Here is a 47,095-nt window from a genome sequence, read left to right as displayed (position 1 = left end):
AACCGGCAATGGTGCCCACAGGCCTGCACCAGCTGCTGAAACCCGGCTGGGGTGTTGCCCACTTCTACGTGTTGCAACTGCTCGTCGTGCAGGTAGCACACGGCCAGCGTGGCCTTGCTCACGTCAATGCCGACGACGGGAAAAGAAAGCGAAGCATCCATGGGGAAGGGCTAAAGAGTGAGAAAACCGCAAAAAAGGACTTCTAGGGAGTCTTTCGCTATCCTGATACAGGCTCTGGCGCCTCATGGAACTGTCCAAAGTGGCCCTAGAAAAGGGAGGGGATTGTCATGTTAAACGGGCTCGAAGCCCCATAAGACGAGAATCTTATTCCTTCCTTTTCCTTCTCGTTAACCCAAATTACGGCGGGCAGGTGAACATAGGATTACGGCGGGCAGGTGAACATAGGATAACCTGCGTTATAATCTCATTCTTGGAAAAATGGTGGTTTTTAGTGTCTGAGTTTCCATTAATAAAAACAGGCTTTTTCCTTATCCATTGCCTGTTCAAAACCTTAGCTGGGCAATGCTTAGCAGCAAAGTGCTCCAAGTATCGTGGCCACCTGTTTTGCTTGGTGGGTCAGCTTGCCTTGGCGAGGTAAAAAAAGTGGCGGGGTCGTGTAACACTTACCGGGTTTGGTGGTAATCGACTTATCTTTCCCCACTCTATGCAAGCTCTTCGCACTCATCTGGTCATTCTTCTAACCCTTTGTAGCGGATTATCGACCCTTGCGCAGGGGGCCAAACCCGCCGGAAATATCCCCTCCCTACACTTAGGCGGCACCCTAACCCTCTCGGTGCAACATGGTACGATTGCCGCCGACCTGCTGGTGAGTCACGTGCCGACGCTGGCCGACGGGCGCATTTGGCTGCACACCGGGCTCAACGTGGAAAGCTTTCGGGATTCGACGGGGCAGCATGTGTTCGAGTACACCCGTCGGTTCGCACCGGATACCACGGAGGAAGCCTGGCAATACCAGCGCATCGATGAGCGCGGCCGGTCACTTCCCTGGCCCCGCACGCTGCGCGTCCGCTACACCGGGGGGTATCCCGTGCAAGCCGACTCCAGCCAATCGCCCCGGCGCGACGACTACAAGGGGCGCCTGGCCTTCAATGGCCAAACCGTGCGCGGCACGGAACAGACCGCGTGGTACCCCGTGCTCTACGACCGTTCCCACGACCAGCAGCTCAACGCCTACACCTACGATATACAGGTCACGTGCGCCGACTGCCAAACCCTCTACCTCACCGGCAGCGCCCCCGTGCCGGGTCCCCAGCAGCGCTTGGTTTCCCAAGTCCCGGTTCCCTTGGTGCTGTTCGCCGGCAACTACGCGACGCAGCGCCTCGGGGCCGACTGGCTGCTAAACTCCCACCTTACCCCGGGCCAAGCCGCAACCTTCGAGGGCTTCGTGGCCAGCATCCGGACGTACTACGAACACCAGTTGGGCATTCCCTACCGGCAGGCGCTCACTTTCTTGCACGCGACGCCCGTTTCCAAACGCAACGGCTGGTTGTTCGTCACCTTTCCCACCGTGGCCAGCGTGGGGTGGCAGCAGGATTTTAGCTCTTTGTTTCGCGGCGAAACGCTGGCCGATTCCACCCTGTTGCCGTTTCTCTGCCATGAGTTCGGGCACTACTATTTCGGCGCGCTCGTGCAGCCCAATGCCGAGTTGCGCTGGTTCTTCTCAGAGGGGGCCACCGAATACGTGGGCCTGAAAGCGGTGCAGCACCGCTTAAGTGCCAAGCTCTACCGCAAAAAGCTGGCAGACTACCGCCGCAACCTGCTGCAAACCGGTGATTTACCGGGGCTGAGCGCGGTCAAGCAAGCCGACGAAATTTCGGGTATGTATCGCTACGTAATCGCCCCCCTCCAACTACTGGCCTTAGAGCGCCAGATTGGCGAGAAGCAAACGTGGCGCTGGTTGCGCACGGTGGTGCAATCACCTGTCCCGCACACCGACTACGCTTTCCTGCTGCGTAGCTTACGCCAAAGTGGCTTGAGCGAAGCGGCGGTAACGGCTTGGGTAACACGCTACACCAGTGGAGGCCCTGCGATGAAACAAGCCTTGTTAGAAGTGGCTACTCCGTAAATTCAGGTTCCGCAAATGAGGAAACAGTCTTTTACATTTAGCAAACGGCCGTTTGCAACACGTAAAGAACTCCAGTCCAAACCATTGTTTATCATCGCTTGACGTGCTGTGTTTTTCGTTTTCTGAGAGGTGCCTATTACCCAAAACCATTGGGCTTGGTAAGCAAGGACTGTCGGCCCAAACCGGTGCGTTATTTTGCTGCCTGGGGCTGTAGTTCTGCCAGCGGGGCCTGCGGAACCAGCAAGTGGCGGCTTTTGGCGGTGACCACGGCTTTACCGACCTGGAAAGTGGCGCGCTGTTTCACATCGAGCGACGAGGCGGCGGCCAGCACAGTGTAGGTACCGGCGTCGGCCACCCAGGCCGTGGCGGCGGTGTTGTAGGAAGCCAGGTCGGCAGTCGTGAGAACGAAGGTGAGCATCTGCGACTGACCGGGAGCGAGCAGGGCGGTTTTGGCAAAGGCTTTCAATTCGCTTTGGGGTTTGGCGAGCTTGCCCTTGGGCGCGCTCACGTAGAGCTGCACGACTTCACGGCCCGCCGTTTTGCCGGTATTGGTGACGGCAAGCGTGGCCGTGAGCCGGCCGTTGAGCGTGGGCGCGCTGAGCTTCAATGGCCTATAGGCAAAGGTGGTGTAGCTCAGGCCGTGGCCAAACGGATAGGCCGGCTGCTTGTGGAAGGTATTAAAGTAGCGGTAACCCACGTAAATACCTTCGGCATAGGCATTTTCCGACTCCTGGCCGCCCAGCGCACTGGCCGCCGGGGCCACGCCCGGCCGCACCCGGCCCGGAAAATCCTGGCTGTAGGGAATATCGGTGTAGGCCACGGGGAAGGTGGTGGCCAGCTTGCCCGAGGGGTTGACCTGGCCACTGAGCACGTCGGCCACCGCGTAGCCGCCCTCCTGGCCGGGCTGCCAGGCCAGCAGGATGGCATCGGCCTGACCGCGCCAGCCGGCGGTTTCAATTACGCCGCCCACGTTCAGCACCACCACCACTTTCTTGCCCTGGGCATGGAAGGCCGTGGCCACCTGTTGAAGCAACGCCTGCTCGGCAGCGGTGAGGGTGAAATCATCGGCTACTTTGCGGTCGCCGCCCTCGCCGGCGCTCCGCCCCAGGGTCACCACGGCCACATCGGCGGCCTGGGCCTGCTGTTGCAGCACGGTAGCATCGGGGGCCATTTCGGTGATGACCGGGACGGGGTCGAAGAAGCTTCTGGCTTTGGGCAGCTTGGCTTTTTCGGCCCGCAGATATTGGGTGTAGGCCTGGCTGATGGGCGTGCTGATGGTGAAGCCGGCTTTGCCCAGCCCCTGCTCGATGGAAATAGTGTAGGCGCGGTTGACGTTGCCGCTGCCGGTGCCCCCGGCAATCGGGTTGTAGGACGTGTTGCCGAACAGGGCCAGCTTCTGGCCGGCGGCCAGCGGCAGCGCCTGGGCCTCGTTGCGCAGCAGCACCATGCTTTCGGCGGCGGCCTGGCGGGCCACGGCGGCATCGGCGGGCAGGGCGGGGCGGCTGGTGTAGGCAGCGCCTTTGAAGGTGGGCGACTTGAGCACTAGCTCCAGCACGCGGGTCACGTTGGCGTCGAGCTGGGCGGGGGTGAGCTGGCCGCTTTGGGCCGCCGCCAGCAGGGCCTGGGTTTGCACCAGAGTACCGGGCATGAGCAGGTCGTTGCCGGCCTGGAGCTGGGCCACGGCGTTATGGCCGCCGTACCAGTCGGTCATTACCAGGCCCTTGAAGCCCCACTCCTGCCGCAGCAAGGTGGTGAGCAGGTCGGGGCTTTCGGAGGTGTAGGTGCCGTTTACGAGGTTGTAGGACGACATCACGGTCCAGGGCTGCGACTTGCGCACTGCAATCTGAAAGCCTTTCAAGTAGATTTCCCGCAGGGCCCGCTCGCTCACCTGCGAGTTCAGCTTCATGCGGTTGAATTCCTGGTTGTTCACCGCGAAGTGCTTGATGCTGGTGCCCACGCCGTTCGATTCGATGCCGTTGACGAAGGCCGCCGCCATATTGCCGGCCACCACGGGGTCTTCGGAATAATATTCGAAGTTGCGCCCACCCAAGGGGTTGCGGTGGATGTTCAGGCCCGGCGCCAGCAGCACGTCGATGCCAAATGCCCGGACCTCGCCGCCAAACGCCACGCCCACCTTGTGCACCAGGGCGGTGTCCCAGCTTGAGGCCAGCAGCGTGGCCACGGGGAAGGCGGTGGCGTAGTAGGTTTTGGTGCTGTCGCCGCCGCGAATGGGGTCGATGCGCACGCCCGCCGGGCCGTCGGAAAGCGTGAGCGAGGGGATGCCCAGGCGCGGAATGGCGTGGGTGCGACCGGCCGCGCCGGGCACTTTCTCGGGCACTGCCCGGTCGCCGGGGTTGCCGGGCGGCAGCACGCCTTCGGGGAAGCCGGAGGGGTAGAAGCCCATGCCCACCACCAGCTTCACCTTTTCTTCGGTGGTGAGAGCGGCCAGGATTTCCTTTAGCGAGGCTTTGCCCAGCTGCGGCGCGGGGGCCTGGGCTGTGGCGGTTTGGCCTCCCAGCAAAGCCAGCAAAACCAGAGTTGAAAACTTACCGCCGCAGCGGCCAAACCCAGTGTGCAGATTACTCATACAGAAGCTGTTTTGGTAGAGTGGATTTGTTTATCGGCCGACGGAATAGGTGCGGTGCTGCGGGCCCACGCCCGTTATTTTCACCGACTGCCAGCCGGTGGGCAGGGTAGTTTTGCGCTGCGCGATGCCGGCGGGGGTGATGTCGAGCCCGCCGAAACCCATGAGCACGGCTTGCAGCACGCCGCCCGCGCCGGTGGCGAAGTAGGGGTTGGTGCCGCCCTTGGTTTCGGCGATGACGCGGAATGGGGGCAGCAGGTTGGGCACGTAGGCATCCTGGAAAAAGTGCCGGGCCTTGGCCCCGTCGCCCAGACGGGCGTAGAGCAGGGCAAAAATGGCCTGCGTCATGGCCGGAGTGCCTTCCGTGGGCACGCGGGTTTCGTAGTAGGCGAGGTCTTTTTTGATTTGGGCCGGGTCGGTGATGACGCCGAGCGGGTAGGCCAGCAGGTTCACATCGCCCTGTTTGATGCCTTCGCCGTGGTAGCTGGCGTGCTCCTGGGTCACACCGTCGGGCATTTTCAGGATGGGAATGTTCTGGGCCACCAGAGCCCAGTCGGGGTTGGCGCGCAGGCCCAGCAGCCGGGCGGCGGCGGCGGCATTTTGCAGGTTGACCCGGGCGGCGGCGTTGGTGAAGGCGTCGTTGTCCACGTTTTCGGCCCACTCATCAGAAGCCACCACGTTTTTGATGTCGTAGTGGCCGGGGCCGGTGCGCTCCACCCGGCTGGCCCAGAAGTCGGCGGTGGCCGAAAGCATGGGCCAGCCTTTCTCGCGCAGCCACTCCTTGTCCTGGGTCACGCAGTAGTATTGCCAGGCGGCCAGGGCCACGCAGGCCGAAATGTGGTGCTCAAACGGGCCGCTCAGGGCCCACACCGGCGTTTCTTCCACCCCCGAGTCGGCGCTTTCCCACGGATACATGGCGCCCTGGTAGCCGTGGGCGAAGGCGTTGCGCCGGGCCGGCTCCAGCCGCCGGAAGCGGTATTCGACCAGGGACTTGGCGATTTCCGGGTGCAGCACGGCCAGCACCGGAAACATCCACAGGTCGGTATCCCAGAAAACGTGGCCGTTGTAGCCCAGGCCCGACAGGCCCATGGGCGAAGGCGAAAAGTCGGTGCCGGCCCGCGAGAAGCTGTAGAGGTGGTAGAGCATGCTGTGCACGTCCTGCTGGGCCTGGGCATCGCCGGCAATCTGGATGTCGCTCTGCCACAAGTCCTGCCAGGCTTTCTGGTGGAAGGCCAGCAGGCGGTCGCGGCCTTCGAGGCGGGCGAAGATGGTCATGCGCTCGGCCTCGTTCAGCGGGTCGGGGTGGTGGGCCGTGCTGCTGGCCGAGCCCGCCACGGCGTAGCCATACGTCTCCCCGGCTTTCAGCGCCTTGCTAAATTTCATCAGATGCTCGTTGTTGTCCCACATTTCGTGAATCACGCGCGGCTCCTGCCCGTGGGCTTCCGTGAACAGAAACGTGGTGGAGGCGCACAGCAGCAGCTTGCCCGTCGGGCTCCGGGCCGAGGACGTGAGCAGGCGCACGGTGGCGTGCGGCCGGTCGATTTCGTTGTAGTAGTTCTGCACGTCGCGCAGGGCGTCGGGCGTGTCCATCACGCTGGCGGCCGTCAGGGACAGGTCTTTTTTCGCCACGATGGACACGTCCATCAGCACCGTGAAAGGTAGGTGGCGCAGCGCGTAGTACGTGTAGCGGATGGTGGCCTTGTCGGCGTAGTCAAACGTGGTGGTGAGGGCGGCTTTCTGCATGTCCAGTTCCTGCTGGTAATGGCTCACATCGGCGGCCCCCAGGCGGCGGCCGTCGATTTCCAGGTACATATTCAGCAGGTTGATGCTGTTGAGAAAGTTGCTCACCCGGCCCCGGCCGTACTGGTCGTAGGCCCCGGCCAGCACCACGTTCTTCACCTTGAACGGCTCCGGCGACGACACAATGCCCATGACGCCGTTGGCCACCGTCACGCCGTAGTAGTTGCCGGGGTCCACCTTGTCGGCGCTGATGCGCCAGGGGTCGGGCGTTTGGGCGGCGGCGGGTAGCTGGCCAGTTACAATGAAAAGCACCAACGCACTCAAAAATGCACGCAGCTTTCCAGGTCGAATAAGTAACATATGGGGAGGAAGAATAACATGAAATGAAATAGGGTAAGCGTTGGCTTACCCTATTTCATTATTTCCATTACAGTGGGCAAGCGCGACAGCGCACCGGCTTAGAACCCCGGGTTTTGGGTGATGTTCGGGTTCACATCCACCTGCGTCTGCGGAATAGTAAAGAGCAGGTACTTATCGGCACTCTGGGGCTTGTCTTTGCGGGGCAGCAGGAACTTGCCGAACCGAATCAGGTCCTGTCGGCGCCACTCCTCGTTGTACAGTTCGCGGCCGCGCTCGTCGAGCAGAATGTCCAGCGTAAGCGTGGGCAATACACTGGCTCCCCGCGAGGGCAAGGTACGGATGTAGTTGACGATGGCCAGGGGCGTAGTACCGTAGGTGCTCACGCTGGTGGCCGTGCCGCCCCGCAGGATGGCCTCGGCCTTCATCAGCAGCACATCGGCCAGCCGAAAACTCACGTGGTCGTTCTCCGCGCCGTTGCCGCCTTTGTCTTCGCTGACGTAATCCACCGGGTATTTCAAAGGGCGAATCCCCTTTACTTCCAGGTCCGCGCCTACTTCAAATATATTGACGTCTTTAGTAAAGACCAGCGGATTGCCTCCCCGGTCTTTGAGGGCCGTCTCGTCTTTGAGGTTGTACTGCTGGCCGGCAAGAAAGCCCACATTGACGTGCCTGCCCGTATTGACGGCGTTGGGAGAGCTACTGGGATAGGCTTCGCCCCGCCGTTTATCGGTCGCCTCAAACTTATCAAAAAAGTCGCCAGTGGTGGCCGGGCCGTTATAGCCATTGACGGGAAACAAGTTGTAGTGCGAAACGAACTTCCAATAGGAGCGCACGTCACCGCCGTCACCGTAGGTATTTTCCTGGGTGAAGATGTTCTCTCTCCCGATGGCGGTGTTGTTGGGCGCGAAGTTGTCGAAGTAGTCGGGCGTGAAGGAATACCTATTGCTGGTGATGATTTCGTCCGCCAGCCTGATAACCGAGTTCATGTCAGCCACGTCGAAAGTTGGCGTTTTGCGGTTGGCATAGGCCCCCTTGTTCAGGTAGCACTTCATCAGCAAGACGCGAGCGGCGTCTTGGTTGGCTTTGCCCGCCGGGCCGATGGGCAAGTCTCTTTGCACGGCCAGTATTTCGCTCACGATGTAGTTCAGCGCCTCCGTGCCTTTCCGCAACCGGGCCGGCTTGCTCAGTTCCTCACCGGGGTCGCGGTACAGCACCTGGTCGAACATGTCCAGCAACCAGAACATGCCCCAGGCGCGGATGAACCGGGCTTCTGCGGCCTGCTGCGTGGTTGGGCCAAACCGCAGCAAGTCGGTGGCGGCATAGGTAATGCCGTTAAGCCCGGTGAAGGTGTTGCGGATTTGCTCGTTGTTGGAGTCCCAGTTGTGCAAGTAAAGCTGGCGCCACTTGCCGTTGTCGTCCCAGTCTGGTCCGCGGGTGGGCATAATCCGCTCATCGGTCGAGACTTCCTCCAAGGCAAAAACGTTCACACTACCCTGAATGGGGTCACGCATGGAATTGTACACCCCCGTGAGCAGCGCCGACGGGTTGCCGCTAGGAATCTGGTCCTTGAGCAAGTTTCCATTAATGTCCTCGGTTAGCTGGCAGCTGTTGGCTACCTGTAGCAAGGCTAAAGTGGCCGCGATGCGGACAATACTATTTTTCTTCATGGCTGATAAGGTCTATTGGGTTACAAGGAGAGATTGAGGCCGAATGTAAAGGTGCGGGCACTCGGATAGGCCGTGTAATCAATGCCGACCGAGGGGACGCTATTGGCGCGCGTTTTGATGGTATTGATTTCCGGGTCAGCCCCCGTGTAGTTCGTAATTACGAATAGGTTCTGGCCCGTGGCGTAGATGCTGGCTCCCTTGAACACCTTGCCCAGGTCGCCAATTGCGTACGACAGCGTCACGTTCGACATTTTTAGGTAGTTGCCCTTCTCCAGGTAACGTGACGAGGCGGCCGTCGCGCTGCCAGTCGATTCCTTAACGGGATTCTCAAATGTTACCAGCGCAATGTTCTTCCTGGCGTTAATGCCCCCGATAGCACCCACCGCGTTGAGGGTGTTGTTATAAATCAGTTGACCAAACACCCCGGTCATGTTAGCTACGAGTGAGAGCTTGCTGTAGTGGGCGTTAGCGCTGAAACCAAGCAGGGTTTTGGGGTTGGGGCTGCCAGCGTAGAATGCCGGTCCGAACGGATTCGGTAGCCCTTTTTCGTCGAGGCCCCGGTACTCCGGCAGATAAAAAGCATTGATGGGTAAACCATTCCGAATGGTTTCAACCAATGCCCCGGATAACCCTTGGCCGGTAATCAATCCGGTAGGGATGGGAGCACCCGGCAGGCCGGAAACGTTGTTGCGAATGAAAGTGGCGTTTGCGTTAAAGCCCAACCCAACCTTCTCACTGTTCAAAATCGTAGTCCCGAGTGCAACTTCTACGCCCTTGTTTACGACCTCGCCCTTGAGGTTTTCCCACTTGAGAGCGGCATTCGACGGCCTGGGCTCTCCGGGGGTAGTGGGAAACAACAGGTCAGTGGTCGTCTTATAGAAGTAGTCAACCGTGGCCGTCAGTCGGTTGTCAAAGAACCCCAGGTCAACCCCAGCGTTGTACTGCGTATCCGACTGCCATTTCAAGCCTGGGCTCGCGGCGTTAAGCGGTGTCTGGGCGAGGCCATTATTGTCGAATGAGTACCGCTCTTGTGCCGAGCCGGCTGGGAACTCCTGGTTGCCGGTGCGGCCATAGCCTGCCCGGACTTTAAGCTGCGTCAGCGACTTGTTCCCCTTCAGGAATTCTTCCTGGCTTACGTCCCAGGCCGCGGCAAAAGAAGGGAAATAGCCCACCCGGTTTTCGGGGCCGAACTTGCTGCTTTGGTCGCGGCGCAACGTACCCGTGAGTAGGTAGCGGTCCTTATAGTTGAGAATAGCCCGACCAAAGATGGACTGCAACGCCGTGAAAGGGTCTTTGAAGGAAGTTACAAAGCGGGAACCGTTGCTGGAATACTGAATGTAATTCGTGTAATCCAGCCCGAAGTCGCCAAAGCCGTTCTGGCCATTGGCGGGATTGCCGTATGCCTTGATGTTCGAGCCTAAGTTAGAGAACGTGGTGTACTCGTAGCCCAACAGCGCGTTCAGGTTGAGGTCTGGAGTGATTTTTTTGTTGAAATTCAGCGTATTCGCAATTTGCTGAGTGCTCAACTGGTTGTTGCTAATACCGGCAAGTCCCTTGCCCTTTACATCATCGAAGTTGATAAGGGCTTGTCCGGTGGACGTGCGGCGCTCGCCGGTGCTGTAGTTGATGCTGTACAGCACCCGTGCTTCCAGCCAGTCGGTGATTTTATAGTGTGGTGATACGCTGGCCAGAATGGTGGACACCCGGGCTTCGTCATTGTATAGCTCCTGATATGCGAGGGGGTTGATGAGTTCGCCCTGTTTAATATTCAGCGAACCGTCGGCTTTGCGAAGCGAATCAGTCGGGTTCCACTGCAACGCCTGGCCGATGAGGCTACCCTGCGAGCCAGCGGTGGTGGTGATGGGAGCCAAGTTCTCCTGAAACTGGCTGGTGACGATGTTCACATCCACGCCGAGCTTCTTGCTTTCGAGGAACTCCAGGTTGGTGGAAAAGTTGGCACTGTATTTCTTGAACCCGGTTTTGCGAACAATGCCGTCCTGGTTGAGGTAACCCAGCGAGAGGCGGTAGCGGCCGTTTTCGCCGCCACCGCTCATGGCCACGTTGTAGTTTTGCAGTTGGCCTGTTCGCGTGATAGCCCCCAGCGCGTCAGTGTCAGTGCCCCGGTCGTAGCTGCCGGGCCCGCTGTTGGGCAGTCCATAGTAAACCAGCGCTTGCCGGAACTGGCCAGCATTAAGCATCTTCTGCCGACGCAAGATGGTTGAAAAGCCGGTTGAGGCCCCGATGTCCAGCCGGGGGGCACCCGTTTTGCCCCGCTTCGTGCTAATCAGAACAACCCCATAAGCTGCCCGCGACCCGTAGATGGCCGTGGCAGAGGCATCTTTCAAAACGGTCACCGACTCAATGTCAGTTGGGTTGAGGAAGTTCAGCGGGTTGCTGTCGGAACCATCACCAGCTTCGTTAGCCGCCACCTGGCCCGGCCGGGCCGAGCGGCCATCGAGCGGCACACCATCCACCACGTAGAGCGGCTGGCCGGTACCCGTCACGGCCGAGTTGCCCCGAATTTTTATGGTTGCGGGGCCACCAGGCTGCCCGCTATTGTTGCCCACCTGCACCCCAGACACGCGGCCTTGGATAAGTTGGTCGGGCGAAGTGTATGTGCCCTTGTTGAAATCCTTTTCGCCGATGACGGACACTGCCCCGGTCAGGTCTTGCTTACGGGCCGTGCCGTAGCCCACTACCACTACTTCGTTCAAGCTTTGAGCATCGGTCTTTAGGGCTACCGACGCCGTGGACTTGTCGGTAATATCGACTACCTGCGTGGAATAGCCCACAAACGAAAAAGACAGCTTGGTGGCCGAAGCCGGCACATCGAGTTGGAAGGCACCGTCGGCACCGCTGCTGGTGCCGACGGTGGTGCCCGGCACGATTACCGTGACGCCGGGCAAGCCCATGCCCGTTTCGTCCGTCACCTTGCCGGAAATGGGCCGGTTGGCCTGCGCCTGGCTCAGCAGCGGGAACAGAATAAACAAAACCCCTAGCAGCAACAGCTTCAGGCGCATTGTTGGGCCGCGGCCCGCCGGGGCGGTCAGCAGCGCAAGCTCATACGGATTGTACCGTGTGTACACGTTGTTCCTCATGGTTGAAAAGTGAAATGGTGGGAAATTTTTAAGTGGCATTTTAAGCAGTAAAGGGGTTGAAAGGTTTCCGGAAACGATTCCTGCAAACGATTCTGGAGCGAGCGGCGGTGGGATATGGGTCTATTCATTCATTGCAGCGTTGGGTGAGAATCAGTTAGCAAAAAAGTGCCCGCCGCGTTATTGCAGCGGGAGCACCAGTGCCTGCCAGGGTTGAAGCGTTAGCGCCGGACTACCGGCCTGGAGGGCAGCGTAATTGTTAAGCCACAGTTTATTACTGGTTTTCAGGCCTGAAGGTACTGTCCAGCGGCGCGGTTCGGCCGAGAAGTTGAGCACTACCAGCACTTTCTCGGGGCCTAGGGTGCGGGTGTAGGCGTAGATGTGCGGGTTGGCCGCGTCCAGCAGCTGGTACTGGCCGTGCACCAGCACCGGGTGCTGCCGGCGCAGCCGCGTAGCCTTGCGGAAATGGTTGAGCACGGAGGTGGAGTCTTTGGCCTCGGCCGCTTCATTGATGGACAGGTAATTGGGGTTGACTTTCAGCCAGGGCGTGCCGGTGCTGAAGCCGGCCCGGGCCGTGGCGTCCCACTGGAAGGGCGTGCGGCTGTTGTCGCGCGAGAAGCGCTCCAGGCCTTTGAGGTAGGCCGGGAGGCTGCCGCCCTGCGCTTTCACCAGCTGGTAGCCGTTGCGGGCGGCCACGTCGCGGTAATCGGCAATGCTGGTGAAGTTGATGTTGGTCATGCCCAGCTCGTCGCCGTTGTAGCAGTAGGGCGTGCCGCGCATGGTGAGCGGGAAGGTGTTGAGCAACTTGGCCGAAGCCGCCCGGAACGCGGGCCGGTCATCGCCGAACTTGCTCACCATGCGCGGTTGGTCGTGGTTGCCGAGGTCGAGGGCCTGCCAGCCTTTTTGGGCAAAAGCACTGTCCCACTTCGTAAACACGCGCTTCAAATCGGTCAGCTTATAGGTTTTGGAGCCGCTGCCTACGCCCGTGCCCTCAAAATGGTAGGTCATGTTCAGTTCCTGGCGGGCGGGGTCCACGAAGAGCATGGCCTCGGCGGGGTTGCGGCCGGCGCCTTCGGCCACGGTCATGATGTTGTATTTGCTCAGCACCTCGCGGTTCATCTCCTGGAGGTAGTCGTGCAGGTGCGGGCCGTGGTTATAGGCGTTGGTGAAGTTGCGCTCCGTGAGGCCCGGCATGGGCGGGAAGGCGGGGTCTTTGGCCACAAACTGGAAAGCATCCATCCGGAAGCCGTCGATGCCTTTGTCCAGCCAGAAGCGCATCAGGCCATACGCTTCCTGGCGCAGCTTGGGGTTGTTCCAGTTCAGGTCGGGCTGCTTGCGGGAGAAGTAGTGCAGGTAGTAGGCCTTCGTGAGCGAGTCGTACTGCCAGGCGTTGTGCTTCACATCGAAGATGCTGTACCGGGCCGGGGGCGTGCCTTTCTCGGCGGGCCACCAGTAGTAATAGTCGCGGTAGGGGCTGGTGCGCGAGGCCCGCGCCGACTTAAACCACTCGTGCTCATCGGAGCTGTGGTTCACCACCAGGTCCATCACCAGCTTGATGCCGCGCCGGTGCAGGCCTTTCAGCAGCGCATCGAAGTCCTGCATGGTGCCGAACTCGGGCATGATTTGGCGGTAGTCCGAAATGTCGTAGCCGTTGTCGTCGTTGGGCGAGGCGTAGATGGGATTCAGCCAGACCGTGCCCACGCCCAGGCTCTTGAGGTAGTCGAGGCGGGAGGCAATGCCCTTCAGGTCGCCCACACCGTCGCCGTTGCTGTCCTGGAAGCTGCGCGGATAAATCTGGTACACCACGGTTTCTTTCCACCAGTCGGGCTTTTTGGCGGGTGCGGCCGTGGCCTTCGGCTGTTGCTTTTCCGGCTGCTTTTTTTCGGACTGCGACTGCCCACAGGCCGTGGCAAGCGCCAGGGCCAGGGAAAGCAGCAGGGCAGAAATTCGGCAGGTAGTCATGGGGTTGAGCCGGTTTGGCGAAGGGGCAGAAAAGTGGTAATGAAGGCGGCTATCCGGGAGCTGCGGTGGCCAGCTCCTGCACCATGGTTTCGGAGATGGCCGGCGTGGCGCCCTGGAAAGTGGCCACCAGCGAGCCCGCCGCGCAGGCAAAAGCCAGGGTGTGGTCCGGTGGCTGCCCGGCCAGCCAGCCCCGGAGCAGGGCCGCCAGAAAAGCATCGCCGCTGCCGATGGTGTCCTGCACCGCCACCGCGCGGCCGGGACTGCAGTAGAGCCGCCCGCCGGTCCAGAGGGCGGCCCCGTCGGCGCCCTTGGTCACGCACACGGCTTGCAGCTGGAAGCGGGCGGCCAGCCATTCCAGGGCCGTTTCTTCGGCCGGGCTGGCCCCGAACCAGCTCATGATTTCGGCCAGCTCGTGGTGGTTCAGCTTCACGATGTCGGCGTGGCGGAGCAGGTACTGCACCACGTCGCGGGAGTAATGCGGGGGCCGAAGGTTCACGTCAAAGACCTTGCGCGGTGCCTGTTGCAGCAGGCGGTACAAGGTTTCGCGGCTCACCGGACTGCGGGCAGCTAAGCTGCCAAAGACGAAGGCTTCGGCCCCCTGTATCAGGTCGCTCAGGGCGGGTTCGTAGTGGATGTAGTCCCAGGCCACGGGCTGGACTATCTTGTAAGTCACTTCGTTGGTGTTGCTCACGTTGGCTTTCACCACGCCCGTCAGGTGGGTTTCGCCGCGCTGCACGTACTGCGTGCTCAGGCCTTTGCCCGCCACGAAAGCCAGCAGCTCCGCCCCCAAATCGTCGTGGCCCACGCGGCTGATGAGCTCGGCCTCGAGCCCAAAGTTGCGCAGGTGCACCGCCACGTTGAGCGGCGCGCCGCCGGGTTGCTTGCCGGTGGGCAGCACATCCCAGAGCATTTCTCCGAAACAGGCAATGGCCATGGGGTGAGGGGGTTAGTTATAGAGTTGCCAGGTATTCGTTTTTGGTTGTTAGTGCTTTACCAACAGCTTGGCTAACAATCAATAACGGGCAACTGACAGCCCGTTTAATTTTGAATAACTACTCAATGAAAAACCAGCGTTTTTTCGACTTGCTCCAGGCTGGTGCCTTTGGTTTCGGGCATGAAGCGCCACACGAAGAGCAGCTGGAGCACCATCATGGCGCAGAAAAAGGCGAACGTGTTGCCCCCGCCCAGATGCTCCGCAAACCAGGGAAAGGTGAAGGCAATGACCGTGGCCATCACCCAATGCGTGCTGGAGCCCAGCGCCTGGCCCTTGGCCCGCACGGCGTTGGGAAAAATCTCGGAGATAAAAACCCAGATGACCGCGCCCTGCGAGAAAGCAAAAAAGGCGATGTAGATGAACAGCAGCACCGGCACCAGCATGCCGCCAAACTGCTGCGTGTAGAACGCCCGCGCCACCAGCCCCAGCGTGGCAATGAGCCCCACTGAGCCAACGAACATGAGCACGCGCCGCCCAAACCGGTCGATAACATTGACCCCCAGCAGGGTGAAGCAGAAATTAACCAGCCCGATTCCCGCCGATGACAGCAGCGCCGCCCCCTGCCCCAGCCCGGTCATCTCGAAAATGCGCGGGGCGTAGTAGATGATGGCGTTGATGCCCGACACCTGATTGAAGAAGGCGAAGGCCATGGCCAGCAGCACCGGGGTGCGGTACTGCGCGCTCCAGAGCGACTCGCTGTGCTGCCCCGCGCTGGCCTGGCTGGTGAGAATGGCGGCCACGTCGGCGTCCACCGTATCGGGGCCGATGATGCGCAGGACTTCGCTGCCCTCCTCAATGCGGCCGTGCAGCAGCAGCCAGCGCGGGCTTTCGGGCACCTGGAACAGGAACAGCAGGAAGCCCAGGGCCGGCACGGCCTGCACGCCCAGCATCAGCCGCCAGGGCTCGTGGCCCACGCCCGCCAGCAGGTAGTTGGAAAGGTAGGCGACGAGGATGCCGAAGACGATGTTGAACTGAAACAAGCCCACCAGCTTGCCCCGCGAGCGGGCCGGCGAAATCTCCGAAATGTAGAGGGGCGCCGTCACCGAGGAGGCCCCCACCCCCAGCCCGCCCAAAAAGCGGAACACCAGAAACGGCACCCAGGCCGGGGCCAGCGCCGCGCCTACCGCCGACACCAGGTAGAGCACCGCAATCCAGCGCAGCGTTTGCCGGCGGCCCAGCGCATCGGAAGGAATGCCGCCGAAGACGGCCCCGAGCACCGTGCCGATGAGGGCAATGGAAATGGTGAAGCCGTGCGCTACCGGGCTCAGGTGCCAGAGCTGCTGCAAGGCTTTTTCGGCCCCCGAGATAACGGCGGTGTCGAAGCCGAACAGAAAACCGCCCAGGGCGGTAACGATGGACCAGAAAAGGACTTTGCGCTGCACCATAGGGAGAATGGCTACGAAACCGTTTTCCCAAAAGTCCGGCTTCGCGGCCGCCAAGGCCTGCTCGTTTCTTTCAAATCCTTATAGAATTCCGACAAGACCGAGCAATCGGCACAACTGCTTATCAATCAACGGAAAAACTTTTTTATCAGCCGGCCGGCAGCCGACCGGCTTTTGCTTATCAGACCCGACTTGCAAAAATATTTCAGGGCCGGCTGGGCGTGTGCAGGGCCTTGTACTCGGAGGGCGACACGTGGTACTTGCCCTTGAAGGCGGTGGAGAAGTACGAAGGCGAGGAGAAGCCCGTGAGGTAGGCGATTTCGGCAATGGTGCTGCCTTCCTGCAGCAGCAGCAGCCGGGCCTTGGTGAGGCGCAGGCTCTGGATGTAGTCCGTGACGCCGGTGCCGAGCAGGGCTTTCACCTTGCGGTAGAGCTGCATGTGCGACACGCCCAGGCTGCGGGCCACGTCGTCCACGCTCAGGGTGGGCTGGTCGAGGTTGGCCTCGATGATGGCGGTGAGGTCGGCCAGGAATTTCTGGTCCACGCGCAGCGGTGCCACGGTGGCGGTGTCCACGCTCAGCTCGCGCCGGAAATGCTCGCGCTGCTGGTCGCGGTTGCGCAGCAGCGTGCGCAGGCTCTCCACCAGAAAAGTGGGGTTGAAGGGCTTGGTGAGGTAGAGGTCGGCGCCGGCCTGCACGCCGGCCACCTGCTCTTCGGGGGCGCTGCGGGCCGTGAGCAGCACCACAGGAATGTGGGAGGTGCGCCAATCGGCGCGCAGCTGGGCCACCACTTCCAGGCCGCTCAGCTCGGGCAGGTTCACGTCGCACACAATCACGTCGGGGATGGTATCGCTGGCCAGGCGCAGGCCGGTGGCGCCGTCGGCGGCCGTGCTCACCTGGAAATAAGGCTGCAGCTTCTGGGCCAGAAAGTTGCGCACCTCCTCGTTGTCTTCCACCACCAGGGCGGTGGCATCGGTGCGGGCAGGGGCGGCGTCCTGGGTGGGGTCGGCGTCGTCGTCGGGCAGGAGCACCGCGGCAGGCGCCAGGAGGCGGTCCGGTTCGGCGTCGAGGAAGGTGGCGGGCCGGGCCAGCGGCAGCGTGACCTCAAACGTGCTGCCCTGGCCGGGCTGGCTGCGAAACGTGAGGCTGCCCTCGTGCAACCGGGTCAGGCCCTCGGCCAGCGCCAGCCCCAGCCCCGAGCCGTTGGCCGACGGCTGGCTGCCCTGGTAAAACCATTCCAGTACGTGCGGCTGGTCGGCTTCGGCAATGCCCCGGCCGGTGTCTTCCACGCTCACCCGCACGGTGCCGGCGGGTCCGCGCTGCAGGCTCACGGTAATCTGCCCGCCGTCGGGCGTGTATTTGAACGCATTGGACAAGAGGTTGAAAAACACTTTGTCCAGAATTTCGCCATCGAACCAGAGCTGGATAACGGGCTCGGCGGGCAAAAACCGGAACTTGATGCTGCGCCGGCGGGCCGTTTTTTCGAACACGTCCATCAGCTCGCGCACGAAGTCGACCAGGTTGCCCTCCGTGGCCCGCACAGCCATTTTGCCCACGTCGATTTTACGAAAATCCATGAGCTGATTCACCAGCTGCAGCAGCCGCTGGGCGTTGCGGCGCACCAGCTGCAGGTCCTGCCGCTGCCCGGCCGTGAGGTCGGCCCCGTCGGTCAGAATTTCTTCCACCGGCCCCAGAATGAGGGTGAGGGGCGTGCGCAGCTCGTGCGAGAAATTGGTAAAAAAGCGCAGCTTGGCTTCCGACGACCGGTTGGCCTCTTCGGCTGAGTAGCGCGCGGCTTCCGCCAGCTGCTCAATCCGGTTGCGCTGGGTGCTGATTTCGGCATTCTGCTCCTCCAGCCGCTGCCGGATGCGGCGGTTGAGCCGCGCCGACCGCTCGGCCAGCGCGCCCAGCAACACGGCCCCCAGCAGGCTGGCCAGCAGCAGGTACACTGCCGTTTGTTGGTTGGCGTAGCGGTGCATCTGGGTGCGCAGGCGCTGCTGTTGGCGCCGCAGGTCGCGCTGCTGCTCGGCCAGCCGCTCGGTCTGGATGGTCACCGGGCCCACGTTGGTCGAGTCGATAACCATCGTGCCCAGCACGTTTTCCTTGGCATAGGGCTCGTGGCGCAGAATGCGCAGCGCCGTCCGGATGGCTTCTTCGCCGCCCGTGGGGTAGAGCATGGTGGCGTTCAGCGCCCCGTCGGCCACCAGCTCCAGGCCATTGCCGGGCCCCGCCAGCCCATCTACGCCAATGATGCGAACGTGGTGGGGCAGCCCCAGCTGCTGCACCACCTGGTAGGCAGCGCGCGCCATGGGGTCGTTGTGCGCAAAAATCAAGTCCGTATCGGGGTGGGCGCGCAGCACGGCGGGCAGCTGCCGCAGCACCGACGCCGGTTGCCAGTCGGCGGCCACCTGCGCCACCAGGCGCAGCTGCGGGTAGGCGGCCAGGGTTTGGGCAAAGCCCAGCGCGCGGTCGGTGGCGGGCGAAGAGCCAGGCCGGCCCAGAATTTCGAGGACCTGGCCCCGCTGGTGCAACAGCTGGGCGGCGTAGTGGCCGGCCGCGCGGCCCACTTCCGCATTGTTGCCCCCCACGTAAGCCGTATACAGGCGGGAGGTGGTGCGCCGGTCCAGAATAACCACCGGAATGCCTTGGTTGTAAGCGGTTTCGGTGAGGGCCGTGAGGGGCCCCGATTGGTTGGGCGAAATAATGAGCAAGTCCACCCGCTCCCGAATCAACTGCTGCACCTGCCGCCGTTGCAAGTCGCTGTCGTTGTGGGCGTCCAGCATCTGAAACTGCACATTGGGATGAAAACTCAGCTCCTTTTCCATGCCGGCCAGCATGGCGCGGCGCCAGTCATCGCCCATCGTGCACTGCGAAAACCCAATGCGGTAGGTTCGCTCCGGCACTGGCCGCGCACAGCTGCCCATCAGCAACAGGATTGGCACCGCGAGCAGCAGCAGCATTGCCTGGCGGGTAAACCAATGGTAGACAAGTGTATGATTCATTGAGTACGCCTTAATTCAATGTCCGTGCTTCATGCCGCGGCTTGATAGCACGCCGAATCATAAAACTCTGAATAGCACCGCACCTGCTAATCCTCGGCCTCTATTGAATTCGCCGAATATTTAAGAAATTGCTTGCGTTGAAAAGTAGGCATAATTTAATAGAAAGGGGCTATTCAGGGTTCACCGCTTCCGCCAGCAACGGCAGTATATCGCTCGCAAACAGCGTAAAATCGCCGCTTGGGCACAGTAGCAGGAGCCTGAAATGCGCTGGCACCAGCTACCGCATTGCGTCCTTATTTGCCGCGGCCTCCCCGGGTTCAGGCCTCAGCCACAGCCTGGGCCAGCACCCGCACTGCCTCGCGCAGCTCCGTCTCGTTCAGCGAGGCAAAGCCGAGCCGCAGGGCATTTTGCGGTGCGCGGCCCGCGTCGTAAAAGCTGCCGTCGTTCACATACAGGCCGAGCTGGCGGGCGCGCGCTGCAACGGCCGGCAGCGACAGCGGCGGCGCAAACCGGACCCAGACCGCCAAGCCCCCGTTCGGTTTCTGGAAGCTGACGCGCCCCCCCAATTGGCTATGCAGCAGCTCGCAGAGCAAATCGCGGCGGGCCTCATAGGCGCGCACCGCCTTGCGCAGGTAGCGCCTGATGTCGCCATTCCGATACAGCTCGGCAATGGCTTCTTCCAGAATACTGTCGCCCTGAATGTCGACCAGGCGGCGCAGGCGCGTGGCGGCCTGCACAAAGCCGGGCGGGGCCACCAGGTAGCCCACGCGGATGCTGGGGGCCAGGCTTTTGCTGAGCGAGCCGACGTACACCACGCTGCCGGCAGCATCGGCGCTGGCCAGCGGCAGGATAGGCGAGCTGGCGTAGTGAAAATCGTAGTCGTAATCATCTTCCAGCACCGCAAACCGATGGGTGGCGGCCAGCTGCAGCAGCTGCAGGCGGCGGTCGGCCCGCAGCGTAACGGTGGTGGGATGGTGGTGGTGCGGCGTCACGTACAGCAGCCGGATGGGCTGCTGCTGGCAGAGCGTCTGCACGGCATTCACGTCCAGCCCGTGCGCATCAACCGGCACGCGCAGCAGCTGCGCCCCGGTGGCCCGAAACGCGGCATCGGCCACGTAGTAGCTGGTTTGGCCCACCACCACGGCATCGCCCGGCCGCAGCAACAGCTGGGCCGTGAGGCAGATGCCCATCTGGCTGCCCCGCGTGATGAGGATATTATCGGCCGTGATGCGCAGGCCCCGCGTGGCGCGCAGCTCTTCGGCCAGCACTTTGCGCAGGTGCTCGGTGCCCTGGCCCGGGCCATAATACAGGTGCCGCCGGGAAGATGCCCGGCGGGCCACGCTGCGGTAGGCGCGGGCCAGCAGCCCCACCGGCGCCAGGCGCACATCCGGAAACCCATCGTCGAAGGCCAGCGGAAACTGGTGGGCCTGGGCCGGTGATTGGGGGAGGGGAATTTCGGCGGTGAAAGCAAAGCCGGTGTGGGCGGGATAGACATGAGCGGGCACAATAGCCGCCAGCGCATGGGGCGTGACCACGGGCAGGTGGGTGGCCACGAAGTAGCCGCGACGCGGGATGCTTTCCAGCCACCCCTGGGCCTGCAGCTCGGCGTAGGCCATCACCAAGGTTTGCCGATGCAGGCCCAGCTCCTGGCTCAGCCGGCGGGTGCTGGGCATGCGGGTGCCGGGGGGCAGCCGGCCCGACTGAATCTGGCGCACGATGCCGGCAGCAAGCTGCTGGTAGACCGGCGTGGCGAGCCGGCGGTCTACCAGCAGAAGGGAGGCGAAGGGCAGCATGGTGGACTAGCTGAAATAGCAAAGCTGGTCTATTTAACCAGTCCAGTAAAGATATATTTTTGTAAATAACCACGCGTCCGGACCCCTGAAAAAAACCGGCGCTGCCGGGTGGTGCTGCCCATTGTGATTTGCGGTAGGTACGGCCGCCACGGCGCTTCCCTCCTACCAAGCGAATACGAGCCGCAAAAACACACTGCCACGGTGGGCGGCGACGCCGGCATTGCAGATTAAGCTCACCAGACCATGCGCACGCTTTGGAGTCGTCGGCAGGAGTGGAAAAGGCTGGTTATCGCGCCAGTGCTGGGCTTGCTGGGCTCTTTGGCTTCGGCCACCGCCCAGCCGGTGGCGCCGTTTCACCTGCTGTCCCCCCAGCAGCGGCAAGTGAGCCTCCCCTACCAGGCCCAGCGCAACCTGATTATCATCAGCGCCCGGCTGAACGGGCAGGGGCCCTACAACTTCGTGCTGGACACCGGCGTGAACATGTCGCTGCTGCTGGATACCGACCTGCAGTCCTCCCTGCACCTCACGCCGGGCCGGCCGTACCGCGTGGCGGGCACGGGCGGCGGCGAAGCCATTACGGCCTACCAGGTAGACGGTGTGCGGGTGACCCTGCCCGGCGTGGAGGGGCCGGCTATCTCGTTTCTGCTCCTGGGGCCCAACGGGCTGAATTTCTCTAATTACGTGGGCATGCCCATCCACGGCATTCTGGGGGCCGACGTGTTTCGCAGTTTCGTGGTGCGCATCGACCCGGTCGAATCGCGGCTGGTGTTATTCGACCCGGCCCGGTTTCGGGCCCCTACGGGCCGGCGCTGGACGGCCCTGCCCCTGGCTCTGAACTTAGGCAAGCCCTACCTGACCACCCGCGTCACCACGCGGGATTCGGCCACCACCACCCTGCGGCTGCTGCTCGACACGGGGGCCGGCCATTCCATGTCGCTGGACGTGGACTCGAATCCGGCGCTGGGCTTCCCGGTTCCAAGCATTCGGGCACCGCTGGGGCGGGGCCTGAGCGGCGATATTACGGGCTACCTGGGCCGCACGGCCACCATCGAATTGGGGCGGTACTCGCTGCATTCGCTCATTACCTCATTTCCCGATACCGGCCGGGCCCCGAACCAGGCTTTCGACGGCTTCCGCAACGGCAGCCTGGGCTACGAGGCGCTCAACCGCTTCGTCTCCGTTATCGATTACCCGCACAACCGGCTGCTGCTCCGGCCGGGCCCGTTCTACCGCCACCCCTTCGAGCAGGACATGTCCGGAATGGAAGTGGAAGCCGTGGGGGCCGATTTTCGCCGGTACCAGATTACGTTGGTGCAGGCCGACTCGCCCGCCGCCGAAGCCGGCTTACGGGTCAACGACGAGCTGCTCTTCATCAACTTCATTCCCGTCGCCAGCCTCACCCTTTCCCAACTTGGCGACCAGCTGCGGGTGGCCGCCGGCCGCCGCCTCACCCTGGTGGTGCGCCGCGCCGACGGCGAGTTAAACAGCGCCGTACTCGCCCTCAGACGCCGCCTGTAGCTCCCATCGCTATAATATACCACCAGACCAGTGAACCGGGGCGGCGATTGACCGCAGGTAAACCAATCCAGTAAACCAGCTATAAAAAGAACCAGCTACCTAAAAGGGAACTGGTTCAGATTCAATGAGCGAGAAACGAGGTTCGAACTCGCGACCCTCAGCTTGGGAAGCTGATGCTCTACCAACTGAGCTACTCTCGCAGGAATATTTTGGTGAGGCGAAATTACGTCAAATAACCGGATTAGCAACGAATGGGCGATGGCAGTCCAACCCCGGCTTTGGTCGCGTCGTATGAGCGGGGACATTATGGCTACTCCTCCCCTTCCTCCTGCTACGCGCCGTTTGGTGGGCCTGCTGCTCATGCTGAGCGGGGGCCTACTTGGCCTCGGCCTGCTCCTTAAAGTGGCGGTGGGGGTGTATAGCTGGAACATGAACGGGGCCCAAAGCCCATCGGCTCTGCTGCTGTCCGTGAATCTGGTGGGGCTGCTGGCCAGCGGGCTGCTGATGCGCTGGGGGCTGCGCATGCGGCGGGGCAACGGCGAGGCGCGGAATCCTAACGCCGACGAAATACTGTAAATCGGCGGGCGCTACCTTTGCCCTATGTCATCTCCCCTGCGTATTTCGCTGGCCAAGGCCAACACCGCTACCGCCGCCCAACTGGCCGACCTCGGCCGCCGAACGTTTCAGGATACCTTCGCCGCCACCAATACTGCGGCGGATATGGCGGCCTATCTGGCCGAAAACTTTGGCCCCGACATCCAGCTCGCCGAGCTGCAGGACCGCGAAAACACCTTCCTGCTGGCGCATATGCAGAACGAGCTGGTGGGCTATGCCAAGCTGCGCGACAACTCGGCCCTGGGCCTGCCCGAAGGCCAGGAGGCGGCGGGCCGATTGGAAATTGAGCGGCTGTACGTGCGCGACGACTGGCAGGGCACCGGCCTGGGCGCGGCGCTGATGCGCGGCATTCTGGCCCTGGCCGAGCAGCTGCACTGCCCGGCAGTGGTGCTGGGCGTGTGGGAAAAGAACGACCGGGCCCGCGCCTTCTACCAGCGATTTGGCTTCCGCGAAATCGGCCAGCACGAATTCCGGCTGGGCCAGGACGTGCAAACCGACCTGATTTTGCGCAAGGGCCTGGTGGGGCGCTAAACAGCCTACTTTTGGAGATGCCTATGCTCGCCTTGATGCGCCCGATGATTGACCGCAACTGCTTCAAAAGTTGGGCCCTGGGGCTAACGGCATTCAGCCTGGGGCTGGCTTTGCCGGCCTGCCAGCCGCAGCAGGAGCTGGCCCAGGCCGCCGCTACGCCCCCCGTGGGGCATTATGAGGGCAGCATCAGCGCGGGCGGGCAGCCGGAATTGCGCGCCGCGCTCGACATCCGCCACCCCAGTCCCGGGCACTACGAGGCCGAATTCACAGTGCCGACCGCAGGGGCGCTCAGCTTCGTGGCCGATACCATTTTTTTCAGCAACAACCAGCTGCGCCTCACCCGCCCGGCCCGGCCCGGCCAGGTCCTCACCCTGACGCTGGACGGCGACTTCTGGCGGGGCAGCCTCGCCCTGGATTCTACCAAAATTCCGGTCCTGCTGGTGAAGCGCGGCGCCCCCACGCCCAGCGCCTACCGGGTAGAAGAAGTGCCGCAGGCCGCCGGCTCGGCCTGGCTGTTTGCCCCGGCCGATACCAGCACGCCGGGGGCCGCGCTGGCCCTGCTGCCCGACGCTGAAACCGCGCCCACGGCCGCGCTGTGGGCCGATGCGCTGGCGCGGGAGGGCCTCATCGTGCTGCTGTTGCCGGCGGCGGATTCGGCCACCGCCCCGGCCGAAGCTCCGCGCCTGCAAACGGCGCTGCGGCTGCTGCACAGCACCGCCGGGGCCGATACGGCCAATATCGGAGCCTGGGCTGCGGGGCTGCGGGCGGGGGCCCTGGCGCAGCTGCTTGCCGGCGCGGGTGGCCCCCGCGTGGCCTTTGTTATTGCGCAAAACGCGGAGGTTGACCCAGCGGCCCGAACGGCATTTCAGGCGTTGCAGAAGCGCAAGCTGCCCATTCTGGGCTTGTACGGCGGGGCGGGCGGGCTCCAGCGGGCAGCGGGGCTGCGCAATGCCCTGGGGCGCCGGGGCAGCAACATGGTGCGCACGTACCGCACGACCGGCGCCGATTTGCTGGTGCCCGCCGGACTAAGCCCACGCTTTGGGCCGGGCCTGCCGGCCGATGTGGTGGAATGGCTCCAGGGCAAGTAACTAGCACCCCAATATCCGCCTTAAGAGCAGTTGCTGAGTAAGGGCATCGGGCTGTAGAGACACAACATCTTGCACCTCTACCAGCCGGCACGACCGTGCTCAGGCTGGCGCCAAGCAGTTATTTACAGGAGCAACAGGCCTTTTTCGCGCAGCAGCAGCCAGGCCGGGCTTTGCAGGAAGGCTTCGAACGGGCCTTCGGACCGGGGGAAAGTGGCGGCGACGTCTTTTAGCAGCACTTTGGTGTCGAAATCCTGGCTGAGCTGGGTGAGGAGCTGGTGCAGCCAGCGGCCGGTGGCTTCGGTGGTTTTCACTTCGAAATCCTCGGCCTGCTCGTAGCAGGTGAGCACGGCGTGGGGGGCTTTTTTGCCGGCTTCGAGGCGGAAGTCGGGCGCGTTGCCGAGCCAGAACAGGCGCTGGTTCTGCTTGGCGAAGTCGGGCTTGTCGGGGGCTTGCAGGGCCTGCTGCACGAGGTGGCGCGGGGTGGTGGCTTTCGGGGTTTTGAAATCGAACCAGCGGGCCAGCGGCTCATCGAGCGCCACGCCGTGCAGGTAGTTGTAGAGCGACTTGGCCAGGCCGGGGCCGAAGGCTTCGTGGTCGGTGCCGAGGGGGTCGTCGTGCCAGAGGTCGTTCCAGGCGAAACCGGCGGGCTCGGGGCCGATGGCGGCCACCTGGTACTTCGCCGGATTCTTGCCCACCGGCGAGTGCGCCGTCATCGAAAAGCGGTGCCAATAGCCGCTCTGCACCACGCCGGCGGCGAACAATTGGCGCACCACTTCCAGGCTGTCGATGGTTTCCTGGGCGGTTTGGGTGGGAAAGCCGTACATCAGATAGGCGTGCACCATGATGCCGGCCTGGGTGAAGCCATCGGTCACGCGGGCCACCTGGGCAATGGTCACGCCCTTTTCCATGAGGGCCAAAAGCCGGTCCGACGCCACTTCCAGCCCGCCCGAAATGGCGATGCAGCCCGAGGCGGCCAGCAGCCGGCAGAGGTCGGGCGAGAAGGTTTTTTCGAACCGGATATTGCCCCACCAGGTGATGGCCACGCGGCGCTTGAGCAGCTCGATGGCCAGGTCGCGCAGGGCCAGGGGCGGGGCGGCCTCGTCCACGAAGTGAAAGCCGGTCTGGCCGGTTTGCTGGATAATTTGCTCGATTCTGTCCACCAGCAGGGTGCTGGGGGCCGTTTCGTAGCGTGAGATGTAGTCCAGCGTCACGTCGCAAAACGAGCAGCGCTTCCAGTAGCAGCCGTGGGCCACGGTGAGCTTGTTCCAGCGGCCGTCGCTCCAGAGGCGGTGCATGGGGTTCAGCACCTCCAGCACCGAGAGGTACTCGGTGAGGGGCAGGTCGGAGTAGTCGGGCGTGCCTACTTCGTGGTGCGGCACGTCGGGGAAGGGGTGGTTGTGGTACTCGATTTCGCCGGCCGGATTGCGCAGGAACGTGCGCTGCAAGCAAACGGTCCCGGCCATGGCCGGTACGGGTGCCAGGGGGGTAAAATGCTCACCGGCCATGGCCGGTGAGGGGTTCAAGGGGGTGAAATGCTCACCGGCCACGGCCGGTGAGGGGCTCACGGCGGTAAAATGCCTGCCGGCCATGGCCGGTGAGGGGCTCACGGCAGTGGGAGCCGTACCGGCCACGGCCGGCCACTGGTCCAACAGGCGCAGCCAGGGGCCTTCGCCGTCGTCCAGGGTCAGGAAGTCGATGTAATCGAAAAAGCGGGGCTCTTTGATGTCGCGCAGCTCGGTATTGGGGTAGCCGCCGCCCATGATGGTCACGGTTTCGGGGCGGGTTTCCTTGATGTGCCTGGCCAGGCGCAGGGCCCCGTAGAGGTTGCCGGGGAAGGGCACGGTGAAGCCCACGATATCCGGCTGCACGCGCTGCAAAAGCGGCTCCAGCTCCTCCAGCAGCATGGTATCGAGCAGGCCGGGAGCGGCCGTCAGCTCCCGGTGCAGGGGCTCGAAGCTGGTGGCGGAGAGGGCCAGCTTTTCGGCGTAGCGCGAGAAGCCGAAGTGCGGCCCCACGGTTTCCTTGATGAGGTCGGCGAGGTCTTCGAGGTAGAGGGTGGCCAGGTGCCGGGCCTGGTCGGTGAGGCCCATGGTGCCGAAGGCGGTTTCGAGGTCGGCCACGTTATCGAAGCGGCTGGCTTCGGGCAGGAAACGGCCGTGGCAGATGCGCGGGGCCAGGGTCAGGTCCTTGTTTTGGAGGAAGCGGATGACCGGCGCGATGGTGGCCAGGTAGCGGTTTTGCAGGCGCAGCATCCGCCGGGCATTGTCGCTGAGGGCAAAGCCGCCGGCTTCGATTTCGGCAAACACCCGCCGCAATCCCGCCACCGAAAACAGGCGCAGCACCAGCTGCAAGCCCATATCGGCCTGCGTCACGGCATAGCCGCGCCCGCCCAAAAACCCCTTGATGTAGGCCGTGGCCGGGTACGGGGTATTGAGCTGCGTGAGCGGCGGCGTGAGCAGCAGGATGCGGGGCGAAGCAGAAGGCACAGTGGTGACTAACCCAGCCAACGGGGCCGGGGTTCATTTCCGGCAAAGGTCGGGCACAGCGGGCAGTGCGCGTCTCCTTCGGGTTTCGGCCGAAATGGAAACTTCGCAGTCGCTTGCCGCGCCCCGGCCGGGGGCGGGCAGGGTTCGTCACCGGCGGGCGGGCACGCTTGGCATCACGGCCGCTTGGTGTTTGGCGGCGGGCCGGAAGTATGGATGGCCACCAGTCCCTTCGAACTCGTAAGAAAACAGACCGCTGCCATTTTCTTACCTAACACCTCACTTTCCCATGCAAATGCCCGCCCCCGCCGCCCGCCCCCGCCAGAACAACCAGGCCGTTCTCGATGCCCTCAGCCGCTGCATCGCCGCCTGCGAGCTGTGCGCCGATGCCAGCCTCGACGAAAAAGACGTGCCCATGATGGTGCCCTGCATCCGCCTCGACCGCGACTGCGCCGACATCTGCCGCCTCACCGCTGCCTTCATCGCGCGCGGCTCAGCCCACGCCCAGCACGTCATCAAGGAGTGCATCGAAATTTGCCAGAAGTGCCAGCGCGAGTGCGCCAAGCACCCGTACGACCACTGCATTCAGTGCGCCAAAGCCTGCCAGGCCTGCGCGGAAGCGTGTAAAGAATACCACCAGAATTAACCCCCGTCATTGCCAGGCATAGCCGCAGCAACCCGTCCTGCAGAAGCCCCTGCTCCTGGCGATGTAACCACGCTTCTGTAGATGCAGAAAGCCCCGACTCTGAGCAGAGCCGGGGCTTTTCATAGTATCAGGTTGGTCGCTGAGAACAGGACGGATTGTGTCGTCGCCGCTTGATGCGCGGAATGACAATTATGCCAGCGCGTCGAGCGACATGCGCCCGGGCTGCATCAAACGGCGGAATTCGCTCACGGAATAGCCCGTCACCTGGCGGAACTGGTTGCTCAGGTGCTGGCCGGAGCTGTAGCGCATCTGGTCGGCAATCTGGTTCAGGGTGAGCTCGCCGTAGCTGAGCAGCTCCTTCACGCGCTCAATTTTGAGGCGGATGAGGTACTTCTCGATGGTGAGGTGGGCGGTGCGCGAAAACACCTTGCTCAGGTGCGAGTAGGTGGCCGCAAACCGGTCGGTGAGAAATGCCGAGGTGGTGAGCGGCGAGCGGGCCGTGCGCAGGTGCTCCAGATAGTCGGCCAGCACGGTTTTGATTTGTTCGGTGAGCTGTTCGGCGCGGCCGCGCAGCAGCTCGAAGCCGGCGGCGTGCAGCAGCGGGGCCAGGGCCTCGGGGTCGGCGGGGGTGGCTTCGTCCAGCTCGGCCACGCCCAGGGTCACGGTAGTGGGGCGGTAGCCGGCCCGTTCCAACAGGCTTTGCACGGCTTCGACGCACCGGGGGCACACCATGTTTTTGATATGCAGTAGGTTAGTTTTCAATGGCTTTAACGTGTTTCGGGCCGCCGCGAGGCAGCCGGTGAAGGATAAGAACGAGCCGCTGCGGGAGCAGCGGGCCGGCGCGGACGTGGGGCCGGGGTGGATACCTCCACCCAGCCTCGCCCAAACCAGTGCGCTGTGGCCCAGGTTACGAATGGCACCACGGCCAGGAACGTAATTGCCAGTAGCCAGAACAATACGAGAAAGGCAGAAAAAAGGCGGCTAAAAAAATGGTTACTTCCCCCAAACACATATCCGACCAGTATTAGTGCCACCACCAGGCTGACACCGGCCAGCACGCCCACCCGCCGCCAGGGCCAGGCGGCAACGTGTTTCTGCAAGCGACGGCGCAACGGCAAAGGCATAAAACGGCGAATTGGGAGGGTGAAAATAGGGAGAAATTTGATTGGTCCGCTACTTTATGCCAATAGGGCCAGCAATTCCCGCTGCACCGATTGGCCATTATCGGCCGCGTACCACGCATTCATTGTCTTTACCACCTCATTGGTATGCAAAGATTTATCGGCATGCAGCCTTGTGCCTAATACATGCGCTTCGGCTGGGCGCGGGCCCCAGGAACCAAGTTCGGCCCCGCTGGCCTCATCGCGCCGGATGAGTTTGGGAATGCTGTTTTTGCCGTCGGTCTGGTGGGTGGCCATCAGCTCGGGATGGTCAGAGCGGAGCAGGACGTGCAGGTGCACTTTGCCCGCACTTTCATCGGCGAGGTGCGCCAGAATGGGCAGCGTGTGGGCCGTGTCGCCGCACCAGCCTTCGCCCAGCACCAGCCAGTGCTCGGGCCGGGGCAGGTGGCGCAGCTTGTCGACCAGCGCGGGCAGCAGCGGCAGGACGTAGGAATCGTCGAGGTGGACTTGGTTGAGGGCGGTAAAACGCACTAAGGCCGGGTTTTGGTCGGCGCCGGTAGTGTGGTGCCCGGCGGCCAGCTTGCCCACCAGGGCCCGGAATTCGGCGTACGTGTACGCCGGAGTGGGCACTACTGCGGGCGAAGGAATGAGGTTGGACATCAACGCAAAAGTGAGAGTGAACAGGAAATGGGCACAACTTGGCGCAACCTTAGCGGCGGGCCCATCGCTACAACCGTACCCGCGCCTCATAGTTCGGGTTGCGCCGCGGTGAGTTATTTCTTTACCTTGCAGCGTCGCTCATCCCTTCAACTCCCTCACCTAGGCTACTTTCATGTTTCTGAAACACTTCCTCCGTCCCTTTGTCGTGGCCTGCGCCATCACCGCCACGTTCAGCGCCTGCAGCTCGGGCACCAAAGACGGCGCCACCAACGTTGAGCGCGGCTACACCAAAAAAGGCCCCGCCGCCAAAGCCGACGGCACCGCCAACGGCGACTCCACCACCGCCGGCCTCACCCGCGACACCGTGCACCACGTCACCGGCAAAGACCTCTACAAAGCCGCCAGCGAGGCCAAGGACCGCAACCACGACGGCCTGGCCGACTAAATAGTCGTTCAAAAGCAAACGGGTTGTTGGTTGGTCATTATTAGCCGTCCGCCAAGACGTTGCCTTCCTGATAACAACCAACATCTAACGATTAACAACTTAAACCCCGCGGCCGCCGAACCGAAGTAGCACGGCACAAAAAGGGCCCGCACCAACTGGTACGGGCCTTTTCCTTGTTTTGCAGAAAGAGTAAGGAGTTTAGTAGAAGATAAACCCATTCGGGCCAATTTTCACGGTGAAGGAATCGATGGCCGCCCCCGTGGCCTGGTAGCGAATGAAGCGGCCGTTGCTGTTGTAGCTGGGCGAAATGCCGGCAAAAACCGTGTTGTCGCGCGGGTCGATGGCAAAACCGGAGAAGCTGCGCCGAATAAAGGGCGTGGTGGGCAGGGCCGTGGCACTCACCCCCACTTGGTATTCGGCCCCACGGAAGCTGTAGTAGAGCTGGTCTTTGGCCGGGTTGATGCGCAGCTTGCCCGGGCTGGCCGTGGCCGGAAACGTGAGCTTGAGCTGAGTGTTTGGGCTGCCGGGATTGAAGCGCACCAGGGTGCCGGCCGAGGTTTGCACCACGTAGGGAGGCACCGCAATGTAGCTCACAAAGCCCGTGCAGAGCACCCAGATGTTGCCGTCCTTGTCGTCCACCATGCTCGAAGGGCCATCGGCTACGGTGATGGTGGACGCCAGCGCCCCGGTGCCCTCGTCAATCACCGAAACAGTGTTGTCCAGGCTGTTGGGCACGTAAATTTTGCCACCCAGGGCCAGCAGCTGCTCGGGGTTGCGGCCCACCGGCACGCGGCTGGTCACGGTGTTCGTGCTCAGGTTGAGAATGCTGAGCACGCCCGGCAGGTAGCCCGTGTACGGGCCCCGCCACTCGGTGACGTAGCCCCGGGTGGCCGAGGTAGACGTGAAGTAGCGCGGCTGGGTGAGCCCGCTGATGGTGCCCGCCGTTTTGAAATCGGGCAGGCTCACCACCTCAATCTTGTTGGACGCATTCACCACGATGTAGCCGCGGCCACTCTGCACGCCCATGCTCTGCACCACATCGCCCAGGGCCGCCCCGCCGTTGGCACTGCCGAACGCATCGGGCGTGAGGGATTTGGTGGCTTTGTCGAACACGCTCACCGCGCCGTCGCCCACGCCAAACTGGCCTTCGCTGAGCACAAACACGCCCGTGGTGGGGTTAGGAACGGGTGTTTCTTCGCCGCTGGGGCTACACGCCGCCAGCAGGGCCAACGCCGCGATAAAAGGAGCAAATTGTTTTTTCATAATCAGGAAATGTTGCAGCACCGGCCACCGCCGGCAGGATGAAAAGGGGTAAGAAAAAAGAGGAATCGAGGAAAAATCGGGTTACGCGCAGGCCTCAGCGCCACCCCAGTCGCAGGCTGGTGCTGAAGCCGCGGGGCGGGGCGGGGCGGCCGGGGTAGCTGTAGTAGGCCTGGTTGAGCAGGTTGCTAGCTTGCACCAGCACGAGCAGGCTGGTGCCGGCCGGGCCGTGCACCGTGCGCCCCAGCGTGGCGCCCAGCAGCCCCGTAGCCGGCAGAAAATCGGTGCCCGACGCGTTGATGTAGCGAAAGCCGGTGAACCCAAACGTGCCGCTCAGCAACCAGCCGCGCCAGTGGTGGTCGGTGCTGAAACTGGCCTGGTGCCGCGGCACGTAAGCCAGCTGCACCCCCACAGGGTCCGAATCGGCGGCCGAGCCCTGCGTCTTGCGGGTGTCGGTGAAATGATAGGCCAGCTGCACGCCGCCGGCGTAGCGGCCCCGGCGCAGCTGCAGGGCCGTGCTGGCTTCCACGCCCTGGGAGCGCACCTGGCGCAGGTTCTGCGGTGTCCAGATGCCCGTGCTGGCGCTGGGCAGCCACTGCACCCAGTCGTCCACATCCTGCCGAAAGGCAGTTACCTCCGTTTCGAGGGTTGTGCTTCGGCTCCAGGCCAGGCGGTGGCGCAGGCCGGCCTCGTAGCCAAAGCCCGATTCCGGCCGCAGCGCGGGGTTGCCGCCGGGCACCCAGTACCGCTCGTTCAGGGTGGGGGCGCGATAGCTGCGGGCCGCGCTGGCCTTCGCCGTCAGGGCCTGAGTAGCCCGGCGAATGAGGGAATCGGGAGCCGAAGCCACCAGGTCCCATTCCAGCCCCACAGTGGGCGTGAGGGGAGCCGGCCCGGCCGGCAAAAAGGCCTGGCGCAGGTTGGCCGAAAGGCGCAGCGCCGGGCGCGGGTCGTAGCGCAGCAGGGCAAAAGCGGCGGCGCGGTTTTCGGCCACGGCCTCGGGCCCGTAGCCGCTCACCAACGCGGCAAAGTGCTGGGCTTCGGCCCCGAGCCGCAGGCTGCCGCGCGCACCCAGAGCCGCGGTGTGCTCGGCCTGGGCCTGGGTGGTGCGCACCCGCGACGTGCCCGGGGTCCCGCCGTCCTGGTAGTTGAGCACGTCGTCGAACCACGCCCCCCGCACGGCCCATTGCCGCCGGGCCGCTACGTGCCGGTAGCCCAGCACCAGGCGGCGGCTTTGGTCACGCTCGCGGGCCTGGCTCCCCACCACGTTCACGCCCGACTGAATTTCGCGGTCCACATCGGTCAGCCAGGCGGCGGCGGTTAGCTCGCCGGCCGGGCCCACGCGCCACGCCACGTCGGGGCTAATGCTCCATTGGTGGCGCAGAGCGGCGTTTTGCAGGGTGTAGCGCACGGGTCCCCGGGCTTCGCGCAGCAAGTAGGTGTAATCGTTCTGGGCTTCGCGGTAGCTGGCGGCCACCCGCACGGCTACCACGGCGGTGGCGGTGCGGGCCTCAACGCTGCCGCCGGCCAGCCCAAAGCTGCCCGCATCGGCCTGCACGCTGCCCCGGAAGCCGGGCCGCCAGTCGGGGTCGGAATTGAGCAGGACGGCCCCGCCCACGGCCCCGCTGCCGTAGAGCGCGGCGGCCGGGCCGGGCTGCACCGCTACCCGCGTGGTGGCCCCCACCGGCAGCAGGGCAAAATCGTTCTGGCCCAGGGTGGGCAGCATGATGTTCAGGCCATTCCAGAGCACGGCGGTGTGCTGGGCCGAAGTGCCGCGCAGGGCAATGGTGGCCAGCTGGCCAGGATCGTAGTTCTTCAGTATCAGCGGCGTGCGGGCTTGCAGCACATCGGCCAGGTTGGCGCCCCGGTACTGGGCCAGCACGGCCGAATCGAGTTCCACGCGGCGGCTGCCCACGGCAAACCGCTCGGGGCCCACGGCCCGCACCTGCACCTCGGCCAGCCGGTGCCGCCGCCGGGAGATGGGCACCGAGTCGGGTGGGCTGGCCGGGGTGGGAAGCTGCTGCGCCCAGACGGCAGCCGGCCCCCACAAGCTGCACAATAGCAAGGCACAACAACTTAAATAATAACGCATCCGAATCAAATTTTCGGTTAAGAAAATTCGATTCAAAATCTGCCGTCAGTCTTCTTCGATTGAAGAAAACGGCGCCAGACCGAGGCCGAAAAACAGGGGCAATCCGGCCGCTTGAAGGCGGCCGCTGTTCTCTTTCTCCATCCGTCCTCCGCGAATGCTGAACCTGTGAATGCCTTGGCAGGTCTCCTGGCTTGCTTCGCCGAGCGGGCCGCCTTCCCATTCAGCCGATTGATAATTAATCAGCAAACAGTGGCATTTGTGGCCCGCCCCGATATGAAGCGTACAGTTGCGGGGACAGCTCCGGCATTGAACCGGATTCCCTTTTCAGCCGCGCCCCGCAATTGGGGATTGGCACCATGACGGGGCAAAGGTACGGAAGGACGGTGAATGGTGAGCAGCGAGCAAAAGGAACGTCATGCTACGCGCAGCATGACGTCCGATTACCAACCACTTACCGAAGCTACCGCCGGAAGCTAAGGCCGAAGAAGTACTCGCGGTCGGTGGAATGGGTGATGGGCAGGTGAGTGCCAAAATCGAGCTGCACGTTTTCGCTCACGTCAAGCTGGGCGCCGGTGTTGATGGAGCTGCGCCAGTCGTTCAGGCGCACCTCGTCGTAGCCCACCAGCTCTACAAAGGCCTGAATGATTTTAGTAAACTGGTAATCAGTGGTGAACGTGGGCGTGAGCTGCAGGAAGCGGGCCTGCGTATCGCGGTCCCAATATACCTGAGCGGCTACCTGCCCGCCAATGCTCCAGGGCTTGGTAATCTGGTACACCACGGGCAGCACCGCGCCGTATTCCACGGCGCCATCGCCGCGCGGGCCGCCGGTGGGCAGGGTTGCGTAGCCAATCAGGCCGAGAGCCCAGCGACTATTGTCGTCGCCCACCAGGGTGTGCTTCAGGCGCAGGGTTACATCGCCGAGGCCGTGGTATTCCTGGGTCTGGCTGGCGTCGGCCTCGTCGTAGTTGCGGGTAGCGGTGTAGGAATCGACCCCGACTTGCAGGTCGGTGCGGTCGGAGAGGCCGATTTTGGCCAGCGCGTGGTTCACGTACCAGTCGTGGCCGTAGGTGGTGCCTTCGCGCCGGGTGAGCAGGCGCAGGGCATCGGTTTCGTATTGAAAGTGCCCGGCATCCACCGAATACGGGCTTTCGGTGATGCCGGGCCGGTCGGGCACCATGGGGCGCATGTACTTGCGCGGCGTAGGCCTGAACAGGTTGTACTGTGTTTTATCGACCTTGATGGTGTCGTTTTTAACCCCCGGTTGGGCGAATGCCGCCGGGATATAGCCCAGCAGCAACAGGCAAAAAGTACAGAGTCGGAACATGAAGGCAGGAAGTGACGTGGGCCCGCATACGCAGTTTTTCGCCATTCGGCCATTTGCCCCTACCCGGCGAAGGTTTGCCAGAGCAAAAACACGTTCAGGCAAATGATGATGCCTGACACGCTCCAGGCCACGGCCTGCACCCACGGCCGATTGGCAAATACGCCCATTTTGGCCTTGCTGCCCGTGAACAGCACCAGCGGCACCACCGCAAAGCTGAGCTGTAAAGACAAAATCACCTGGCTGAGCACCAGCAGCTGACCAGTGCCCGTTTCGCCGTACATCAAAGTCACCACCAGGGCCGGCACCACCGCGATAAGGCGCGTGATGAGCCGGCGCACCCAGGGCCGCAGCTTCAAATCGAGGAAGCCTTCCATCACAATCTGGCCGGCCAGGGTGCCGGTGAGGGTCGAGTTCTGGCCCGAGGCCAGCAGGGCAATGGCAAACAGCGCACTGGCTGCGCCCGCGCCCAGCACCGGCGTGAGCAGCTTGTGGGCATCGGCGATGTCGGCCACCGAGTCGTGGCCCTTGCCGTGGAAGGCCGCCGCGGCCGTAACCAGGATGGCCGCGTTCACGAAAAACGCCAGAAACAGCGCCATCGTCGAGTCGATGGTGGCGAACTTGATGGCCGAGCGTTTGCCGGGCTCGTCCTGCGGGAAGGCCCGCGTTTGCACGATGCTGGAGTGCAGGTACAGGTTGTGGGGCATCACGGTGGCCCCCAGAATGCCGATGGCCACGTACAGCATTTTCGGGTTGGTCACAATTTCGAGGCGCGGCACCAGGCCCTTGCTCAGGGCCAGCCAGTCGGGGTGCGAGGCGATGATTTCGTAGAGAAAACACCCGAAAATCAGGAAGATGAGGCCCGCCACCAGGCTTTCGATGTAGCGAAAACCCTTGTTCTGAAAGAACAGCACCAGCAGCACGTCCAGCGTGGTGAGCACCACGCCCCAAGCCAGCGGCAGGCCAAACAGCAGGTTCAGCGCAATGGCCGAGCCGATGACTTCGGCCAAATCGCAGGCCGCGATGGCGATTTCGCACAGCACCCACAGCATCAGGCTCACCGGGCGCGAGTAATGGTCGCGGCAAGCCTGGGCCAGGTCGCGCCCGGTCACGATGCCCAGCTTGGCCGCCAGGTGCTGGAGCAGCATGGCAAACAAGTTGGAAATCAGCACCACCGATAGCAGCGTGTAGCCGTAGCGAGCCCCGCCGGCCAGGTCGGTGGCCCAGTTGCCGGGGTCCATGTAGCCCACGGCCACCAGCAGGCCAGGGCCCCAAAAGGCCATCAGCTTGCGCCAGAACGAAGCATCGGCGGCCGGCACCTTGATGCTGGCGTACACCTCGCTTAGCGAGTTGCCGCGGCGGGGGTGGCGCCAGCCCACTTCGGGCGCGGGCACTTTGGAATCAATAAGCGTAGAAGGAGGCACCGTAGGGAATGGGGTTCAAACAAAGTTACTAATTTTTAGACGAGCCTAAAAATTAATTTTGACTGCCTTAAATACAGTCTTTCCAAAAAAAAGTTTCGTTCGGCTTCCTGGTTTTTAGTGGTTGGTACTGAAGGCCGGGCCGGGCCCCTGCCCGGAAGCCGGTGCGCCCCCGGCCCCGGCAGTGGCCTTTCCGGCTGGCGGCTACCGACCTTTGCACCGAAATTCCCTCTGCATGACGCCTTCGCAAATCAAAAACCGGCTCGGTCTGCTTTCCCTCGTGGTCAGCCTCGGGTTGGTAATCATCAAGTTCTACGCCTACCACCTCACCCGCTCGCAAGCCGTTCTCACCGATGCGCTGGAAAGCATCATCAACGTATTCACCAGCGGGTTTGCGCTCTACAGCCTGCATCTGGCCGGCTTGCCCAAGGACGAAAACCACCCCTACGGCCACGGCAAAATCGAGTACCTGTCCGTTGGATTTGAAGGGGCGCTCATTTTTATTGCCGGCGCGTTCATTCTCTACAGTGCTTCGCTGGGCCTGTTGCACCCGCACCCCGTGGCCCGGCCCGACTGGGGCGTGCTGCTGCTGGCCAGCACCGCTGTGGTCAACCTGGCAGTGGGCCTGCTGCTGGTGAAAACCGGGAAACGCCTGAAATCCATCGCGTTGCTGGGCGATGGCCAGCACTTGTACATCGATGCCCTCACATCCATCGTATCGTCGGGGGCGCTGGTGCTGGTGGCGGCCACCGGCATCGTGCGCTTCGATTCGGGCGCGGCCCTTTTGCTGGGTGGCTTCATCCTCGTCAATGGCGGGCGAATGCTGCGCCGGGCCATCTCGGGCCTGATGGACGAAACCGATACGGCCATCGTGGCCGAGGTGATTGCCGAGCTCCAGGCGCAACGCCGCGCCCCCTGGATTGACGTGCACAACCTGCGCGTGCAGCGCTACGGCGCCAACCTGCACATCGACTGCCACATGCAAATGCCTTATTACTTCACTCTGGATGAGGTGCATACCCAGCTGCACGACATTGAGGAACTCATTCGGGCCCGCTTTGCGGTGGAGGTCGAGATGTTTGTGCACGCCGACCCCTGCACCTTCGCGGCCTGCTCCCTGTGCCTGATGCCTGCCTGCCCCGTGCGCCAGCACCCGCTGCATCACGAAGTGCGCTGGAATGTACACAACGCCGTAAAAAACGAGCGGCATCACCTGGCTTGAGTCGTCAGTCGTCAGTTATTAGCAGACTGGCAATCGCTTGACTGACAACGAACACGTGATAAGCTATTTACTTTTAAATGGCTTCTTAATTCCCGGACTACCCACAAAAAAGAGGGCCGCGAAATTCGCGGCCCTCTTTTTTGTGGGTAGTCCGGGTTGGTTACTGCCCGCGGTTCACTTCAACCCAGCCCTTGCTCTTGTTGCCGCTCGGGTCGGTGAGGTAGTAGTAGTACACGCCGCTGGGCTGGTCGCCGCCACCCCAGGTGTTCTGGTAATTGGCGTATTCCTGCACCTTGCGGCCCCAGCGGTTGTAGATTTCCAGCTTGCCACCGCGCTGGCTCACCGGCACCACGAACACGTCGTTCAGGTTGTCGTTGTTTGGCGTGATGATGTTCGGCACTTTCAGCTCGGGCACGATGACGATGTGCTGGGCTATCAGGACCGGGCACTGGCCGCGGTTCGTAACCGTGGGGGCAATCAGCGTCGAAGCAGAGCTCAGGGCGATGATGTACGTGCCGCCTTCGCTCAGCACCAGGTTGCCGGGGTTGTAGCTGCGCGAGAATACTTTGGGGGTGCTGGTTACAGGAGCGCCCGCCCCGTCCTTGATGCGCTGGTAAGTCCACCGAATCGAGTCCATGCGGAAAACCGTCGAAGTATAAGCCGTGGGCAGCACGCCGTTGATGGTCGAGGTGTTGCTGAACTTGTACGTAATCGGCGGAATCAGCCCGCCCGCCGGCGAGTTCGGGTTGGTCACGGGGCGGCTCGAAATCGAGTCGGTGATGGTGAAGCGCGACACCACCGGCGGCGCCACGCGTACCAGAATCGACGTGGTATCGCCGCAGCCGGGACCAAAGCCGCTGTTTGGCGTGATTTGCAGGCGGTAGCGGCTGGTCATGGTAGGAGTCACCGTAATGTTTTGCAGTGCAGCGGTGGCCGTGTTGAAGCCGTTGCCGCTCACCAGCGACCACTGGAAGGCGTAGGTTTGCAGCACCGAGATGTTCTGGGCGAGGCGGCGCACCGAATCCGGCCGCAGCACGCTGCCGCGCAGGGCCAGCGAACCACTGCACAGCGTCACCGGCGTCACGTTGGGCAGGCCCGTCTGGCCAACTGTCGCAAGGGCCGTGGCGAAGTTGCCTTTCTTAATCCGGATAACGACTACCCGGTTTTGCACGCCCTTGATGGGGCAGGCATTGTCTTCAATCCGAATGTTCAGGCGAATGGTGCGCCCGACCGTCGACGGCGAGGGCTGGAAGAAGAACGTGCCCTTGGGGTTGCTGGTGCCATTGCCGGAGAGCACGAACGAGCCCACGTCGCCCGAATCCAGCAGGTTGGGGTTGGTGTTGATGTCGGCGGGCAGCGTCACGGTGAGCAGCTGCAGCGGGTTGGCAGCGGGCCGGGTCGGCGTGGCAATGTTGTCGGGGTCGGTGAAGTTGAGTTGCACGCGCGAGTAGCTGCACGAAGAAACGTCCAGCCGGGTGGTGTCAGTAGTGTTAACCGCAACCGTGCCGGAGTTCACCGTCACAGGGTTAACCACCACGGGGTTGGGGGTGCTGTTGCCGCCGCAGTCGGTCACAATCAGGTTGGCCTCGCGGCGCACGGTGCCGATAACGCGGCGCACCCCGTTGATGCGACGGTATTCGGTAATCAGTACCGCGATTTGGTACTTGTTCAGGCCCAGATTCGCCGGCGAATTTGGAATGTACACGTTGGGCGTGAACGAAATCGTGCGCGCCTGCTGGTTGAAAATGAAACGCGGAGTTCCCGTTTTGATTGGGCAGGAACCGGTTTCGTCGTAACCCACGGGAATGGGCAGTGTTGGACTATAGTTGGCCGTAATAGTAGGCAATTGCAGGACACACAAGGGGCACGTCGGGCACGTTGCATTGGGGGTAAGAATTACTACACCACCCGCCTGGTTAGGATAAGCATTGTAAGTAACGGGCGTACCGCAGGCCTCCAGCGGGGCCGTCAGGGAGTAGACCAGCGAGTCGCCGTCGGCCTCGGTGGCCGAGTAGGTGATGGTGGTGGGCTGATTCCAGCACACGTACTGAATCGGAATGTCCTGCACGTCGAACTGGGGCGAGTTGTTGGCCACGGCCGCACCGGTGCTCGAGTTGCGGTTGTCGAGCGTGGCCTGCACGTAGAGGTTGCCGGCCACGATGTTGGCCAGCGAGGGGCGCGAGCCCTGGTCGGTGCTCAGCGTCCACTGCCCGGGGGGCAGCGTGACGGTGGCCAGGTAGTTGTACACGTCGTAGTTGGGCAGGCCCGTCGGGCCCAGGCACGGGCCCGAGGACACGGCCGCGCAGAACGGGTTGCCCGCTTCCACGAGCCCTTGCTGCACGAAAGGTGCCGTGACACTGGCCATGGCGTTGCAGCCGTTGTTGCTGCAGGAAAGGGTGAAGGCACTGGGCGTGATGCCGGTGCAGTCGCGGTAGAGGCGGAACTTGACCCGGTACTGGTTGTTGCCCAGCGAGACGTACGTCATGTCGCCCCCCAGCAAGTGGGACGCGCGCGCCTCCTGCACGCTACCCAGAAGCAGGCAGCACGCAAAGAGCAACAGGGTGAAGGAATGTAAGATTTTTTTCATGGGTGCAAACAGGGGTAATGGAGGTGGAGAAAACACAAATTGGGTGGTTACCGACGAATCAGCGAACCAATATACTGGTAGAATCGCGGAGAGCAAAACAATAGGGCATCTAAGAGAGGCATTCATAGCAAATTATGGGCCACGATTAACATAAATGCAGTGAAATGGAACTAATTCCTGAATAGTATTTGAGCACCAATTTTTCTTTGTAAGTTTCAGAGCCGTTCAGCTTTTTCTGTTAGTTCCGGGCATTTCCGGGCTTTGGCTCCACCCCTACCATGGGCCGGCAGCTATAAGTAGCGGTTTCATCAGTCTTTTTTTAACCCCCTTTTCTTTTTTCACCCTCTTTTCAGTTTCTATGCAACACTTCTTCTCATTGAAACCACCCGGCACCCCACGGCGTCGCGGGTGGCTTGCGTTATTATGGCTATTGGGCTGCGGCACGGCAGCGGTAGCCCAAACCACGGTTATCGGCTCGACGACGGTGCCGGTGGTAGCTCCGGCCGTGAGCTCCTATTTATATGGCCCCATTTACCGCTCGGCCACGACCTCCACCTTTGACTGGTCTCGCTACGCCCACCTCTATACTCCCACCGAGCTGAACATCCCCACCGGAGCCGTAATCACGGAGCTGGCCTGGCTGAAATCGGACGCCGGCGAACTCACGGGCAACAACGTCTTCAACGTACTGCTCGACAACTCGGCGCTGACCACGCTGGGCACCACGATGACCTGGGGCGCGCTGACCACGACGGCTACTTCGGTATACGCTTCCACTACCCAGCAATTTACGGGCGCGGCGGGCACTTACGTGAGCGTGACGCTGAGCCAGCCTTTCGTGTACACGGGCGGCAACCTGCTGGTGCTGACGGACCACCAGAAGCTGGGCGTAGCCACGGCTGCGGTCAACTTCGTGACCAACCTGGCCACCGGCTTTGGCCTGGGCTACGCCAACAGCGCGGCCCTCACCAGTGCCACGGCCCTGACTACCACCTACGGTAACCGCCGTCCCACGCTGCGCGTGACCTACACGCCCGGCGGCCCGTGCACCGCGCCGCCCACGGCGGGCACTACGGCCGCCACGGCCACCACGGTCTGCGCCGGCACGGCCGTTGGCCTGTCGCTGCTGGGCTCTACTTACGGCTCGGGCCAGACCTACCAATGGCAGGAATCGACCAACGGCACGACGTTCACGGACATTACCGGCGCCACGGCCACTACCTACACCGTAGCCTCGGTGCTGGCCACCCGCACCTACCGGGCCCGCCTGACGTGCAGCGGCCAGTCGGCCACGTCCACGCCCGTAACGGTGAGCGTGAACGCGGCCTCCTACGCCAGCCTGCCGATTGCCGAAAGCTTCGAAAATGCCTGGATTGATGCCTGCGCCTCGCACGATGTGCCCACCAACAGCTGGCGCAACACCCCGACGGCCGGCGACGCCTCGTGGCGCCGCGACGACGACGGCACGGTTGGCAGTTGGACATCGCCCACCGTGGGCGTGTACGCGCCGCTGGGCAGCCAGGGCAGCCATTCGGCCCGCTTCCACTCCTACTACGCCCCGGCCGCCGCAACCGGCTCGCTCGATTTGTATGTGAACCTGAGCGCTACTGGCAACAAAGTGCTGCAGTTTGACTACCTGAACACGGCCGGCAACGACTCCCTGCAAGTGCGGGTATCGACCGATGGCGGGGTTACGTTTGGTGCCCCGTTGCTGCGGCTGGGCATCAGCGGCACGGTGGCCCAGGGCTGGCAGCCGCAGAGCGTGAGCCTCACTTCGACTTCGGCCACGACCATCGTGCGCTTCCGGACCAAAGTAACGGCGACGTTTACCTCTGATATTGGCCTCGACAACGTGCGGCTCGACGTGCTGACCGGCGTGCCGAACTGCGCCACCAGCTTCGTGCCGGCCACCGGCGCTACCGGCGTGGTGCGCACACCTACCATCACCTGGAACAGCGGCGGCGGCGTAGCTACTGGCTACGACGTCTATTTTGGCACGACGGCCACCCCGCCGCTGGTGGTGACCAACCAGCCGGGCACGAGCTATACGCCCGCGGCCCTGGCCGCTACCACTACCTATTACTATAAGATTGTGCCCCGCAACGCCAACGGCGCCGCCACGGGGTGCGTGACCAACAGCTTCACGACGACCAGCACGTACACGTACTGCAACTCAGGCCTGGGCGACTACTGCGGCACGGCCGATATTGTGAACGTGACCGTGGCCGGCTCCGGCCTCAACAACTCGGGCACGACCTGCAACTCGGCGAACGGCAGCTCTTATACGTCTTACCCGGCTTCGGGCACGGCCACGGGCACGCTGCTGCGCGGGCTCACCTACCAGTTGAGCGTGACGACTTCGGCCTCGGCCATTATTTCGGCCTGGATTGATTTTAACCAGAACGGCACGTTTGAAGCCACCGAGTGGACGCAGGTGGCCGTTTCCAGCACCACCAATGCGCCGGCTACGGTCAGCATTACGATACCAGTGGGCACGCCCCTGGGCCAGACCGGCCTGCGCATCCGCAGCCGGAGCACGGGCAACACCAACGGCGCGGCCGATGCCTGCACGTTGTTTGGTTCCGGCGAAGCCGAGGATTACATCATTACCATTGGGGCGGCTCCGGCCTGCGCCCCGGCGGCGGGCCTGGCCGCCACCAACGTCACGACCACGACCGCAACGCTCAGCTTCTCGACCGTGACCAACGGGACGGCGGCTAACTACGTTGTGCAGTACGGCCTCAGCGGCTTCACGCCGGGCGGCACGGGCAGCACCACGGTAAACACCACCACCACGTCGACGGCCATTACCGGCCTGACGGCCAACACGACCTACCAGTTCTACGTGACCAAGGACTGCGGCAGTGGCCAATCCAGCCAGATTGCCGGTCCCTTCACGTTCCGCACGGCCTGCGTGGCCACTACCTACGCCACGCTGCCCGTTATCGAAAGCTTTGAAAACACCTGGGTGGGCATCTGCGATACCCGCGACGCGCCCACGGCCTTCTGGCGCAATACTCCGATGACGGGAGACGCCTCGTGGCGGCGCGAAGATGACGGCGCGAGCGCCGCCTGGACGTCGCCCACCATTGGCGGATATACGCCCACGGGCAGCCAGGGCACGCACTCGGCCCGCTTCCACTCGTACTACGCCCCGGCCGGTTCCGCTGGCATCCTCGACCTGTACGTGAACCTGAGCACGGCCGGTTCCAAGCGCCTGAGCTTCGACTACCTGAACACGGCCGGCAATGACTCGCTGTACGTGCAGGTGTCGAACGATGGCGGCAACACCTTTGGGGCCCCGCAGGTAGCCCTTGGCGTGAGCGGCACGGTGGCCCAGGGCTGGATAGCCCAGGTGACGAACCTGACCGGCACTTCGGCCACCACGGTGGTCCGCTTCCGCACCAAGGTGACGGGAACGTTCACCTCGGACATTGGCATCGACAACCTGCGCATCGAGCTGGCTTCGGGCTGCTTATCGCCCGCCAACCTGACGGCCGTTACCACCCAGACCACGGCCGTGCTTTCGTGGCTGAACTCCGGCGCGGGTACTTATACCGTGGTGTACGGCCCCACGGGCTTCAACCCCGCCACCGGCGGCACCACCGTGGCAGGCATCACCGGCACCAGCACCACGGTAACGGGCCTCACGCCCGGCACGCCCTACCAGTTTTATGTGACGCAGAACTGCGCGGCCGGGGTTAGCTCCGGCCAGGCCGGCCCAGCTGCCTTCAGCACGTTGATTCCCAATGATGACTGCGCGGGCGCTATCAATGCGCCGGTGCAGTTCGGTACCTGCGTGGGCCAGACCAGCGCCGACAACACGGCCGCCACGGCCTCGACCGGCGTGCCCGCGCCGGGCTGCGCCAACTACGTAGGCCAGGACGTCTGGTTCAAAGTCACCGTGCCGGCCAGCGGCACCGTCACCGTGGAAACCGTACCTCCCACCGCCGGCAGCTCCATCACCGATACGGGCCTGGCCATCTACTCCGGTGCCTGCGCCACGCTGGCCCTGGTGAACTGCGACGACGACTCCAGCCCCAACGGCCTGTTTTCCTTGCTCACCGTGACCGGCCGTACGCCGGGCGAAATCCTCTACCTGCGCGTGTGGGCTTACGGCAGCAACAACTCCGGTCTGCTGGCCGTGTGCGTGACTTCGCCCTCGAACTGCTCGGTACCCACCGGCCCTACCGCCAGCAACCTGACCAACACCACCGCCACCCTGAACTGGGTACCGGGCGGCACGCCGGCAGCCGGCACCACGTATGAACTGGAGTACGGCCTGCAAGGCTTCGTCCAAGGCACGGGCACGGCCATTATCGGCCTGACCACGCCCACGCGCACCATCACGGGCCTGCTGCCGAACACGGCGTACTGCTACTACGTGCGCCAGAACTGCGGCACCACCAACGGCAGCAGCGCCTTCGTGGGCCCCACCTGCTTCACCACCCCGCTCACTATTCCGGGCAACGATGAGCCCTGCGGCGCCATTGGCCTGGGCACCACCGTGCTCACCAGCTCAAACGTGGGTGCCACCACCAGTGTGCAAAATGGCATCAACCTGCCGGCCTGTTCCTCGGCCCAGCTGCCCAAGGATGTGTGGTTCACAATAACTCCGACCGGAACCAGCACGACGCTGACGCTGACCGGGACTCCGGCGGGCATGGTGCGCCTCTACACCAGCCCGAACTGCTCGGCCGGGCCGTTCACGTCGGTGTTCTGCGCCGCCGCCACGGCCGCCAACACCGGCTTCACGGCCCCGATTCCCGTCACGGGCCTCACGGCCGGCACCCGCTACTACGTGGCCGTGAGCGGCTACGGCAGCTCCGACGCCACGGGTAGCTTCACCCTGGCCGGCACCAACCTGGCCCCCGTTGTGACCGCGACGCAGGCCAAAGCCGACACCAACGCCCTGCTCGTGTACCCCAACCCGAGCAGCACCGGCCAGCTCACCCTGGCGCTGAATGGCTTGAACGGCCCCGGCCGGGCAACCCTGCTCAACGCGCTGGGCCAGGTAGTGCGGGAAAAAGCCCTGACCGGCACCACCGAGCAGACGCTGACCACCCGCGGCTTGGCCACCGGCATTTACACCCTGCGCGTGGCCGTTGCTGGCCAGGTCCTCACCCGCAAAGTGGTGCTCGAATAGGCAGTTGACTCTGTAGCCAGAAAGGGCTGTTCCACTTGGAGCAGCCCTTTTTTACTGAGCAGATTACCACCCCGTGCAGGAATAATTCCAGCTTTTGCTTTCGTCTGGGCTTTCTTCTCTACATTACAATATGGAAAGTACATTGCCGGCACCGTGCGCCTTTGCTCCACCCTAAATGTTAGCTAATCATTTCTTCTCACAACTGCTCTGCTTTAACCCCAATTTCCCCTTCACCCTTATGAGTACACTGTTACATTCGCGGCGCCGCCCTTTGGGCTGGGCCTTCTTGTTGCTAGCGGCTTTGCTGCTGAACAGCCGTCCGGGCCAGGCCCAGGTTGATACGTACACGCTGGCACCCAGCACGGGCACTTTCGCCCCGCTGGTGGGCGGCACGCCCGTTCCGACCGTGCAGGCCGACGACGCCTTATCGGCGGCACTGCCCGTGGGCTTCACCTTCGTGTTTGACGGGACGCCCTACACTTCCTGCAAGGTTTCCTCGAACGGGTGGCTGACCTTTAATGCGGCGGCCAGCGCCAACAGCCTGACCAATGACCTTGCCACCGGCGCGGCCACCGAGCGCCCCCGCGTGGCGCCGTTCTGGGACGACCTGAACGGCAGCACCGGCACGGCCAGCTACCTCACCTCCGGCACGGCCCCCAACCGCACCTTCACCTTTGAGTGGCTGAACTGGTTTCGCTACGGCAACACCACCGGGCCTTCGTTCTCCATGCAGGTGCAGCTGGTGGAAGGCACCAACCTGGTGCGCTTCGTGTACCGCCAGGAAACGGGCGCCATCTCCAACGCGCTGGCATCGATTGGCCTTTCGGGCGCGGGCACGGGCAGCGGCTCGTTTCTGTCGCTGAGCGATGCCACCCCGGCCCCCACGACGAGCTCGACCACGGAAACGACCAGCATTGCGACGCTGCCCGCAACGGGTCAAATCTACACGTTCACTCCGGCGGCGCCGGCACTTTGCCCCACTCCCCGCAACCTGACCACCACGGCCCTGACCAACACAACGGCCACGGTGTCCTACACGGTGACGAATACCACGCCCGGGCCTTTTACTATTCTATATGGCCTGCCCGGCTTCAATCCGGCCCTGGCCAACTCGGCCACCAACCCCTACTTCACGGCCCCGGCTACCGGCACCACGGCCACCCTCACCGGCCTGGCCGTGCAAACCACCTATCAGTTCTACGTACGCCAGAACTGCGGCGGCACCAATGGCAACAGCGTCGTTTCCGTCATGGGGACGTTCACGACCAACCCCAACCCTGCGGTGAACGATGATTGCGCCCAGGCCATTGTCCTGCCGGTGGGCACGGCGTGCACCACGCCAACCGCCGGCACCGTGTTTGGCGCAACGCAAAGCACCGCGCCCACCACTGCCTGCAGCGGCACCACGGCCCAGGATGTCTGGTATAGCTTCGTGGCCACCAGCAACTCGCACACCATCACCTTCGCGCCGCAGTTTGCGGGCGTGTACGATGTGCGCACGGGCACCTGCGCCGCCTCAACCAGCATTTTCTGTGCGTCGGCCGCTGCGGCCGCCACCAACATCAACACCATTGGCGGCCTCACCGCGGGCCAGCCTTATTTCCTGCGGGTGTATGCGTCCGGCGCTACCCCGCCCGCCGCGACCGCCAGCACGTTCACGCTGTGCATTGTGCCGGGCCCGCCCACCCCGGCCAATGATGACTGTGCGGGCGCTATCAACGCGCCGGTGCAGTTCGGCACCTGTGTGGGCCAGACCAGCGCCGACAACACGGCCGCCACGGCCTCGACCGGCGTGCCCGCGCCGGGCTGTGCCAGCTACGTGAGCAAGGACGTGTGGTTTAAAGTAACCGTGCCGGCCAGCGGCACGTTCACGGTCGAAACCGTGCCTCCCACCGCCGGCAGCCCCATCATCGACACGGGCGTGGCCGTTTACTCCGGCGCCTGCGCCACGCTGGCCCTGGTGGGCTGCGACGACGACTCCAGCCCTAACGGTAACTTCTCCCTGCTCACCGTGACCGGCCGTACGCCGGGCGAAATCCTCTACGTCCGCGTGTGGTCGTACGGCAGCAACACGGTTGGCCTGCTGGCCGTGTGCGTGACTTCGCCCTCGAACTGCTCGGTACCCACCGGCCCCACTTCCAGCAACCTGACCAACACCACCGCCACCCTGAGCTGGACGGCTCCCACCGGGGGCCTGCCCGCCGGCAATACCTACGAGCTGGAGTATGGCCTGTCGGGCTTCGCGCAGGGCACGGGCACCAACGTCACGGCCCTCACG

At 63.1% G+C, this 47,095-nt stretch carries 27 protein-coding genes, 1 tRNA gene and 1 riboswitch; of the genes, 10 read left to right on the top strand and 18 right to left on the bottom strand.

The features are described 5' to 3' along the window. The first annotated feature begins 793 nt into the window (after positions 1–793). Positions 794–2,086, top strand: a complete 1,293-nt coding sequence (locus J4G38_RS24545) for a M1 aminopeptidase family protein (protein WP_210519933.1) — start codon at positions 794–796, stop codon at positions 2,084–2,086. 190 nt (positions 2,087–2,276) lie between these two features. Here the strand turns inward: J4G38_RS24545 and J4G38_RS24540 are convergent, their stop codons facing one another. The 9 genes from J4G38_RS24540 to pdxR form a co-directional block, all read right to left on the bottom strand. Next, on the bottom strand, positions 2,277–4,673 hold the full coding sequence (locus J4G38_RS24540; protein ID WP_210519935.1) for a glycoside hydrolase family 3 C-terminal domain-containing protein: 2,397 nt from the start codon (positions 4,671–4,673) through the stop codon (positions 2,277–2,279). Between the two features lie 30 nt (positions 4,674–4,703). Then, the gene (locus J4G38_RS24535; protein WP_226163810.1) at positions 4,704–6,722 is read right to left on the bottom strand and encodes a glycoside hydrolase family 65 protein; all 2,019 of its coding nucleotides are present in this window, start codon (positions 6,720–6,722) and stop codon (positions 4,704–4,706) included. Positions 6,723–6,868: 146 nt separating this feature from the next. Next, a complete protein-coding gene (locus J4G38_RS24530; protein WP_210519939.1) occupies positions 6,869–8,437 on the bottom strand; it encodes a RagB/SusD family nutrient uptake outer membrane protein in 1,569 nt (522 codons plus the stop codon). A 20-nt stretch (positions 8,438–8,457) separates the two neighbouring features. Next, entirely contained in the window at positions 8,458–11,535 is a 3,078-nt protein-coding gene (locus J4G38_RS24525) for a SusC/RagA family TonB-linked outer membrane protein (protein ID WP_210519941.1), read from the bottom strand. Between the two features lie 177 nt (positions 11,536–11,712). Then, complete coding sequence (locus J4G38_RS24520; RefSeq protein WP_210519943.1) at positions 11,713–13,494, bottom strand: glycoside hydrolase family 13 protein; 1,782 nt, start codon at positions 13,492–13,494, stop codon at positions 11,713–11,715. A gap of 49 nt (positions 13,495–13,543) precedes the next feature. Continuing rightward, on the bottom strand, positions 13,544–14,428 hold the full coding sequence (locus tag J4G38_RS24515; protein ID WP_226163808.1) for a carbohydrate kinase family protein: 885 nt from the start codon (positions 14,426–14,428) through the stop codon (positions 13,544–13,546). A 122-nt stretch (positions 14,429–14,550) separates the two neighbouring features. Next, positions 14,551–15,873 (bottom strand): sugar porter family MFS transporter, encoded by a 1,323-nt coding sequence (locus tag J4G38_RS24510; RefSeq protein WP_210519945.1) that lies wholly within the window; start codon positions 15,871–15,873, stop codon positions 14,551–14,553. Between the two features lie 202 nt (positions 15,874–16,075). Then, positions 16,076–18,871 (bottom strand): hybrid sensor histidine kinase/response regulator transcription factor, encoded by a 2,796-nt coding sequence (locus J4G38_RS24505; protein WP_210519947.1) that lies wholly within the window; start codon positions 18,869–18,871, stop codon positions 16,076–16,078. Positions 18,872–19,188: 317 nt separating this feature from the next. Then, positions 19,189–20,664 carry a MocR-like pyridoxine biosynthesis transcription factor PdxR gene (pdxR, locus tag J4G38_RS24500; RefSeq protein WP_210519949.1) on the bottom strand — a complete coding sequence of 492 codons (1,476 nt, stop codon included), beginning with the start codon at positions 20,662–20,664 and terminating at the stop codon, positions 19,189–19,191. Positions 20,665–20,907: 243 nt separating this feature from the next. Here pdxR and J4G38_RS24495 point away from each other — a divergent pair, with 243 nt between their 5' ends. Further along, positions 20,908–22,182, top strand: a complete 1,275-nt coding sequence (locus tag J4G38_RS24495) for an aspartyl protease family protein (protein WP_210519951.1) — start codon at positions 20,908–20,910, stop codon at positions 22,180–22,182. 127 nt (positions 22,183–22,309) lie between these two features. On the opposite strand, the gene J4G38_RS24490 is transcribed toward J4G38_RS24495, so the two are convergent. After that, positions 22,310–22,382 (bottom strand) — tRNA-Gly (locus J4G38_RS24490). Positions 22,383–22,473: 91 nt separating this feature from the next. Between J4G38_RS24490 and J4G38_RS24485 the strand changes: the two genes are divergently transcribed. The 3 genes from J4G38_RS24485 to J4G38_RS24475 are packed head-to-tail and all read left to right on the top strand — an operon-like array spanning position 22,474 to position 24,416. Continuing rightward, positions 22,474–22,758: a hypothetical protein gene (locus J4G38_RS24485; protein ID WP_226163806.1), complete on the top strand. Its 285-nt coding sequence runs from the start codon at positions 22,474–22,476 to the stop codon at positions 22,756–22,758. 24 nt (positions 22,759–22,782) lie between these two features. After that, complete coding sequence (locus J4G38_RS24480) at positions 22,783–23,328, top strand: GNAT family N-acetyltransferase (RefSeq protein WP_210519955.1); 546 nt, start codon at positions 22,783–22,785, stop codon at positions 23,326–23,328. Positions 23,329–23,351: 23 nt separating this feature from the next. Continuing rightward, the gene (locus J4G38_RS24475) at positions 23,352–24,416 is read left to right on the top strand and encodes a hypothetical protein (protein WP_210519958.1); all 1,065 of its coding nucleotides are present in this window, start codon (positions 23,352–23,354) and stop codon (positions 24,414–24,416) included. Between the two features lie 122 nt (positions 24,417–24,538). On the opposite strand, the gene J4G38_RS24470 is transcribed toward J4G38_RS24475, so the two are convergent. Further along, positions 24,539–26,902, bottom strand: a complete 2,364-nt coding sequence (locus J4G38_RS24470) for a B12-binding domain-containing radical SAM protein (protein WP_226163804.1) — start codon at positions 26,900–26,902, stop codon at positions 24,539–24,541. A 286-nt stretch (positions 26,903–27,188) separates the two neighbouring features. Here J4G38_RS24470 and J4G38_RS24465 point away from each other — a divergent pair, with 286 nt between their 5' ends. After that, complete coding sequence (locus J4G38_RS24465; protein WP_226163802.1) at positions 27,189–27,545, top strand: four-helix bundle copper-binding protein; 357 nt, start codon at positions 27,189–27,191, stop codon at positions 27,543–27,545. A 189-nt stretch (positions 27,546–27,734) separates the two neighbouring features. Here the strand turns inward: J4G38_RS24465 and J4G38_RS24460 are convergent, their stop codons facing one another. Next, positions 27,735–28,307, bottom strand: a complete 573-nt coding sequence (locus J4G38_RS24460; RefSeq protein WP_210519960.1) for a helix-turn-helix domain-containing protein — start codon at positions 28,305–28,307, stop codon at positions 27,735–27,737. 416 nt (positions 28,308–28,723) lie between these two features. After that, positions 28,724–29,326, bottom strand: coding sequence for a thioredoxin family protein (locus J4G38_RS24455; RefSeq protein ID WP_210519962.1), 603 nt, complete (start codon positions 29,324–29,326; stop codon positions 28,724–28,726). A gap of 172 nt (positions 29,327–29,498) precedes the next feature. Here J4G38_RS24455 and J4G38_RS24450 point away from each other — a divergent pair, with 172 nt between their 5' ends. Beyond that, positions 29,499–29,771, top strand: a complete 273-nt coding sequence (locus J4G38_RS24450) for a hypothetical protein (protein ID WP_210519964.1) — start codon at positions 29,499–29,501, stop codon at positions 29,769–29,771. 198 nt (positions 29,772–29,969) lie between these two features. On the opposite strand, the gene J4G38_RS24445 is transcribed toward J4G38_RS24450, so the two are convergent. From J4G38_RS24445 to J4G38_RS24430, 4 genes are all read right to left on the bottom strand, one after another. Further along, the gene (locus tag J4G38_RS24445) at positions 29,970–31,034 is read right to left on the bottom strand and encodes a YncE family protein (protein WP_210519965.1); all 1,065 of its coding nucleotides are present in this window, start codon (positions 31,032–31,034) and stop codon (positions 29,970–29,972) included. Between the two features lie 94 nt (positions 31,035–31,128). Beyond that, positions 31,129–33,093, bottom strand: coding sequence for a TonB-dependent receptor plug domain-containing protein (locus J4G38_RS24440; protein ID WP_210519967.1), 1,965 nt, complete (start codon positions 33,091–33,093; stop codon positions 31,129–31,131). A 186-nt stretch (positions 33,094–33,279) separates the two neighbouring features. Then, positions 33,280–33,494: riboswitch (cobalamin riboswitch) on the bottom strand. Positions 33,495–33,580: 86 nt separating this feature from the next. Continuing rightward, the gene (locus J4G38_RS24435) at positions 33,581–34,444 is read right to left on the bottom strand and encodes a transporter (RefSeq protein ID WP_210519969.1); all 864 of its coding nucleotides are present in this window, start codon (positions 34,442–34,444) and stop codon (positions 33,581–33,583) included. A 59-nt stretch (positions 34,445–34,503) separates the two neighbouring features. Beyond that, entirely contained in the window at positions 34,504–35,865 is a 1,362-nt protein-coding gene (locus J4G38_RS24430; RefSeq protein ID WP_394371075.1) for an Nramp family divalent metal transporter, read from the bottom strand. Positions 35,866–36,097: 232 nt separating this feature from the next. Between J4G38_RS24430 and J4G38_RS24425 the strand changes: the two genes are divergently transcribed. Beyond that, on the top strand, positions 36,098–37,084 hold the full coding sequence (locus J4G38_RS24425) for a cation diffusion facilitator family transporter (protein ID WP_210519970.1): 987 nt from the start codon (positions 36,098–36,100) through the stop codon (positions 37,082–37,084). Positions 37,085–37,244: 160 nt separating this feature from the next. Here the strand turns inward: J4G38_RS24425 and J4G38_RS24420 are convergent, their stop codons facing one another. After that, on the bottom strand, positions 37,245–39,671 hold the full coding sequence (locus J4G38_RS24420) for a gliding motility-associated C-terminal domain-containing protein (RefSeq protein ID WP_210519972.1): 2,427 nt from the start codon (positions 39,669–39,671) through the stop codon (positions 37,245–37,247). Between the two features lie 358 nt (positions 39,672–40,029). On the opposite strand from J4G38_RS24420, the gene J4G38_RS24415 reads away from it, so the two are divergent. Together J4G38_RS24415 and J4G38_RS24410 are read left to right on the top strand one after the other, a co-directional pair. After that, positions 40,030–44,817, top strand: a complete 4,788-nt coding sequence (locus J4G38_RS24415; RefSeq protein ID WP_210519974.1) for a fibronectin type III domain-containing protein — start codon at positions 40,030–40,032, stop codon at positions 44,815–44,817. 238 nt (positions 44,818–45,055) lie between these two features. Beyond that, positions 45,056–47,095, top strand: a 2,040-nt coding sequence (locus J4G38_RS24410; protein ID WP_226163800.1) for a hypothetical protein, incomplete at its 3' end; no start/stop codon positions are given.

Origin of the sequence: Hymenobacter terricola, assembly GCF_017921975.2 — a bacterium.
In the GTDB taxonomy this organism is placed as follows: Bacteria; Bacteroidota; Bacteroidia; order Cytophagales; family Hymenobacteraceae; genus Hymenobacter; species Hymenobacter terricola.
Note: the sequence above shows the minus strand (reverse complement) of the source record. Positions and strands in the feature narration are given on the sequence as shown.

Coding starts and splice junctions, on each gene's coding strand:
- J4G38_RS24510 (WP_210519945.1), bottom strand. CDS start 15,873: ATGGTGCAGCGCAAAGTCCTTTTCTGGTCCATCGTTACCGCCCTGGGC.
- J4G38_RS24445 (WP_210519965.1), bottom strand. CDS start 31,034: ATGAAAAAACAATTTGCTCCTTTTATCGCGGCGTTGGCCCTGCTGGCG.
- J4G38_RS24435 (WP_210519969.1), bottom strand. CDS start 34,444: ATGTTCCGACTCTGTACTTTTTGCCTGTTGCTGCTGGGCTATATCCCG.
- J4G38_RS24450 (WP_210519964.1), top strand. CDS start 29,499: ATGTTTCTGAAACACTTCCTCCGTCCCTTTGTCGTGGCCTGCGCCATC.
- J4G38_RS24465 (WP_226163802.1), top strand. CDS start 27,189: ATGCAAATGCCCGCCCCCGCCGCCCGCCCCCGCCAGAACAACCAGGCC.
- J4G38_RS24415 (WP_210519974.1), top strand. CDS start 40,030: ATGCAACACTTCTTCTCATTGAAACCACCCGGCACCCCACGGCGTCGC.
- J4G38_RS24425 (WP_210519970.1), top strand. CDS start 36,098: ATGACGCCTTCGCAAATCAAAAACCGGCTCGGTCTGCTTTCCCTCGTG.
- J4G38_RS24495 (WP_210519951.1), top strand. CDS start 20,908: ATGCGCACGCTTTGGAGTCGTCGGCAGGAGTGGAAAAGGCTGGTTATC.
- J4G38_RS24530 (WP_210519939.1), bottom strand. CDS start 8,437: ATGAAGAAAAATAGTATTGTCCGCATCGCGGCCACTTTAGCCTTGCTA.
- J4G38_RS24540 (WP_210519935.1), bottom strand. CDS start 4,673: ATGAGTAATCTGCACACTGGGTTTGGCCGCTGCGGCGGTAAGTTTTCA.
- J4G38_RS24420 (WP_210519972.1), bottom strand. CDS start 39,671: ATGAAAAAAATCTTACATTCCTTCACCCTGTTGCTCTTTGCGTGCTGC.
- J4G38_RS24480 (WP_210519955.1), top strand. CDS start 22,783: ATGTCATCTCCCCTGCGTATTTCGCTGGCCAAGGCCAACACCGCTACC.
- J4G38_RS24455 (WP_210519962.1), bottom strand. CDS start 29,326: ATGTCCAACCTCATTCCTTCGCCCGCAGTAGTGCCCACTCCGGCGTAC.
- J4G38_RS24520 (WP_210519943.1), bottom strand. CDS start 13,494: ATGACTACCTGCCGAATTTCTGCCCTGCTGCTTTCCCTGGCCCTGGCG.
- J4G38_RS24515 (WP_226163808.1), bottom strand. CDS start 14,428: ATGGCCATTGCCTGTTTCGGAGAAATGCTCTGGGATGTGCTGCCCACC.
- J4G38_RS24525 (WP_210519941.1), bottom strand. CDS start 11,535: ATGAGGAACAACGTGTACACACGGTACAATCCGTATGAGCTTGCGCTG.
- J4G38_RS24485 (WP_226163806.1), top strand. CDS start 22,474: ATGAGCGGGGACATTATGGCTACTCCTCCCCTTCCTCCTGCTACGCGC.
- J4G38_RS24505 (WP_210519947.1), bottom strand. CDS start 18,871: ATGAATCATACACTTGTCTACCATTGGTTTACCCGCCAGGCAATGCTG.
- pdxR (WP_210519949.1), bottom strand. CDS start 20,664: ATGCTGCCCTTCGCCTCCCTTCTGCTGGTAGACCGCCGGCTCGCCACG.
- J4G38_RS24475 (WP_210519958.1), top strand. CDS start 23,352: ATGCTCGCCTTGATGCGCCCGATGATTGACCGCAACTGCTTCAAAAGT.